Genomic DNA, 56,980 nt, shown 5'->3' with positions numbered 1-56,980 from the left:
GCTCGACGGCTGGCGCGTGGCGCGCGGGGCCCGCGAGATCGATCCGTCATTCCCGGTGCTCTACATCACCGGCGGCGGCGGCGACGAGTGGCCGACCCGTGGCGTGCCGGACAGCGTGCTCCTGAACAAGCCGTTCTCGCCCGACGAACTGGTCGCGGCCGTGACGAAGCTGCTCAAGAACGGCGCGCCGGCTTGAGCGATTGACCGCTCCCCCACAACTGGCGATGCGGACCTTCGGCGGGGCAAGGCCGGCATGAATGACTTCGCACAGTCGATCACGGCGGCAGCGTCACTGATCGCCAGTCGCGATCCGGTGCTGCTCGGGATCGTCGCATTGTCGTTGCGCGTCAGCTTGCTGGCGAGCCTGCTCGCGCTTCTGATCGGTGCGCCGATCGGCGGCTGGCTTGCGATATCAAGGTTTCGCGGACGGCAGGTGGTGATCGTGCTCGCCAATGCCTGTCTCGGCCTGCCGCCGGTCGTGGTCGGGCTCGGGCTATATCTCCTGCTGTCGCGTTCGGGACCGCTTGGCTTCGCCGGCCTGTTGTTCACGCCGACGGCGATGGTGGTGGCGCAGGTCATCCTGGCCACGCCGATCGTGGTCGCGCTGGTGCATCGTCCGGTCGCGCTGCTGTGGGCGGAATATGCCGACCTGATACGCACCGACGGCCTGTCCCGCCTGCGCAGCCTTGCGCTGCTGTTCTCGCTCGGCAGCGCCTCGCTTCTCACCGCATTCCTCGCCGCCTTCGGCCGCGCCATCGCGGAGGTCGGCGCCATCATCATCGTGGGCGGCAATATCAGCGGCTATACGCGAACGATGACGACGGCGATCGCGCTGGAAACCAGCAAGGGGGAACTGGCGCTCGGTCTCGGCCTTGGTGTGATCCTGCTTGCGCTGAGCGTCAGTGTCAGCACGATCGCGTTTCTGCTAGTGCGCGGCGTTGGGGAAAAATAGCTGCTCGCCGCCGACCTTGTAGCCGGCGATGGCCGACTGCCCAGCCTGCGAGACCAGCCAGTCGATAAAGGCTTGTCCGTCCCCCGCCTTCACCGTCGGATGCTTCGCCGGATTGACCAGCATCACGCCGTACTGATTGAACAGTCGCTTATCGCCTTCGGTCAGCACGGCGAGCTCGCCGCGATTCTTGAATGACAGCCAGGTGCCGCGGTCTGACAGCACATAGGCATTCGACGCCGACGCCATGTTGAGCGCCGGACCCATGCCCTGGCCGATCTCGCGATACCACTGGCCCTTCGCGGAACCGAGATCGACACCGGCATCCTTCCAGAGCCGCAACTCGGCCTCATGCGTCCCGGAGTGGTCGCCGCGCGAGATGAAGGCGGATTTCGTCGCGGCGATCTTGCGCAAGGCGTCCGCGACATCCTTGTCGCCGGCAATGTGCGCCGGATCGGCCTTCGGGCCGACGATGACGAAGTCGTTGTACATCACGTCATGCCGTTTGGTCGCAAAGCCCTCGGCCAGGAATTTCTCCTCGGCCACGCGATCGTGCACGAACACGACATCCGCATCGCCGCGCCGTCCGATGTCGAGCGCCTGGCCGGTGCCGACCGCGACCGCCTTCACGGCAATGCCCGACGCCTGCGTGAAGCGCGGCAAGAGATAGCCGAACAGGCCGGATTGCTCGGTCGATGTCGTAGAGGCAACGACGATGGAGGGCGTCTGCGCCAGCGTGGGACCGGCGACCAGCAGCACGGCAGCGATGACGAGGTATCGGAGGAGGGATGTCATGCGGTCAGGATAGGATGGAGGGCCGACGGTCACCATGCGTCAATTGATTCGGTGACGCAACGCGGGCCGGAGACGCCGCGCGATCCCCTGTGAACTGGCGGCGCCTATTCCGTCTTTACACAAAACCGGGGCATTCCCCCTCGAATTCATACGTCCTCTTGTCCACTTTTCGGACGCGCAAGCCCGCCAACAGAGCGCGCGCAGAACATGGAGGCAGAGATGACAGCATATCGCGCCTATATTGTCGGACCGCACAGCCGATCCATCGGCGTGGTCAACCTGGATTGCAGCGACGACGACCAGGCCGTCACATCGGCCAGCCGTCTTGTCGATCACCATGATGTCGAGCTGTGGCAGATGGACCGGCCGGTCGCCCGGTTCGAAGCCTGCTCAAAGCAGGTATTCCGCAAATAGTGCGATACTGCGCGGCAGACCGGGTGTCGCGCCGCGCGATCCCTGATGATAGACCTTGCGCCAGGTTCGTCATCACAGGGATATCAGGTCATGGCTTTGGAGAAGGTCGCACTCGTCACCGCAGGCGGCAGCGGCATGGGCGCGGCGGCGGCACGGCGGCTTGCCGCCGATGGCTTTCGCGTCGCGATCCTGTCGTCATCGGGCAAGGGCGAGGCGCTGGCCGGCGAACTCGGCGGCATTGGCTTCACCGGCTCCAACCGTTCGAACGATGATCTGAAGCGCACCGTCGACGGCGTGATGGCGCGCTGGGGCCGCATCGATGCCCTGGTCAACAGCGCCGGCCACGGCCCGCGTGCGGGCGTGCTGGAGCTGACTGATGAGCAGTGGCACACCGGGCTCGACGTCTATCTGATGAACGTGATCCGCCCGACGCGTCTCGTCGCACCGGTCATGCAGGCGCAAAAATCCGGCACGATCGTCAACATCTCCACCGCCTGGGCATTCGAGCCGAGCGCGATGTTTCCGACCTCGGCGGTGTTCCGCGCCGGGCTTGCCGCGTTCACAAAACTGTTCACCGACAGCTATGCGGCCGACAATGTCCGCATGAACAATGTGTTGCCGGGCTGGATCGACAGCTTGCCGGCAACCGACGAGCGCCGCGACAGCGTGCCGATGAAGCGCTACGGCAAGGCGGAGGAGATTGCCGCAACCATCGCGTTTCTCGTCTCCGACGGCGCGGCCTACATCACCGGCCAGAACATCCGCGTCGATGGTGGCCTGATGCGGTCGATTTGAGGCTCAAGTGACCCAACTCGGAATACGTTCCGATGATCCGTATCGCTATCAATTCCGCCTGGTCTACTGTCGCACAATCCTCTCCGCGCGCGACGTCGCTCGCTTTCGCCACACCCGCAAGTCAGCCATGACTTTTATGGTCGCGCCGAGGACCAGTGCGCAAAGGGCCGCCTTCGACACCGTCTCCATCGTCCCCTCGACCAGCATGCCATGGACCACACTCCCTGCGACGATGACCACCGCAAGGGACATGTGAGCAATGCGCCACGTTCGCGGTCGCAGTCCCAATCGCCGACGCAGTGCCGCCAAAAGCGCGACGGCGAAGATTGCCCACATGGCGATCACACCCCACGGCGAAAACGGCGTCGGCGATGAGAAGAGAAGGGCGTCAATCATGTCCGGCGGACTGGTGATCCAAAGGCCCCCGACGTGGACCAGCACCGCCACGACCAGCGTGCCTCCGATCCAGTGATGTGCACGCCGTCCACGATAAGCCGCCAGTCCCGGCAGGTAGCCGCCAATCAGTAAAGGCTGAACGAGCACAAGACCCAGTGCGATAATTCCTGCGAATCCGGCCAGGATGTAGATCGGACCGCGCCATGCGAGCAGCGGGCTCGCCGCTGCAGCGGCGATCGGCACGCAAACGGCGGCTCCAAGAGCGGCCCAGATCAGGGTTACCCGGGCCAATCTCATCCTTTTTGATCCCAACCCGGTCAGGCCGGCTGAAGGACGAAGTGCGCCTCCAGGCTGGTATCTTTTGCGCTCCGCATGATGGGACGCAGGAAGACGGTTTTGAATTCACCGCTGTCATAGGCGAGGTGACCATGCGGTTGGCCAAAGATGGGAATGATCTGTGGCATCTCGAGACGGAACGCCCCGTCCTTGTCGGTGAGCGTGGCTCCATGACTCTGCGGCTCGTGCTCCTGCCCTTCGGTCGTGTGCGCCCAAATCTGGATGCGCTGCCCGGCGAGTGGAGCCCCGTCGCCGGCGCGGCGTACGGTGCCGCTCATCCAGAAGCCGCCCTTGCCGATCCGGTCCACGATCGCCGCGCCCTTGCGGTAGTTGTTCGACCCGCCCAACATCGAATCGGTCGGTGCGAGGCCTTCCGCGCGGGCGGGCAACAGGAGCCCGGCAACTCCGGTTGCCAGGACGGAGCCGCCAGCGGCGAGGAGGTTGCGACGGTTGAACACGACGGTGGTCATGTAAATTCCTCCTGGCGACCGTGCAGTTGCTCCGCTCAGGGTACAACAACAAGCGCGAGGTGCCCAGTTGGGGGAGGCGAAGGGCGCGGTCGGTCGCAGAGTTGTGAATGGGCGCCGGCCGCTCAACCCGCGCCGTTGGCGAGGCAATCCATGCGTCCTTATATGCGGTGCGGCGGAATGCTGCGGTTCGCTCGCAATGGCGGGATGCGGCGTCGACCTTCACTCATGTGCTTAGACCCGAGTGCTTGGACCCGCAACAACACCACTTGCGTCTACGCGCTGCGCGTTTCGCTTCAGGCCGCGCGCGTCACAATTGCGGCGACCTCTGATTGCGTTTGTCGTGATGACAAACTGAAAGCGCAGGGCTAGCCTTCCGTCAAATCAAAACATACGGGAGGAATGGCATGCCAGACGCAGCAGTTGCAGCACGCGCTTCGGACTCCACTCACAGCGGAACCACGCAGCAAGTCGACGTCGCGGTCGTCGGCGCCGGTTTCGCCGGTCTTTATCTGCTGCATCGGCTGCGCAAGGCGGGCTTCTCGGCGGTCGCGCTCGAAGAGGGCGCCGACGTCGGCGGCACCTGGTACTGGAACCGGTATCCCGGCGCGCGCTGCGATATCCAGACCATCGACTACAGCTACACCTTCGATCCCGAGCTCGATCAGGCCTGGACCTGGTCGGAGAAATACGCGACCCAGCCGGAAATCCTGCGCTATCTCGGCTTCGTCGCCGACCGCTATGATCTGCGCCGCGATATCCGCTTCGGCACCAAGGTGACGCAGGCGACCTGGAATGATGCGACCGCGCGCTGGCAGATCTCGACCAACAACGGCGCCAATGTCTCGTGCCGCTACTACATCATGGCGACCGGCTGCCTGTCGGCGCCGAAGCCGCCGGAGATCGACGGCGTCAAGGATTTCAAGGGCCAGATCTATTTCACCGGCCGCTGGCCGCATCAGGGCGTCGATCTCAAGGGCAAGCGCGTTGCCGTGATCGGCACCGGATCGTCGGCCATTCAGTCTATTCCGCTGATCGCCGAACAGGCCGCGCAGCTCACCGTGTTCCAGCGCACGCCGAACTTCGCATTGCCCGCCGGCAACGGTCCGGCGCCGGAGGATCGCAAAACGTACTTCGAGAGCGACCGCGCGGCCTATCGCGAGCAGGCGCGCTGGTCGATGGCCGGCGTGCCTTATCCGCAGCAGACCGTGGTGAGCTGGCAGTTGAGCGATGCCGAACGCCGCGAGCGTTTCGAGAAGGCGTGGGCGGCGGGCGACCTCGTCCATATCCTGACCCAGCTGTGGGCCGATCAGGCCGTCGATGTCGACGGCAACAAGGTGGTTGCCGACTTGATCCGCGAGAAGATCGGCGCCGTGGTCAAGGATCCGGAGATCGCCGCGGCGCTGGCCCCGCACGATCATCCGTTCGGCGCCAAGCGTCCCTGTCTCGATACCAACTACTATGCGACCTACAACCGTCCGAACGTGACGCTGGTCAATCTGCGGCAGGAGCCGATCAAGGCGATCACGGCCAACGGCATCTCGACCGACAGGCGCAGCTTCGATGTCGACGTCATCGTGTTCGCGACCGGCTTCGACGCGATGACCGGCGCGATCATGGCGGTGCATCCGATCTCCGGCCGCGGCGGCAAGTCGCTGTCGGATGTCTGGGCGCACGGACCGCAGACCTATCTCGGCGTCACCGTGGCGGGCTTCCCCAATCTGTTCATGATCACCGGCCCCGGCAGCCCGTCGGTGCTGTCGAACATGGCGGTGTCGATCGAGCAGCATGTCGATTGGGTGGTCGAGCGGATCGCCGCGTTGCGCGACGCCGGCTTCACCACGATGGAAGCAACCGAGACCGCGCAGGCCGGCTGGGAGCGGCACATGGCCGACTGCGCGACGCTGACGCTGCACCGGCTCGCCAACACCTGGTACACGGGCGCCAACGTGCCCGGCAAGCCGCAGGGCGTGATGCCCTATACCGGCGGCGTCGGCCCGTATCGCAGCATCTGCAACGAGGTGGTCGGCCGCGGCATGCTCGGCTTCAAGCTGTCAGGTCCCGGCGTCGCCGAGCAGTGCAATGACGGCGAGGTGGTGCGGCTGCAGCCGGACGTGCGGCTGGTGCTCGGCATGCTGGCAGAGATGAACCTGCCGCCGATCGAGACCATGGGTGCGCAGGGCGCGCGCGACTTCCTGACCGAGTTCAACAAGGGCCGTCCTGCCGGCCGTCCCGTCGGCGAGGTCGGCACCGGCATGTTGCAGGGCGCCGACGGTCCGCTGCCCTACAAGCTCTATCGGCCGAAGACGCCGGGGCCGCATCCGGTCGTGGTCTATTTCCACGGCGGCGGCTGGGTGCTCGGCGACGAGCTGTCCGACGATCCGTTCTGCCGCGACCTGTGCCGGCGCACCGGCATGATCATCGTCAGCGTCGGTTATCGCCACGCACCCGAGCATCGCTTCCCGGCGGCGGCCGAGGACGGCTATGCGGCAGCGCGCTGGATCGCGGCCCACACCGCCGAGCTCGGCGGCAGGGCAGGGCCGGTGCTGGTCGCGGGCTGGAGCGCCGGCGGCAACATCGCGGCCGTCACCTGCCAGCTCGCACGCGATCGCGGCGGGCCCGAGATCGCGGGGCAATTGCTGATCTGCCCGGTCACCGACTCCTCCTTCGATCGGCAGTCCTATGTCGACAACGCGGCCGGCTACTTCCTGACCCGCGGGCTGATGTACTGGTTCTGGGACCTGTACTGCTCGCCCGCCGACCGCACCGATCCGCGCGTCGCGCCGTTGCGCGGCAAGCTCGACGGCCTGCCGCCGGCGTTCATCGCGACCGCGGAGTTCGATCCGCTGCGCGACGAGGGCATCGCCTATGGCGACGCGCTCGCCAAGGCCGGCGTCAAGGTCGAGCAGCTCAAGGGGCACGGCCACTTCCACTCGTCGTTCGTGATGGTCGACGTCATCATCACCGGCGTCAGCGGCCGCGCGAAGATGGCGCAGGCGCTGCGCCGCTTCGCCGGACTGTCCGAGGAGATCGAGCAGGGCAGTGCCGCGCCGCAGATCAACGCGGCGGCGAACTAGACTGGGAGTCTTGCGGCGCTTCGGTTCTCAACCCGGACCGAAGCGCCAGAGCGGGATGACGTTACTTCGAATCGAGCTGCGGACTCCGCTTCACCTCGCCCCGCGTGCGGGGAGAGGTCGGAACGCATCGTTAGATGCGTTCCGGGTGAGGGGGAGTCTCCATGAATCTGTCTGTCGCCGTGCATGCGGAAAGAGCCCCTCACCCCGACCCTCTCCCCGTAAGAACGGGGAGAGGGAGCGCAGCGGCGTCACTATTCGACCCAGTCTTATCTCGCGCTAAAGCGTGATGGCATTAAGTTCGATAGCCTGAATTTTTCAGGTAATTGGCGCATTCCTCGGGGGTGAAGGCGTCGAGTGCGTGGCCGATTGCGGCGCAGACCGCGTCGACGGTTCGCGCGGCAGCTTTGCGGAGCAGATGCTTGAGCTTGGCAAAGACCTGTTCGATCGGGTTCAGGTCGGGCGAGTATTTGGGCAGGAAGAAGAGTTTGGCGCCGACCGAACGGATGAGTTGGCGAACTGCTTTGCTCCTGTGGCTACCGAGGTTATCCAAGACGACGATATCGCCGGGTCGAAGGACAGGCAGAAGAACCTTCTCGACATAGGTGCGAAAGCTCACGCCATCGATCGGCCCCTCGATGAACCATGGCGCATCGATCCGGTCATGGCGCAGGGCCGCCAGGAAGGTCATGGTCTTCCAGCGACCGTGGGGAACCGTGGCAGGAAGTCTGTGCCCGCGCGGTGCCCATCCACGCAAAGGCGCCATATCGGTTCTGGTCCATGTCTCGTCGATGAAGACGAGCCGCTCAGCTTCGACGCGCCCTTGATATTTTGTCCACTGGGCTCGCCGCCGCGCGACCGCGGGTCGATCCCGTTCGCCAGCCGCCACGCTTTTTTTTGAAGCTTAGCTTCTCGGCATGCACGAAGTCCCACACCGAGTGATAGTCGACCTTCAGGCCGCGTCCAGCAAGCTCGGCAACGAGCCCCCGTATAGTGAAATCGCCGTCCTTGATCCGCTGCGACAGCCAAGCCGCGTGGTCTCCCGAAACCGCCCTCGGCTTATGACCGCCCATCTGGCCAGGCTCAACGCTGCCGGTCTCCTCGACCCGCTGCATCCAACCGATTGCGGTGCTGATCGCGACCCCAAACTGCTTGGCCGCCTGATTGCGAGACATCCCGCCCTCGATCGCCGACACGACTCGCTTGCGAAGATCCAGAGAATAAGGCTTGCCCATCCATGCTGGCCTCCAACCCAGTCAGCATGGTGAATCAGAAACACACCGATTTGGGAATCCCAAATCGATTCAACCTAACCCCATCCCGCTCTAGCCCAACTCGAACGTCGTGACGCCGAACACGCGATCGATCCGCAAGGGCGGGATCGCGCCGGTATACATTCGCGCGGTCTCGAACACCGGCGAGAGCCTGAGGCCTTCCGCCAATGCGACGGCGTCGCGGTTGACGGCGGGGACATCGAGGAAGATCTCGCCACTGCCGGCGCTTGCAAGCAATGCCGACAGGATGGTCTCGGCGCCAGCGCGGTCATCGGCGACAAGCGGACCGATCTTGCGGCCAGTGCGGCACGGGCGGATCACGCCCCAGCCGGCCAGTCTGCCGTTGCGCATCAGCGCGCGCCCGAGATGCCCTGATGTATTGATCCAGGCGCGCAGGAAGGCCGGACGCGGCGCCGGAAACACCGTGGCGTCATCGGCCTCGATCAGCGCCGCCGGCACATCGGCCAGCGCGACGATGTCGGCGTTCGGCGCCGGCGGCGCGGCAACCGTGCCGCCATAGCGCACATTGGCGTAAGCGAGCGCGAAGCCGGATTTTTGGTAGTTCGCCTGCTGCGCCACCACGCCGTCGAGCCCGATCACGCGTGGATGCGCATGCGCGATGGCCGCATTCCATATCCTCAGGCCATGGCCTTGGCCGCGCAGATCCGGACGCACGATGTAGAAGCCGAGGAAAGTAAACTGCGCCCCGTAATTGACGCAGGAGATCACCGCGGCAGGCCGCCCGTCGAGCTCGCCGATGAAAAACCCCTGCGGGTCCTCGGCGGCAAAGCACGCGGCATCGGCGAGGCCGGGATTCCATCCCTCCGCCGCGGCCCAGTCCACCGCGAGCGCGATCTCGTCTGGCCGCATATGCCGGATGCTCAGCTCGCTCATCGAACAGTATCCCATCGGCGTGGAGTCATGCATCGAACCCGTTGCTTGTGACGATCACAATACCCCCACGGAATGAGGCTGCCCACAGAGCGCGGCTTGGCGCGTGAAAAATTTTCGACGAATTCATCTAACAATTTATGGTTTAGTCATAACTAGAAACACGTTTGACTTGAAGTTGCCGCAGGCCTAACAATCCCGCCCGCAGCCGCGGACTTCGAGAAGCGGCGTGCCGTGAATCCCAATCCCGCGACGCATCGCGTCGCACATGTCGGAATCGGAAATCACACTCAGCAGAAAGGATTGCATCGCACGTCAGCAGGACAACTGAACGGAATTGGGGACGGTTTTCATTTCACCCAAAACGGAGTTTTCCCATGACTCAAGAAGTTAATTTATCCGGTAATCCAGACATCGATGGCATTCTCTGGGGATGGGAGTGGGGTTCGGGTGGCGCGCAAAATCTGACGTTTTCGTTCCCCACCGGCACGGCCGAATACGGCTACCAGGAAATCGACAATTTCGGCGCGTTCACCGCGACACAACAGACGGCCGTGCGCACCGCGCTCGCCAATATCGCAAGCTTCACCAACCTCACCTTCACCGAGACGACGGCCGCCGGCGCGATCCTGCGCTATGCCAACGCCGATCAGATCAACTACACCAATGACAACACGGTTGCCTCGCATACCGGGCTGCACGTTCCCGGCAACGCGCCCGGCACCGCGGAAGCCAATCCGCCCGAACTCGGAAGCCCGCCATTCTCTGCGCCGTTCGCGCAAGGCGATGGGTGGTTCGTCACCGGCGGCTACACCAATCCGGTGCTCGGCAGCTTCCAGGATGCTGCCGGCATCATGCACGAGACCGGCCATAATCTCGGATTGAAGCACGGCCACGTCACGCAAGGCGGGCACGGCGTGACCTTCCCTGCGCTGCCGGCCGATCACAATTCCTACGAATATTCGGTCATGACCTACAGCCAGTTTCCTGGCGACAACGCGACCAATGGCGACAACGCGCCCGACCATCCGACAACCTACATGCAGGATGACATCGCGGCGCTGCAGTACATGTACGGCGCGAACTACGGCGCCACGGCGCATAACGGCAACACCACCTACACCTGGAGCCTGACCACCGGCCAGGAGTTCATCGATGGCGTTGGCCAGGGCTCGCCGCAAAGCAACTATGTGTTGATGACGGTGTGGGATGGCGGCGGCGCCGACACCTACGACTTCTCCAACTACACGACCAACCTTTCCGTCGATCTCAATCCCGGCGCCTGGACCATTCTCGACACCAGCGCGGCGCACGCGCAGCGCGCCGATCTCGGCAATGACGGAGCGGGTGGTGCCGAATACTTTGCGCGCGGCAACATCGCCAATGCGTTGATCGATCCGAACAACCTGTCCGAGACCGCCTCGCTGATCGAGAATGCCGATGGCGGCTCGGGCAACGACACGATCACCGGCAATGCCATCGACAACGTGCTGCGCGGCAATGGCGGCAACGACACGATCGACGGCAAGGGTGGGACTAACACGGCCGTCTACAGCGGCACAAGGCTGCAATATATCGCGACCCTGCTTGGCAGTGGCGCGATCCAGATCGCGGACCAGCGCGGCGGGGCACCCGACGGGACCGACACCGTCAGCAACGTCCAGAACTTCCAGTTCGCCGACGGCACGTTCAACGAGACCGAGCTGCTGAACCGCCCGCCGGTGCTGTCGCCCGATCCGGGATCGCCGCATCCGCTGACCGAACTTGCCAATACCACCAACTCCGCGTCGCTGCAGCAGCTGCTCGGCACGCTGACCTTTACCGATGCGAATGTCGGCGACACCCATACCGCAAGTGAAGCGCTCGATTCCGCGACCTGGTCCGGCGGCGCCACGATTCCGCTCGCGACCGAGACGGCCCTCATCGCGGCGCTGACCGACTCGATCGGCGTCGACGGCACCAGCGGGACGCTCAACTGGCAGTTCGACCTGGCGGACCGCAACCTCGACTTCCTGGCAACCGACGAGACGCTGACGGTGGTCTACGACGTCTCGGTGGCCGACCATCACTCCGGCTCCAGCGTCAGCGACAGTTCGACCCAGCAGGTGACGATCGTCTTCACCGGCACCAATGATCCGGTGTCGGTGGTCCCGGCCCTGTCCAGTCTGACAGGGACGATCAGCGAATTGCCCGGCGTCACCGGCAGTTCGACGCCGGACGCGACCTCCGGCGCGATCGCGTTCACCGATCCCGATCTCAACGACCGGCCGACCGCGACGATCGATACCCTCGGCGAGACGGTGACCTGGAAGGACGCGACGCACGACTTCACGTCGGAGCTTACGCCGGCGCAGATCGCCTCGCTCGAGGCGGCCTTTACGATCGTGCCCGAGGCCGGCAACACCAACGCTGGCAAGATCGACTGGAGCTACAGCATCACCGACAGCAAGCTCGATTTCCTGTCGGTCAGCGAGAGCCTCACCGTCACGGTGCCCGTCATCATCGACGACGGCCATGGCGGAGCCGTCACGCAGGATGTCGTCCTCACCATCAACGGTGCCAATGACGCGCCGATCGCGGTCGCCGACAGCAACGGCACGGCCAAGAAATCGACGCTGTCGGTCGACGTGTCGCACGGATTGTTGTCCAACGACACCGACCCCGACATCCACGATCAGGGTCACCTCGTGGTCAGCGCCGTCGAGGGTGCGGCCGGCAATGTCGGTCACACCATCGCAGGCACCTACGGCTCGCTGACGCTGAATGCCGACGGCAGCTATGTCTATGTCGCCAACAAGGGCGGCTTGCCGTCGCAGATCGTCGCGCAGGACACGTTCGACTACACCATTGCCGATCCGCATGGCGCAACGGCGGCGTCGACGCTGAGCATCGTCGTGTTCAATCCCGGCGTCGACTACCAGGCGGGAAGCCACACCACGCTGTACGGCGGCAACGGTCAGGACGTGCTCGACGGCTCGGCCGGGCACGACGTTCTGTTCGGCGGCAACGGCCCCGACGTCCTGATCGGCGGCGACGGCGATACGCTGACCGGTAACAATGGGCCGGACACTTTCCTGTTCCGCCCGCATTTCGGCAGCAACCTCATCACGGATTTCGATCTGCACACGGATGTCGTTCAGCTCGACAAGTCGATCTTCGGCACAGTGAACGACATGCTCTCCAATCATACGGTCGATACCGCCGCCGGCGCCGTCATCACAGACGCGTTCGGGGATACGATCACCTTCGCCGGTATCAGTACGGCGCAGTTGCGGGGGCACACAGAGGAATTCCATCTGGTCTGAGCCGGATGAAGTCGTCCTGTCGCTTGATTCAGAGGACTGCCCGTCGCAATCTGGTTGCGGCGGGCGGCTGATCGGAAAATTTGAATGACGTTGCGTTGGCCAGCATTTGCTATCGCCGCAATCGTCCTTGGCGTGATCGACATGACCGCGACGGCACAGATGAACGCAACAGCTGCTCTTTCCGCATCGCCGGCCTCAGGCCGCGCGCCGCTCGAGGTGACCTTCACCGGCACCGGCCCGGGGATACCGGAGGGCGTGGTCGTGCTTGATTTTGGCGACGGAAGGACGGACGACACGATCTCATCGATCCGCGGCTTTACCCGCACACACACCTATCGCGCGGCCGGATCGTACACGGCCGTGCTCAGGAGCGGCGCCTATGGCGGTCAACGCCCGGCGGTGCTGAGTGAAATCGGGCGCGTGACGATCGTCGTGGATTAGGTTCTTGTGACGCGGATCGAGCGCCGCGCAATCGACACCATCAATCAGCCTTCGGCCGGTACGCCGCGAAGAACACCCGCGTTGCGCTGTCGACGACAACAGCGATCCGCTCCGGCGAGGGCGACGGATTGGCCTGGAAGATGAACGCCTGGAACAGCGTCGCCTGGCACATCTGCATGAACTGCCATGCCGCGAGCTGATAATCGTCGATCACGAGCTCGCCGAGCGCGGCGCGCGCCTCGAGATAGGCGGCGAAGCGGTCGACGGTGTGGGCGATCACATGGGTGTAGAACCGGCTACCGAGTTCGGGCATCCGCTCGGCGATCGCCATCACGGTGCGGATCGCCGAACCGCCGCCGGGCCGGCACAGCACCGCGACATAGGCGCGGCCGAATTCGGGGAGGGTGGTGTCGACGTCGCGCGCCGGGTCGAAATTGAAGGCGACCTTGCCTTGCTCGAGCTTCTCCTCCTCGACGATCGCCGCGAACAGCCCGGCCTTGTCGGGGAAATAGACATAGAGCGTGCCCTTGGAGACGGCAGCAGCGCGGGCGATCTCGCCCATGCTGGCGCCGTCGAAACCGAGCTCCAGGAACACCTTGCGGGCGCCGTCCAGGATCTGGCGTCGTTTTGACGGCTCCTCCTCGCCGACGGGCTGGAGGGAGGCTCGGGAGGCTGCAACCATTGATTTAGCTTCTCGCCAAAGAACTCAACCCGGAATGAGCAAGGTTAAGAATCGAAGCGTTATAATCCCTGCCGAGGGAATATAGATTGACCGAACGGTTCGGTCAATGCTATTGGTGGGAGCGACGATGAGCCGCATGGCCCTTATTCCGCCATTGCGGGCATCGAGACTTTTTTGGGGAGCGTCGGCTATGGCCGCAGCACGAGATCAGGCTGCACGCATTGTTCGTTCCGGGCCTGAGATGTCCGAGGACGCGAAGGCGCGCGATGCATCCGCCGATCTCGGCGAGCAGGCCAGAACTGACGAAACCAAAAGGGCCGACGAAGCCAGGCGTGACGAATCCAAGCGTCCCGCCGAGGCGCCGCCAGCTTCTGCGCCCGAGCAGCCGGCGGCTTCGCCCGCTGCTTCTGCGCCGCCGAAATCCGGCAAGCGCAAATTCGTCATGATGGGCGTGGTCGGCCTGCTCGCAATCGCCGCCGCAAGCTATGCCGCCTATTACCTGATGGTCGGACGCTTCTACGTCTCGACCGACGACGCCTATGTCCGCGCCAACAACACCATGCTCGGCGCGCGCGTCGCGGGCCATATCGCTGCGATCCTGCCCGGTGACAATGCGCTGGTGCGCGCCGGCGATGTGATCTTCCGGATCGACGACGGCGACTATCGCATCGCGGCCGATGCCGCGCGCACCAGGATTGCGACCCAGCAGGCGACGATCGAGCGCTTCGGCCGCCAGGTTGCGGCAGCCGAGAGCACGGTCGAGCAGGCGCAGGCCCAGCTGGTGTCCGCCGAAGCCGGCCTGAAGCGCGCCGGTCTGGATTTCGATCGCCAGCAGGAGCTCAGCACCAAGGGCTTTGCCTCGCGCGCCACGTTCGAAGTCTCCGAAGCCGGCCGCGATCAGGGAGCCGCCGCCGTCCGCTCGGCGCAGGCCGCCTACGACACCGCGAAGAGCAATGTCGAGGTGACCAAGGCGCAGCAGGCCGAGTCCCGTGCCCAGCTTGCCGAACTGCAGACCCAGCTCGCCAAGGCCGAGCGCGATCTCGATTTCACCCAGGTGCGCGCGCCGGTCGACGGCACTTTCTCCAACCGCCTGGTCAATACCGGCGACTACATCAATGTCGGCCAACGGCTCGGCAATGTGGTGCCGCTCGACGGCGTCTTCATCGATGCCAACTATAAAGAGACGCAGCTCAAGCGCATCCGCCCGGGCCAGCGGGTGACGATCAAGGTCGACGCCTACGGCTTCCGCAAGTTCACCGGCATCGTCGACAGCATCTCGCCGGCGGCGGGCTCGGTGTTCACGCTACTGCCGCCCGACAACGCCACCGGCAATTTCACCAAGATCGTGCAGCGCCTGCCGGTCCGCATCCGCGTGCCGAACAGCGTCGCCAAGCAGGGCATGCTGCGCGCCGGCATGTCGGTCTACACCACCGTCGACACCAGGGAGGGCGCGGCCGACGCCGACGCCGATACCGATCTCGACGCGCCGATGATGATCCATCCGCAGTGATGCCTTGAAGCTTCGAACCTGAGGGTTCGAGGCGCGGAGCCGATGAGCCCATGGCCGACGCGACCACTGCTTCTCCCTCGATGATGACCGGCGCCTCGGAGTCCGAGCGCCTACAGCCGAAACGGGTGGTCGCGTTCATCATCATGGTGTTCGGCATGTTCATGTCGATCCTGGATATCCAGATCGTCTCGGCGTCGCTCACCGAGATCCAGGCCGGCCTGTCGGCGTCTTCGACCGAAGTGTCGTGGGTGCAGACCGCCTATCTGATCGCCGAGGTGATCGCGATCCCGCTGTCCGGCTTCCTGTCGCGCGCGCTCGGCACCCGGCTCTTGTTCGCGATCTCGGCGTTCGGCTTCACCGTGTCCAGCCTGCTGTGCGGCTTCGCCTCCACGATCGAGCAGATGATCCTGTGGCGCGCGCTGCAGGGCTTTCTCGGCGCCGGCATGATCCCGACGGTGTTCGCCTCGGCCTACACCATCTTCCCGCGCTCCAAGTTCTACATCGTGGCGCCGATCATCGGCCTGGTCGCGACGCTCGCGCCAACGGTCGGGCCGACGGTCGGCGGCTTCATCACCGATCTGATGTCGTGGCACTGGCTGTTCTTCATCAACATCGTGCCCGGCATCATCATCACGATAGGTGTGCTGGCGCTGGTCGATTTTGACCAGCCGAACTTCGCGCTGCTCGAGCGTTTCGACTGGTGGGGCCTGATCTTCATGGGCGGCTTCCTCGGCTCGCTGGAATATGTGCTGGAGGAAGGCCCGCAATATGAATGGCTGCAGGACACCTCGGTGGCGATCTGCGCCGGGATCTGCTTCGTCTCGGCGATCGCCTTCTTCTGGCGGGTGTTGACCGTGGAGGAACCGATCGTCGATCTCTATGCCTTCTCCAACCGCAACTTCGCGGTCGGCTGCGTGCTGCAGTTCTGCATCGGCATCGGGCTCTATGGTCTCACCTACGTCTATCCGCGCTATCTCGCCGAGATCCGCGGCTACAGCGCGCTGATGATCGGCGAGACCATGTTCGTCTCCGGCATCACCATGTTCTTCATGGCGCCGGTGGTCGGCCGTCTGATGCAGAAGGTCGATTTGCGCTACATCATCGCCTTCGGCCTCGTCACCTTCGCGCTCGGCTCCTGGCAGATGACCTGGATCACGCGCGAGTACGATTTCTACGAGCTGCTGGTGCCGCAGATCCTGCGCGGCATCGGCATGATGTGCGCGATGGTGCCGACCAACAATATCGCGCTCGCCACGCTCGAGCCCGACCGCGTCAAGAACGCCTCCGGGCTGTTCAACCTGATGCGCAATCTCGGCGGCGCGGTCGGGCTCGCCTTGATCAACGAGGCGCTCAACCACCGCACCGATCTGCACATCTCGCGGCTGCAGGACCGCGTGACCTGGGGCAATGCCACCGCGGTCGAGACCCTCAACAATTTCACCCAGCGCCTGCAGGGCATGGGCGACTCCACCATGATGGCGATGAAGCAGCTCTCGCAGATCGTGCACCGCCAGGCCCAGGTGATGAGCTATGGCGACGCCTTCTTCATGCTGTCGCTGTTCTATGTTGGCCTCAGCCTGCTGGTGCTGTTCGTCAACAAGCCGCCGCCGATGACCGACGCCGGCGGCGACGCGCATTGAAAGCATCGGTATCGCGCGTCGTGTGCACCCATTGGCGTACAGAGCGTTGCATCGCCGACACATTGAACGCGCGCAGATGCGCTCACGCGCTTGTCATCTTGCCAATCGCGCGTGATGCATTTATAAGCAGCGCTTCCTTACTCGAACCCGGGAGATGCGCATGAAGTCGTTTATTTCGCAGATCGTGCGCCCGCGTTCGATGGTGCTGGACGCGCTTACGCGTTAGCTCCCGGCGCTGATCGGGCCTGATTCCCGATCATCAAAGCTTCCCAACAGTTTACCGATTGTTTTCCGCGACGCCTGCGGCCGGATTCCGTCCGCCAGTCGCCTTAAGTGGAGCCGGCTTGCGCTGCAAAGGCGTGGCCGGAATGTGCCATGACCTCTCTGACATCAAAGCGACCGGCCGCGATCCGGATCGTCTTGCCATTCGTGTTCCGCCATTGGCTGGAACAGCCGCTCCGCGCCTCCGCCGTGACCGCGGGCTTCCTCGGCGCGACCGCCGCCGACCTGTTCATGCCGGTATTTTCCGGCCATCTGGTCGACGCGCTGACCGCGGGTTCGACGGATGCCGCCGCGCGCCATGCCGCGATGCTGGCGTTCGGCGCCATCGTCGGCCTCGGCGCGCTGTCGCTGATGCTGCGGCTGGTCGGCATTACGACCATCGTGCCGTTCACGCTGAAGACGATGTCCGATGTCGGGCAGCAGGCCTTCATGCGGGTGCAGCGCTTCTCGACCGACTGGCACGCCAATTCGTTCGCCGGCTCCACCGTGCGCAAGGTCACGCGCGCCATGTGGGCGCTCGACCTGTTGAACGACACCATCCTGATGGCGCTGCTGCCGTCGCTCGTGGTGCTGCTCGGCTCGATGATCCTGCTCGGGCTGCACTGGCCGCAGCTCGGCGCGGTGATCGCGGTCGGCTCGGTGATCTATGTCGCGATGACCATGGCGTTCCAGGTGCGCTACGTCGCGCCTGCCGCGCGCGTCTCCAATGCATGGGACACCAAGGTCGGCGGCACGCTGGCCGATGCCTTGACCTGCAACGCGGTGGTGAAGTCGTTCGGCGCCGAGACCCGCGAGGATATCAGGCTCGACGGCGTCATCAGCCGCTGGCGCCGCCGGGTGCGGCGGACCTGGCTCCGCTACAACCATACCTCGACGGCGCAGCTGCTCGTGCTGTTGTGCTTCCGTGCCTCGGTGATCGGCGGTGCGATCCTGCTGTGGGCGGCCGGCCGCGCCACACCCGGCGACGTCACCTATGTCTTGACCAGCTACTACATCATCCACGCGTACTTGCGCGATGTCGGCATGCACATCAACAACCTGCAGCGCTCGGTGAACGACATGGAGGAGTTGGTGCAGATCCACGGCGAGCCGCTCGGCATTGTCGACGCGGTCGACGCTGGAACGATCGACATCCAGGGCGGCCGCATCGTGTTCGACGACGTCACGTTCCACTATGGCGGCCATCGCCGGCCGCTCTATGACGGATTGTCGGTCGACATCGATGCGGGCGAGCGCGTTGGCCTGGTCGGGCGCTCCGGCTCCGGCAAGACGACCTTCGTCAAGCTGGTGCAGCGGCTCTACGACGTCACCAGTGGCAAAATCCTGATCGACGGTCAGGATATCGCCAGGGCGACGCAGCAATCGCTGCGCAGCCAGATCGCGATCGTGCAGCAGGAGCCGATCCTGTTCCACCGCACGCTGGCGGAGAACATCGCCTATGGCCGGCCGGGCGCCGGCATGGAAGCGATCGAGCAGGCGGCGCGGCTTGCCAATGCGCACGACTTCATCATGCGGCTGCCGAAGGGCTACGGCACGCTGGTGGGCGAGCGCGGCGTCAAGCTGTCGGGCGGCGAGCGGCAGCGCGTCGCGCTGGCGCGCGCCTTCCTGGCGGATGCGCCGGTCCTGATCCTGGACGAGGCGACCTCGAGCCTCGACTCAGAGTCCGAGGCGCTGATCCAGCAGGCGATGGAGCGGCTGATGAAGGGCCGCACCTCGATCGTGATCGCGCACCGGCTGTCGACGGTGCGCAGCATGGATCGCATCCTGGTGTTCGATCGCGGCGAGATCGTCGAGCAGGGCACCCATGAGGTGCTTGCCGCACGTCCCGGCGGCATCTACCGCGGCCTGTTCGAGCGCCAGGCGACCGAGTTCGGCCAGGCCGCGGCGGCGGAGTGAGCGATGGCGCGTGGCTGACGGATTGATCTCCGACTGCCGCGCGCCGGAATCGATATGAGAATCGATTTGAGAATGGAATTGAAATGAAAGACCTTACGCGCGGCTCCATCGTCAGCCACATCTTGATCATGGCTCCCCCGATCGTGGTCGGCATGATCACGATCATGATCTGCCAATTGGTCGATTTGTATTTTGTCGCCGGTCTCGGTGAGGCCGCCGTCGCGGGGGTGGCTGCTGCCGGCAATGCCGGTTTCCTCGTCAACGCGCTGATGCAGGTGCTCGGCGTCGGCACCGTCTCGCTGATCGCGCATGCCGTGGGACGCAAGGACCGCAGCGATGCCAACCTTGTGTTCAATCAGTCGATCGTGTTGTCGGTGCTATCAGGGCTGTTGACGCTGTGCGCGGGGGCATTGCTGTCGCGCCTCTATATGCGCTCGGTCGCGGCCGACCAGGCCACCATCGAAGCCGGCACCACCTATCTCCTGTGGTTCATGCCGGCATTGGCGCTGCAATTCATCACCCAGGTGATGGCGTCCGCGCTGCGGGCTACCGGCATCGTGCGGCCCAGCATGCTGGTGCAGGCGGTCGCGGTCATCATCAACATCGCGCTGGCGCCGGTCCTGATCGCAGGCTGGGGCACCGGTCACGCGTTCGGCGTTGCCGGGGCAGGTCTGGCAAGTTCGATCGCCGTCCTCATCGGCGTGCTGATGCTGTTCGCGTATTTCCGCAAACTGGAACGCTATGTCGGATTCGATCCCGCGCAATGGCGTCCACGACTCCGGCAGTGGAAGCGGATCCTCAATGTCGGCCTGCCTGCCGGCGGCGAGTTCGCGCTCATCTTCGTCTGGATGGGCGTGATCTATTATGTGCTGCGCGATTTCGGCCCGGCGGCCCAGGCCGGGTTCGGCATCGGGACGCGCGTGCTCGGCCTGATCCAGATGCCGGCATTGGCGGTGGCGCTTGCCGCCGGCCCGATCGCCGGACAGAATTTCGGCGCCGGCAATGGCAAGCGTGTGCAGGAGACCTTCGTCAAGGCGGTGCTGATCGGCACCGTCGTGATGATCGTCTTCACTGTTCTCGCGCAGTGGAAGCCGGGGCTGTTGCTCGACGGCTTCTCGAACGATCGCGAGACCATGGCGGTCGCCGCCCAGTTTCTGCACTTCGTCTCCATGAATCTCGTCGCGCAGGGACTGATCTTTACCTGCAACAGCGTGTTCCAGGGTCTCGGCAACACCAGGCCGGTGTTGCTGAGTTCGGTCGTGCGCCTCGTCACCTATGCGGTGCCGGTGATCTGGCTCTCGACGCGGCCCGGCTTCCGGATCGAGCACGTGTGGTGCCTGTCGATCGTGACGACGACGCTGCAGGCCGGTCTGAGCTTGTGGTTGCTGCGTCGCGAATTCAGCAAACGTCTCGCGCCACCGGCGCGCGACGTTGCTCCGGAACGCGTTGGTCTTGAGCCGGTGGGATGACCGGCTCAGCCAATTTGCGACGGCGGTCGATCATCGCGGCGCCAGCCCGTTCCACACCAGCGCCACGCCGGACAGGAACAGCAGCACCAGCACCACGTCGGAGAAATTGCGGTCGCTGAGCGCGTGATAGAGCCGCGCGCCGAGCCAGGCGCCGAGCAGCGTGCCCGGAAACGCGCAGGCCACCAGCCAGATCAGCTCCGGCTTCACCAGGCCGCTGGCGATCTGGATGAGAAGCGCGGCCGCCAGAATCGTGAAGTTGAAGATCTGGAACACGCCGCGGCGCTGCTGCTTGCCCCAGCCGCGCAGGCTCGCCCACAGGATCGGTAGCGGGCCGGACAGTCCGGCGAGGCCGCCGAGGATGCCGCCGGCGAATCCGATCGCGCCGTCGGCCCATTTGCCGCCGAACGAGATCGACATCGGCTTGCGCTGCAGGAACAGCAGGGTCGGGAACACCAGCAGGAAGATGCCGATCGTCAGTTTGAACACGCCGGGGTCGGCCCGCGCGATCAGCAGGATGCCGATCGGCACGCCGGCGAGGCCGCAGATCACGAACGGCCAGACCAGGCGGAAATCGATGCTCTTCCAGATCGACGGCAGCGTCGAAACCTGCGCGATGACAGAGCAGACCAGCACCAGCGGCACCGCAAGCGTCGGCGGCAGCACATAGAGCCAGATGCCGAGCGCCATCAGCGCGGTGCCGAAGCCGGCAAGGCCGGAGACGAAACCGCCGGCCAGCGCGCCGCAAAACAGGATCGCGTAACCAGCCGGGGTCATCCTCGTCTTCTTCTTCTGATCATTTGCAGCGACGTTTACACGAGGCGCGTGGCGGGTACACTTCGAAATCGCGGCTCATCAACCATAATCGGAATGGAAGCATCCCAATGACTTCGAGTTCGTCGAAAACCTTTCTCGTCTGTCACGGCGCCTGGTCGGCAGGATGGGTCTGGAAGAAGATGCATCCGTTGATGCAGGCTGCCGGGCACCGGCTGATCACGCCGACCTACACCGGGCTCGGCGAGCGCGCGCATCTCGCCCATCGGGGGCTCGATCTGGAAGCGCATATCCGCGACGTGCTCAACGTCATCTCATACGAAGACCTGCGTGACATCGTGCTGGTCGGCCATTCCTATGGCGGCATGGTCGCGACCGGCGTCGCCGACCGGGTGCGCGAGCGCATCGCGCAGCTGATCTATCTCGATGCCTTCGTGCCGCGCGACGGCCAGTCGCTGTTCGACCTCAACGAGCCGGTCATCGAGACCATGCGTGAGCTTGCGCACGATGGCGACGGCTGGCGTATCCCGCCGATGCCGACGCCGCCGGACACATCTCCAGCAGACGTCGAATGGCTGACCGCGCGCCGCGTCGACATGCCAATCAAGTGCTTCGAGCAGAAATTGAAGCTGCAGCACGGCGAGACGAATTTGCCGCGCAGCTTCATCTACGCCACCCGCACCACCCAGGCCGATACGTTCGGCCAGTGTGCCAGGCGCACCAGGAATGAAGCCGGCTGGCGCTATTTCGAGATCGACACCAGCCACTCGCCGAACGTCACCGCCCCGGAGGCGCTGATGGCCCTGCTGCAGAAGATCGTTTCCTGACGAGCCGTCGTTCCGGGACGATGCGAAGCTCCGCCGGTATCAATCAGGTGCGTTTGTTTGCCCAGGGTCATGCACCACGCGCGTCGCGCACGGCCTGAGCGACTTTCGCCGCCTGCGATACTCGTCCGATTTTCGCACCTGCAATGACCTTTCTTCGGCGTTCGCTTGGCTTCGGCACCATGCCGTGGCCCGCGGTAGCGCCGGCCGAGGGACGAGTCATGAAGTTCGCGGCTCGGTGCAGTGCGAGGGCCTTTCGAGCTGCTTCGACATGCGCGGTCCGAGCTGCGAGGTTATGCAGACGCCTGAGCTCCGTGTTCACCCGCTTCACCGCCGCCGCGAAGACTTGCTTCCGTTCTGAAGCATGCTTGGCGGTTCCTGGAAAGCTTGTCCCGCGAGCCTCGGCTTTTCCGCGGCTCTCTCGCTGCTTTTGTCGGCTGACCGTTCGCTCCTTGTCGCGCATCTTGCGCAAGCGGGGTCGCATAGCCTCAAGCTCAGCCACCTCGACGTTGTAGATGGCGGGATGATGCGTCAGGCGGATTGCCTCGTATTCTTCGTGGCTAAGAATGCTGCGCTCGAACTTGCAGGCGACCGACATTACCATTCCTCCGTTTGATTTCTTGAATCCCGGGCAGAAGGAGACGTCCAGCTCCAGCGGATCATAGGTCCAATGCCGCTGGGGACCCAAATTCGGCTAGCACCTCGGTTACGGCGACAGGCCGCCTTGCTGTAGTGTCCGGGCACGGAACACCTACTCTTCTGCTTCGTCGTCCTTGAGGCGGATCCCCTCGGCCCGCAGGGCCGTAAAGAGCGCTGCGATATCTTCGGGCTCCATATTGTTGGGGCACATCCCGTTGAGCTGTTCGGTGGTGATTGTGCCGGTGCTCTTGGCGACATCTCGTGCCTTCGCCATGATCTTCTGAAGGTCCATCTGCGATCCTCCGCGAAGGGCGCACTCTACGCCCGCCACCCCATGTATGTCGCCGTTTAAGAAACGTGGGCCTATGGCGGCTCTGAAGCGGTTGGTTCGCTCCACAGCGGGATGAGACAACTTCGTTCGAAATTTGCCATCGGAACCAGACAGTGACCGCAACTTTGTCTCGCATGTTTGGCTAAACCGCGACATAATGCACGTCTCGCGTGCTGGTGAACATGGACTCATGAACCGCAGCCCCGTGCTCGTAGACTTGGCGCTCCAGGGTGGCGGATCGCATGGCGCGTTCACATGGGGCGTCCTCGATCGGCTGCTCGAAGAGCCGTGGTTTCAGATTGCGGGCATATCCGGGACATCGGCCGGAGCGATGAACGCCGCCGTGCTGGCGGATGGTTGGACCGCGGGCGGCGCTGCCGGCGCACGCGAAGCGCTTGAAAAATACTGGCGAAGCGTCTCGCGCGCCGCCGCGTTCAGTCCGTTGCAACGTTCGCCGCTCGACCGCCTGATGGGACGCTGGTCGCTCGACAGCTCTCCGGCCTATCTCTTCACCGATTTGATGTCGCGGATGCTTTCGCCCTACGACCTCAATCCTCTCGGCTTCAATCCGCTGCGCGACATATTGAACGACAGCATCGATTTCGAGCGTCTTGCACGCGCGCCGATCAAGCTCTTCATAACCGCCACACGCGTGCGTACGGGTCGTGGACGGATTTTTCGCAATGCGGAGATTACCGCGGATGTCCTGCTCGCGTCGGCCTGCCTGCCAACGATGTTTCCTGCGATCGAGATCGATGGCGAGCCCTATTGGGACGGCGGCTATGCGGGTAATCCCACGATTACGCCGCTCGTTCGCGAGACCGACGCGCGCGACACCGTCCTCGTCCAGATCAACCCGACCGAGCGGCTTGAGCAGCCGCGCACGGCCGCCGACATTCTCAACCGACTCAACGAGATCTCATTCAATTCGCCGCTGGCAAAGGAGCTGCGGATGATCGCGTTGCTCCGTCAGGTTGCCGACCCCGGCACCGGAGAAGGCGCCCGGTGGGCGCAGATGAAGACGCACCGGGTCAAGAGCGACATGCTTGCGACGTTCGGCTCGTCATCCAAGCTTAATGCCGAATGGGCGTTTGTGGCCAAGCTGCACGAGGAAGGGCGGCGAGCCGCCGGCGAATTCCTCGACGCGCATGGCGCCGATCTCGGTGAGCGTTCGACCGCCGATCTCGACATTCTGCTGACGGAGTGCTGAGGCGATGGGCCTTCTCGGCATTCTCGTCGGGCTTGGACTATTGGTCTGTCTTGCGTTCCGCGGTTGGAGCGTCCTGCTGCTCGCGCCGCTCTGTGCGCTGGTAGCCGCAGCCTTCGGTGGCGAGCCGTTGCTTGCCAACTGGACGCAGACCTTCATGGGGAGTGCGTCGGAGTTTCTCGCGCAGTTCTTTCCCATATTTCTGCTTGGCGCCGTGTTCGGGAAGCTCATGGATGACAGCGGCGCGGTCGCCGCGGTCGCGGGCTTCATCTCCCGATGTCTCGGCGAACAGCGGGTCATCCTCGCGGTCGTGCTCGCAGGTGCACTGGTCACCTACGGCGGCGTCAGCCTCTTCGTCGCGTTCTTTGTCATCGTTCCGATGGCACAGTCGCTGTTTCGCACGGCGGGGATTCCGCGTCGTCTGGTACCGGCGGCGGTTATTCTCGGGACTTCGACCTTTACCATGTCGGCGCTGCCGGGCACGCCGTCGATACAGAATGCGATACCGATGCCATTCTTCGGCACGACCCCCTTTGCCGCACCGGGCCTCGGCGCTGTCGCATCGATCATCATGCTGGGCGTCGGGCTGTGGTGGCTGCTTCGCGCAGAGAGAGCGGCGCGCCGCGCAAAAGAGGGCTATGGCGACGAGCCGCCGGTTTTGGCGGATGCAGCCAACGATGAGCTGTTGCGCGAGCGGGCCACGACGGCGCGAGAATTCGATCCGGCGGAGATCCGTCACGGACATCACAGCAACGCCGCTGTCCCGATTTTCAACGCCATCCTTCCCCTGATCGTCGTCGTCGCAGTGAATCTGGTGACGTCGCTCGTTGTCCTGCCCCGGCTTGATTTCTCATTCCTGGCCGAACAGCGGTGGGGAAATACATCACTGGCTGCCGTGGCAGGTGTTTGGTCGGTTGTCGTGGCGTTGGCGGGAGCGATCGTGACGGTCATCCTCTGCAACTGGACGCGACTGCCCGCACTGCGACGAACCATGGATGCCGGTGCCAACGCGTCGGTCCTGCCGGCGCTGAGCGTCGCAAGCCTTGTCGGATTTGGCGCCGTTATCGCCTCGCTTCCCGCTTTCGGCGTGGTGCGGGACTGGGTGCTGCGAATTGAGGGCGGTCCATTGGTGTCGCTCGCAGTCGCGACGAACATCCTTGCCGCGCTGACGGGGTCGGCTTCCGGCGGTTTGACGATTGCGCTCGATGCGCTGGGCCGGACCTATATGGATCTTGCCGCGGAGGCGGGTATTGATCCCGGCCTTTTGCATCGCGTCGCGGTGATCGGCTCGGGAACACTGGACATTCTGCCTCACAACGGCGCGGTCGTTAGCTTACTTGCGATCTGTGGGCTGAAGCATCGCGAAAGCTATCTCGACATTGTCATGGTCGGCATTGTGAGTTCCGTTATCGCTCTCGCAGCGGTGATTGCGATCGGCACCGCATTCGGGTCGTTCTGACGCAACGCGATGGGGCGGCACTGCTGGCCGCAAGGCGCGCCCTGGAATGACGGTCATCTGCAAATGGCGATGGGCCCGGCGTGTTGCGCCGAGCCCCTCATAGACCACCTTGGCAAGACGCGTTTTCCTTTGCCGCCACACCGCCAGCAATGGCGCGGTCCGCATCGCGATCGCCGCCCTGGGTTGGCAGCGGCCGCCTACGCGGCCATCGCCGTCCGTCGGCAGAAGCAGGATGCCTTGATCGGGATCTCCGCCCGCGCCTGCGCGAGATCGAGCCGCTGCTTGATCAGCGCGCTCTCCGCCTTCTCGTCGCGGCGAACCAGGCATTCGTGCAGGCCATGGAGCGACCACAGATTGTCGGGATGCTGGCAGGCCCGGCTGAGCTTGCCGTCGAGACCGAGATCGGAACGGTAGACCGCCTCGGCTTCCGCGATATGTCCCTGCTCGAGCAGCAGCGCGCCGAGCGCGTGACGGGGCGGCTGCATCCATCCCCAGGGCTCGTCATAGGGCAGCGCGTCGGAGAGCTCGACCGATTTGCGCAGCTCCCCGAATGCGACGTCATAGTTGCCCTTGCGGTACTCCAGCTCGCCATTCAGCATTGCTTCGGCGACGTTGAGCAGGTTCACCATCTTGTTGTTATGCACGAGGCGGCTCTCCGGCACCCGGGCCTTCGCCGCCATGAACAATGCCTTCTCGGCCTCGGCCTCCGCGACGTTGCCGAGAGCCGAATGCGCGACCGCCTTGGCGTAGTGGATCATCGCCGTTATCGAGCAGTAGAGGTCGCGATCGTCGGGCAATTTCTGCTCGATGATCTCGCGCCACTTTCCGAAGCGCACGAGCACGTGCTGCTTCATCGTCAGATAGCCTTCGAGGAAATCCGCCATCGGAGGCGATGGAATGCGCAGCACCGGCTCCGGCACGGTGGCGATCAACTCCTCGGCAGCAGCGATCGCGGGCGCGTACTGGCCGAGGAACATCGCGCCGTAGATCGCGAAGTGGAAGTTATGGATGACGTAGACGAGGTAGACGCCGGGATCGTCCGAATAGCGAAGGAAACTGCGATCGGTCGCCAGTGCCTTCTGATTGTGGCGCAGCACGTCGTTGTAATGCCCGCACAGCACATCGAGATGCGTCGGCATGTGAATCAGGTGACCGCTGTCGGGCACGATCTCGCGCAGCCGGTCGCCGGCCCGCAGCGCCAGCTGCGGGAACGGCGACATCTCCATCAGGTGGACGTAGAGGTGCAGCAGGCCCGGGTGATCCCACGCCGCCGGAATTTTGTCGAATGCCTGTTCGAGGATCGATCTGCATTCTTCGGTGCCGGCAGCCTCGGCCGGCTTGCCGGAGGGCAGGTCCCACATCTGCCACGGGGTCTCGTTCATGATCGATTCGGCGAGTACCGCGCGGACCTCGAGATCGTCGGGAAAGGCCGCGAACACCTTGCGCATCTCCCCGGTGTAGGCCTTGTCCCATGGCGCCATGTCCTCAATCGCCTCGCGCCGCGGATAGCGTGCGGGCAGCGCCTCGATCATCGCCCGCTCCACCGCGCTTGCCTTTCTTGCGTGGGCGAGCGCGTCCTGCATCGCGTCGTAGGAGGCCTGTAGCGCCATCTGGCGTCCCTGTGCGTCATAGCGAACCCAGGGCAGATTGTAGTTCGGCCCCGCGGCGTAGCTGATGCCCCAATGCGCCATCGCGCATTCGGCGTCGTAATCGAGAGCCTTGCGGAAGCACTTGATCGCTTCGCCGTGGTTGAACCCGAACAGCCAGTTGAGCCCGCGGTCGAACCAGAGCTGGGCGTCCGGCGAGGATGTCGTGACTTTGCGGCTGTACGGCCCGAGATCAAAATAGGTCATGCCTTTTGCCTCCTGCGTGCCCTGCGTTGCGGATTGTCCTGGCGAAATCAGCAGCGTGGTTTGATGCCCTCGAAGGTGCAGTGCCGTGCCCGCAGTTTAGCAAAGAGGCGATCAACATCACAGCGCGCACAGGTGGCACATCGGAAATGGCGAGGGGCCCGGCGTGTTGCGCCGAGCCCCTCATGGACCACCTTAGCAAGACGCGTTTTCTTCACGCGAACCGGAACTCCACTTCGCTCGAAAACGCTTTAGGATATCAGCCGGCCTGTAAGCCGGGTTCTGTAGGGCACCATTCTTGCGAATGGTACGTGACGGCCATTCCTCTGGGACAAGGTTTGCACCTTGCCTCGAGCAACCTACCCGGACGGCGGGCCTGACATCGCCCTGCGGTGTTATCGCGCATGCGCGAACTAACCGCGTTGCCGTCCCTATTCGGTTTTGCTCCCGGTGTGGTTTGCCATGCCGTCTCCGTTGCCGGAAACGCGGTGCGCTCTTACCGCACCTTTTCACCCTTACTTCCTCCGAGGAGGGAGCGGTTCGTTCTCTGTGGCACTTTCCCTGGGGTCGCCCCCGCCGGACGTTATCCGGCACCGCATGTCGATGGAGCCCGGACTTTCCTCCCCCGCGGCCTTTCGGCTCCAGCGGGAGCGGCCGTCCGGCCGACTGACGGGCTAGGCATGAAGTCTTTGCTGCGCGGCGTCAAGCGATAGCGATGGTTAACTCGGGCCGATTTGCCCGGTTTTGACATTCGCGAAGGATAACCCTTTGATATCGAATTCATCGATCCAAGGGTTTTGCGCCAAAGGGTTTCGCGCCATGGACACCGAACTGGCACGAACGTTCCTGACGGTGGTGAGCGCCGGCAACTTCATTACCGCGGCAGAACGTCTTCACGTCAGCCAGTCGACGGTCAGCACCCGCATTCACACGCTGGAGCAGCAGCTCGGCTGCGTGCTGTTCGTGCGTAACAAGGCAGGCACCACGCTGACGCCGGCGGGCCGGCAGTTTCAGCGGCACGCCTCGGTGCTGGTTCGTACCGTCGAGCAGGCGCGCCACGATGTCGGAATTCCCAAGGGGTTTTCCGCGACGCTGGTGGTCGGCGGTCGCATCGGACTTTGGGAAGAGTATTTGCTGCGCTGGCTGCCGCTGATGACGCAGGCACATCCCGACGTCTCGATCCGCGCCGAGAGCGCGCTCGAGCCCGAATTGATGCAGGGGCTGGTCGAGGGCCGCATCGATATCGGCGTGATGTACACGCCGCAGAGCCGCCCCGGCCTCAAGGTCGAACAGCTGTTCGAGGAGCAGCTCATCCTGGTCTCGACCGATCCCAAGAGCGCACCGGAGCCGGGGCAGGGCTATGTCTATGTCGATTGGGGAGCTGAATTCTACGCGCGTCACTCTACGCTGTTTCCGAACTTCGCCGGCCCCGCGCTGACGGTGAACATCGGCTGGCTCGGATTGCAGCACCTTCTGGAGAATGGCGGCTCCGGCTTCTTCGCGCGCCGCATCGTGGAGCCGCTCCTGAAGGCGCGGCGGCTGCACGCCGTCGCCGGCGCGCCGAGCTTTGCGATGCCGGCCTATGTCGCTTATCCGGCTGTTAGCCAGGACGACCATCTGGCGCGCGCGGTCGAGATCATGCACCGCCTCGCGGCATCCCAGGCCCACTCCGGCGCAGACGTCGCACGGGCGAAGTCGGGCGTGCGGAGGCGGCGCGATTGATATCGGTATCGCCGATCGATTGCATCGCGATTCTTCGCTTGTCAGCGCGAACGTCCGAGTCCACAGCAGGATCGGGATCAGCTGGAGGTCAAGCGATGGATATTGCGGCAGCGGTGGGAGACGCGTTGCTCAATGGTGCCTCCGACGCGATCGTTGCGACCGATGCGAGAGGCCGCATCACCTTGTGGAATCCCGGTGCGGTCAGGATGTTCGGCTTCACGGCCGACGAAGCGGTCGGGCAATCGCTCGACCTGATCATTCCGGAAGCCTTGCGTGCGCGTCACTGGGCCGGCTACCGGCACGCGATGGCGTCCGGGGCGAGCCGTTACGGTCAGGGCGATCTGCTGTCGGTGCCTGCGTTGACGAAGCACGGCGCGCGCATCTCCGTCGAATTCACCATCGTGATGCTGCACGACGCGGGACACGTCGCCGGCACCGTGGCCGTGATGCGCGACGTGACCAAGCGTTTCGAGGAGCTCAAGGAATTGCGGCGCCGCGCGGCGCAGCAAGCCGGATCATCATCATGAAACCGGCCGTGCGAACGCCAGCTATCTTCCCGATCGCAGACGAGTTTCGGCCAGCGCCGTGACGACGCCGATGATCAGCATCGAGACCACGACGTCGGCTTCCGCACGGAAGCCAAACGCGATCACCGTGACGGACGCGACCGCCGCCAGGATCGCGATGGTCAGCCCGTCGTCGGCGATCAGCTGACGCAGCGCCTTCAAACGCGCGGTTCCCCGTTGCATGGTCGGCCTCACACGCCCAGGGGATTGCCGCTCGCGGCGATGGCGGAAGCGATCTGGCTGGCGCGGTGGCCCGGTCTTGTCACGATCCAGCTGCGCAGGATTCGGTACAGCGTCCGCAGCAGGAGCCGCGAAAGCTGCGTTGCTGTTTGCGGCAGTGATCTCATGGCGAGTCCTCCGGGCATACGGCCTCAAGCCTACGCGCCGCGATGAATTAGACAAACGAATAATATTGGCTGTTACTATCGAATTATCCAATATAAGCATTGGCCGGGTCCGACCGTCGCCGGGCGGGAGATGCATTCACGCCGGGCGGCCAAATAATTTATCCTGACGATGTCGTCGTTGGTGTCGCCCGTTCGACTGGGTGTCGGCGATCCAGCCGATCAAGAGGAGAGATGAGATGCAGTATCTGTTGCTGATCTACCGGAGCGACGCGCAATACGCGCACATGACCCCTGACGACCGCAAGGCCCTGTCGGCGGAGTACGGAGTCTACACCCAGTCCATCATCCAGAGCGGCCACTTCAAGGCGGGCGACGGGCTGCAGCCGGTGTCGACGGCAACCACGGTGCGGGTCCGTGACGGCAAGACGCTGACGACGGATGGTCCGTTCGCGGAAACCCGCGAACAGCTCGGCGGCTATTATCTGGTCGAGGCCAAGGATCTCGACACTGCGCTCGGCCTTGCGGCGCGGATCCCCGGCGCCAGGGACGGATCGATCGAGGTCAGGCCGGTGATGATCTACGACAACCCGCGATGACGACACCGTCATTCCGGGGCGTCCGAAGGACGAACCCGGAATCTCGAGGTTCCGGGTTCGCTCGCGCAAGGGCGCGTGCGCCCCGGAACGACGGTTCTCCGAGAATGTCGACATGACCCCCAGCCAGATCGAGAAAATCTTCCGCGACGAGGCGGGCCGCGCGCTCGCGACGCTGATCCGTCTCGTCGGCGACTTCGATCTGGCGGAGGATTCCCTGCAGGACGCCTTCGCGGTCGCGCTGCAGCGCTGGCCGATCGACGAATTCCCCGCCAATCCGCGCGCCTGGCTGGTCAATGTCGGGCGCAACAAGGCGATCGACCGCGTCCGCCGCGCCGTCAGCTTTCGCGGCAAGCAGCAGGAGCTGACGCATCAATTGTTGCTGGATGCGGAGGCGCCGCCCGAGCCGGCCGATGCGACGCTCGATGATGACATGCTCAGGCTGATCTTCACCTGCTGCCATCCGTCCTTTGCTGCGGAGGTGCAGGTCGCGCTGACCTTGCGCACGGTGTGCGGGCTGACCACGGCGCAGGTTGCGCGCGCGTTCCTGGTCAGCGAGGACGCGATGGCGCAGCGCCTCGTGCGCGCCAAGCAGAAAATCAAACTCGCCGGCATTCCCTATGAGGTGCCGGAGCGCGAGGCGCTGGAACCGCGCCTGACGGGCGTGCTCGCGGTGATCTACCTCGTGTTCACCGAAGGCTATGCCGCGACCGCCGGCGAAGATCTGATGCGGCCCGATCTTGCGCGCGAGGCGATCCGGTTGGCGCGGCTGCTCGATGCGCTGATTCCGGCGCGCGGCGAGATCAAGGGCCTGCTGGCGCTGATGCTGCTGCACGATGCGCGCCGCGCCGGCCGCCAGACCGCTGATGGCGACATCGTGCTGCTCGAGGAGCAGGACCGGTCGCTGTGGGATTTCCAGCAGATCGCCGAAGGCCTCGAGCTGGTCGAGGCGGCGCTGCGGATGCCGGGCCGGCCGCAATCCTATGCGGTGCAGGCCGCGATCGCCGCGCTGCATGCGCGTGCGCCGAGCTATGAGGATACCGACTGGCCGCAGATCGCCGGTCTCTACGAGGTGCTGCTCCGCATCAGCCCGTCGCCGGTGATCGAGCTCAACCACGCCGCCGCGGTGTCGATGGTCGACGGCCCGGCGCGGGCGCTCGACCTGATCGATGCGCTGGACGCGCGCGGCAGCCTGAAGGGATACGACCAGCTGCCCGCGGTGCGCGCCGATCTGCTGCGCCGCCTCGGCCGCAAGGACGAAGCGCGCGCGGCGTATCTCACAGCCACCGCCGCAACCCAACTCGAGCCGCTGCGGCGGCTCTATGCGCGGCGCATCGCGGAGCTGGGGTGACACCTCATCTCGTGCGTGGCTTGTGAAGGCATGCCTTTGACATCAACGATCATCAGCGTGCCGCGGCACAGTGGATGTGCTCAATACCCTGTCTTTGCCTTGGCGCCGCCGGTCGATTGCCCGGTCGTCGTTCCACTCGACATGCCGGTCGTGGTGCCGGGTGCCATCTTTTTCTGGGTTTGATGCATTTTTTGGGTCTTGTGGTGGGTCGACGTGGACTTGCTCTGGGTCGACATAGCGCCTGCGGCTGCCGGAGCGACGATGAGGCCGATGGCGGCAGCTCCCGCGATGAGTGTTTTGAACATGGACGAATCTCCACTCGGACCGCCCCAATAACAAAGCCGGCACATGCCAGGAAGTTCCTATTCGCGCATGTGCATTTGGCGTCATTGCGAGGAGCAGAGCGACGAAGCAATCCATTCCTCCCGAGGGGAAGTATGGATTGCTTCGCTTCGCTCGCAATGACGGTGGAGAGACCGAGCCTACTTCGCCTTCGCCACCGCCACTGGCGCCGCCGCATCCGGCGGCAGGCTCTCGAGCAGCGCGTGCAGCGTCGCCATGGTGGATCGGTCGGCGATGCCGTCGATCCGCTCGGGGCGGAAGTGACGCTGGAACGCGGTGACGACCTCCATGGTCGCGCCGTCGAACTTGCCGTTGGTCGGGATGTTGTAGCCGTAACGGCGGAACGCGGCCTGCATGTTGGAGACGTTGTCGCTGATCGCGCCGAGTTGTAGCGCGTCGCCGCGCACGATCGGCGCCGGCTGCACCCAGTGCCCGACGCCGGAATTGGCCAGCGAGTGCCACGGGAATTTCTCGCCGGGATCCTTCTTGCGCGCCGGCGCCACGTCGGAATGGCCGAGCACGCGATGCGAGGGCACTCTGCGGCGAAGCATGATGCCGCGGCACAGCGCGATGACGGCTGCGATCTGGCGCAGCGGAAAATCCGGATAGCCCCAATCGTGACCGCGATTGACGATCTCGACGCCGATCGAGCAGGAATTGATGTCGTCTTCGCCGGCCCAGGCCGCCACGCCGGCGTGCCAGGCGCGCTTGCTCTCCGGCACGCACTGCACGATGCGTCCATCCTCGAGCACGATGTAATGCGCCGAGACCTCGGTGCCGGCGGTGCAGAGCTGGGTGATCGCGCCTTCGACATCGGGCATGCCGGTGTAGTGCAGCACGATCATGTCGGGCTGCCGGTCATTGGCGCGATCGCCGAAATTGACCGACGGGATCACGTCGGAGGCGATCGAGGAATCCGGCGTGAACGTCTTCGCGTCGGCCACTCCCTTCGGAACAGGGAGGGCGCGCTGACGCTTCTGATCAGCGTTGCCGGACGAAGACGAACCTGAAGCCATACGAATCACTCAAACCCGAACCAGGAGAAAGCATTTTGACATATGGATAAACAAATAGGCGTTTACTATTCCTTTACCCTGCAAGGCCGCGCAATCGGCCTGCCGGTTCCAGAGCGCACAATTATGCCCGGAGTGAGGGCCAAGGGTATCACTCGAAAGTGGATCAAAGGCGCGCGATTCCGCTAACCGATCATCAACGTTTTCTTAACGTTAAGTGCCGTTACTGAGAGCTGAAGTGCCGAACCGTTTTTGGGGGACGGCCAAGGTCCGCTTTTGCGCGAAATCCCATGGAAACCCTCCCAATTCCGGTCGGATATCAGGATTTGCGGCCGAGGACGGGAGTTGACGCTAGTATCACACAGCGGCTCTTTCACCGGAATGGCCGGGCAAAGCGCGAGGATTCGAGGCGCAATGAGTCGGCGCGCAGCCATCTTGCATGCCAGTTACGCGGCCCCGCCCTGGGGCGGCGCATGAGCGAGCGTGCGCCCCGTCACATTTCGGTGCTGGGCCGCGAGGCGGTCGCGTATCTCGATCCGCGCGCCGGCGGCATCTATATCGACGCGACCTTCGGCGCCGGCGGCTACAGCCGTGCGATCCTCAATGTCGCCGACACGCGCGTGATCGGCATCGACCGCGACCGCACCGCGATAACGGGCGGCTTCGATCTGGTCGACGGCGCCGGCGGCCGCCTGACGCTGGTCGAGGACCGCTTCTCGGATCTTGCCGAGGTCTGCGCCGCGCAGGGGTGTGATGCGGTCGACGGCGTCGTGATGGACGTCGGGGTGTCCTCGATGCAGCTCGACCAGGCCGAGCGCGGCTTCTCGTTCCGCCTCGGCGGTCCGCTCGACATGCGGATGGGACAGAGCGGCCCGACCGCAGCCGATGTGGTGGCGACCGCTTCCGAGAAGGAGCTCGCCGACATCATCTATATCTTCGGCGAGGAGCGCCATTCGCGCGGCGTGGCCCGCGCCATCGTCGCCGCGCGCAAGGACGCGCCGATCACGACGACGCAGGCGCTGGCCGACATCGTCGCCAAAGTCGTGCGCGCCAAGCCGAACGAGATCCATCCGGCGACACGCACCTTCCAGGCGCTGCGCATCTTCGTCAATGAAGAGCTCGACGAGCTGCATCGCGCGCTCGCCGCGGCCGAACGCGTGCTGAAGCCCGGCGGACGGCTCGTCGTGGTCTCGTTCCACTCGCTGGAAGACCGTATCGTCAAGAATTTCCTTAGCGAACGCGGCAAGGTCTCGGCCGGCTCGCGGCATCTGCCGGAGGTCGCGCAGGCAGCGCCAAGCTTTCAGATCCTGACCAAGCGTCCGGTCACGCCAGGTGACGCCGAGATTGCCACCAATCCGCGCGCGCGTTCCGCAAAACTGCGTGCGGCCGAACGCACCACAGCGCCGGTGCATGCCGACGACGACCTGCCGTCATGGCCGCGTCTGTCCGACCTGAAGCGGGGAGGGTGACGATGCGCCTCCTCCATCTCCTCGTCATCGGCATGTTGATCTTCGCGGCGTCCTACGTCTACCGCATCAAGATGGAATCGACTGCGCGCGTCGAACGCGTGCTGCAGCTCAATGCCGACATCCGCGAGCAGCGCAACGCGATCGCCGCGTTGCGCGCCCAATGGGCCAAGCTCGACGCACCGCTTAGGTTGCAGGGGCTTGCCGAGCGGCATCTGCCGCTGAAGCCGGTCAACGCCAACCAGTACGATTCCCTGAAGAACCTGCCGGAGCGGCCGCCGAACTTCACGCGGCCCGGCTCGCGCGATCCGATCGGCGCGATGATCGACACCATCGAGGCCGCCGCTGTGCCCGACAGCACCACCGGGTCGATCGCGAAGCCGGCGTCAGACCAGCCGGCCGCCGACCAGCCTGCGTCCCTCGGGGACACCGATCAGGGCGGGGAAGACCAGCAATGACGGGACCAGCCATGACCGATCCGGCACCGGCCGGGAAGCCCGAGCCCAAGCCCGAACCGTGGAGCCAGCGGCTGATCCGCACGCTGCTGTACGGCAGCAATGTCGATCGTGCCGCGAAGGCGCGCGCGCGCGTCGGTTTGGCCATTGTCGCCTTTGCCGCGGTCTATTGCGTGCTGGCCGGACGGCTGGTGCTGTTCGCGGTCGGCGCCGACAGCCATGGCGCGCGGCGCGCCGCCTCGCAGGATGCGATCGCAACCGCCAGGCCCGACATCACCGACCGCAATGGCGAAATCCTCGCCACCGACGTCAAGGCGCCGAGCCTGTTCGCCGAGCCGCGCCGCCTCATCGACAAGGACGAGGCGATCGAGCTTCTGACCGCGACCTTGCCCGATCTCGACACCGGCGAGGTGCGCGACCGCCTGTCGTCTCGCAAGGGTTTTGTCTGGCTGAAGCGCGAGATCACGCCGAAGCAGCAGTCCGACATCCACCGCCTCGGCCTTCCCGGCGTCGGCTTCCTGCGCGAGAACAAGCGCGTCTATCCGACCGGCAACGAGGTCGCCCATCTGATCGGCCTCGTCAACATCGACAACCAGGGCATCGCCGGCATGGAGAAGTGGCTGGACAGCAACGGTCTGGCCGATCTGCATCGCGCGGGTTTCGCCACCGACCGGCTGCAGAAGCCGGTTGAATTGTCGGTCGACCTGCGCGTCGAGCACGCGCTGCGCGACGAATTGATCAAGGCCAAGGAGAAGTTCAAGGCCAAGGCCGCCTCGGGCCTCGTCTCCAACGTGCGCACCGGCGAGATCGTGGCGATGGTGTCGCTGCCCGATTTCGATCCGAACAATCCGAAGGAGGCGCACGATCCCGATCGCATCAACCGCCTGACCACAGGCGTCTACGAGATGGGCTCGACCTTCAAGGCGTTCACGCTGGCGATGGCGCTGGATTCCGGCCGGTTCGACCTCAACTCAATGTGGGATGCGCGCGGCCCGCTGCATTACGGCAAGTTCGCGATTCATGACGATCACAACATGGGCCGCATGATCAACATGAAGGAGGTGTTCTACTATTCCTCCAACATCGGCGCCGGGCGCATTGCGCTGGCGATGGGCGTCGACGCGCACAAGGCCTTCCTGCGCAAGATGGGACAGCTCGAGCGGCTGCGCACCGAACTGCCGGAGAGCGCCTCGCCGATCGTGCCGAAGAAGTGGGGCGAACTAAACACCGTCACCATCTCGTTCGGTCACGGCGTCGCGGTGGCGCCGCTGCAGGCGGTGATGGGCATCGACGCGCTGGTCAATGGCGGCTACCTGATCCCGCCGACCTTCCTCAAGCGCACCGAGCAGGAAGCGATGGCTCTCGCCAAGCGCGTCATCAAGCCCGAGACATCGGACAAGATGCGCTATCTGATGCGGCTCAATGCCGAGATCGGCACCGCCAAGAAGGCCGACGTCAAGGGCTACTATATCGGCGGCAAGACCGGCACCGCGGAGAAGGTAATCAACGGCCGCTACGCCAAGAAGAAGGTGCTGAACGCGTTCACCGCGATCCTGCCCGCCGACAATCCGAAATACCAGCTGCTGATTATGCTCGACGAGCCGCAGCCCCTGAAGGAGACCTATGGTTTCATCACTTCGGGCTGGAATGCGGTGCCGACCGGCGGCAATGTGATCGCCCGAATTGCGCCGCTTTTGGGCGTCGAACCGAGGTTCGACCTGCCGCCGTCCGACCGCCTTATTCTTGCGGCATCCAGAACAACCCAGTAAGGCGTACATGAACGCGGCGCCAGAACAGCGCCGGCCAGACTGGAAGATCATGAGACTTCGCGACCTCTTCAGCGATGACGCCACGATCGATCCGAGTGCCTCCTCTGTCACGGTCGGAGGGCTTGCGGTCGACAGCCGTGCGGTGAAGCCGGGCGACCTGTTCTTCGCGCTATCAGGCAGCCGGACCGACGGCGCGCGCTTCGTCGATGCGGCGATTGCCGCAGGCGCGGTCGCAGTCGCCAGCGACCATCTGCCGCAAGGTCACGCCCGCGCTCCGTTCGTGATCACGCCCAATCCGCGCCGCGCGCTGGCGCTCGCCGCGGCGAAATTCTATCCGCGCCAGCCGGCGACGATCGCGGCGGTGACCGGCACCAGCGGCAAGACCTCGGTCGCGGCGTTCACGCGCCAGATCTGGCAGCGGCTCGGCCACTCCTCTGCGAGCATCGGCACGATTGGACTCGTGTCGGACAAGCGCACCGTCTACGGCTCGCTGACCACGCCGGATCCGATCGCGCTGCATCGCCAGCTCGACGAGATCACGGGCGACGGCGTCACCCATCTGGCATTCGAGGCCTCATCGCACGGCCTCGACCAGTATCGCCTCGACGGCGTGCGCATCGAGGCATGCGGCTTCACCAATCTGTCGCGCGACCACATGGATTATCATCCCGACGTCGCGCATTACCTCAATGCAAAGCTCCGGCTGTTCCGCGATCTCGTCGGCGCCGGCGGCGCTGCGGTGATCTCGGCCGATCACGATTGCTCGCCCGAAGTGATCGATGCGGCGCGGGCGCGCGGCTTGCGCGTCATCACGGTCGGCCGCAACGCCGATGCGGGTGAAGGTATTCGTCTCGCCGACGCCGCCATCGAGGGCTTTGCCCAGAATCTCGCGATCGAACACCGCGGACGCAAATACGCCATCCGGCTGCCGCTGGTCGGGGAATTCCAGATCGAGAATGCGCTGGTCGCGGCGGGCCTTGCGATCGGCACCGGCAGCACCGCAGGTGACGTGTTCGGCACGCTCGAACATCTCGAAGGCGCAAAAGGCCGGCTGGAATTCGTCGGCGAGCACAATGGCGCGCCGATCTTCGTCGACTACGCGCACAAGCCCGATGCGCTCGCCAAGGCGCTGCAGGCGCTGCGGCCCTATGCGAAGCGCAAGCTCGTCGTGATCTTTGGCGCCGGCGGCGATCGCGACGCCGGCAAGCGTCCGATCATGGGCGCGATCGCGGCCGAGAATGCCGATCACATCATCGTCACCGACGACAATCCGCGCAGCGAGAAGCCGGAGGCGATCCGCGCCGCGATCATGGCGACGGCGAAGGGCGCGCGCGAGATCGGCGACCGCGCCGCCGCGATCCGCGCCGGCATTGCCGGTCTCGAACCGGGCGATGCGCTGGTCGTGGCCGGCAAGGGCCATGAGGTCGGGCAGATCGTCGGCAACACGACGCTGCCGTTCAGCGATCATGAAGCGGTTGCCAATGCATTGGCTGCGGAGGGCGGCGCATGAGCACGATGTTGTGGACCTCGGATGCGATGGCGAAGGCGATGCGCGCCGCGACCCAAGGCGTGCTGCCGGAGGGCGTCACCGGGCTCTCGATCGACAGCCGCACCATCGCCAAGGGCGAGGCTTATTTCGCCATCAAGGGCGACGTCCATGACGGCCACGCCTTCGTCGAGGCGGCACTGAAGGCCGGCGCGGCACTCGCCGTGGTCGAGACCGCGCAACGGGCAAAGTTTCCCGCCGACGCGCCGCTGCTGGTGGTCGATGACGTGCTCGCCGGTCTCGTCGAGCTCGCTTACGCCTCGCGCGCGCGGCTCAACGCAAAGATCATCGCGGTCACCGGCTCGGTCGGCAAGACCTCGACCAAGGAGGCGCTGCGCCGCGTGCTGTCGGCGCAGGGCGAAACCCATGCCTCGGTGGCGTCGTTCAACAACCACTGGGGCGTGCCGCTGTCGCTCGCGCGCTGCCCGGCGAGCACGCGCTTTGCGGTGTTCGAGATCGGCATGAACCATGCCGGCGAGATCACGCCGCTGGTGAAGCTGGTGCGGCCGCATGTCGCCATCATCACCACGATCGAGCCGGTGCACCTGGAATTCTTCTCCGGCATCGAGGCGATCGCCGACGCCAAGGCGGAGATCTTCTCCGGCGTCGAGCCTGGCGGCGCCGTGGTGCTCAACCGCGACAATGGACAATTCGCGCGGCTGCAAAAACAGGCCAAGCAGGCCGGCATCTCGCGCATCGTCTCGTTCGGCGCCGACAAGCGCGCCGAGGCGCGGCTGATCGACCTCTCGCTGCACGCGACCTGCTCGGCGGTGCATGCCGATATCCTGGACCATGACATCACCTACAAGATCGGCATGCCCGGCCGCCACATGGCGATGAACTCGCTCGCGGTGCTCGCGGGCGCCGCGCTGCTCGGCGCCGATATCGCGCGCGCGGCGTTGTCGCTGTCGCAGCTCGAGGCGCCGACCGGCCGCGGCCTCCGCCGCGCCCTCGAGGTCGGCCATGGCGAGGCGACGCTGATCGACGAGAGCTACAACGCCAATCCGGCCTCGATGGGCGCAGCCCTCAACGTGCTCGGCCAGGCCAGGACCGGGCCGCATGGCCGCCGCATCGCGGTGCTCGGCGACATGCTCGAGCTCGGGCCGACCGGGCCCGATTTGCACCGCGGCCTCAACGAAGCCGTGACCGCCAACCGCATCGACCTCGTATATTGTTGTGGTCCGCTGATGCGGAATTTGTGGGATGCCCTTTCCACCGGCAAGCGGGGAGGCTATGCCGAGAGTTCGGCGGCGCTCGAAGCGCAGGCGGTCGCCGCGGTCCGTGCCGGTGACGTGATCATGGTGAAGGGCTCGCTGGGATCGAAGATGAAGCTCATTGTCAGCGCGTTGGAAAAACGCTTCCCCGGCAAGGCCGCGCACGAAGAAGCGGTATAGGACCTTTTCAATGTTCTACTGGTTGATCGAGCTGTCCAACACCGTTCCGGGGTTTGGGGCATTCCGCAGCGGCCTGAACGTGTTCCGCTACATCACCTTCCGCACCGGCGGTGCGATGGTGACCGGCGCGCTGTTCGTGTTTCTGTTCGGGCCCTGGATCATCGATCACTTAAGGCTGCGGCAGGGCAAGGGCCAGCCGATCCGCACCGATGGTCCGCAGTCGCATCTGATCTCCAAGAAGGGCACGCCCACCATGGGCGGGCTCATGATCTTGTCCGGGCTCGTGGTGTCGACGCTGCTCTGGGCCAATCCGCTCAATCCCTATGTCTGGATCGTGCTGGCGGTGACGCTCGGCTTCGGCTTCGTCGGCTTCTATGACGATTATTTGAAGGTCACAAAGCAGTCACACTCTGGCTTCGCCGGCAAGCTCAGGCTCTTGATCGAGGCGGTGATCGGGATTGCCGCCTGCTACGCGCTGGTCCGGCTCGGCCGCGACGTGTCCTCGACCTCGCTGGCGATTCCGTTCTTCAAGGACATGGTGATCAATTTCGGCTGGTTCTTCGTGATCTTCGGCGCCTTCGTGATGGTCGGCGCCGGCAATGCGGTGAACCTCACCGACGGCCTCGACGGTCTCGCCATCGTGCCCGTGATGATCGCGGCCGCAAGCTTCGGCATGATCTCGTACCTCACCGGCAACGCGGTGTTCTCCGACTATCTGCAGATCAATTACGTCGCCGGCACCGGCGAACTCGCGGTGCTGTGCGGCGCGGTGCTTGGCGCAGGCCTCGGCTTCCTCTGGTTCAACGCGCCGCCGGCCTCGATCTTCATGGGCGACACCGGCTCGCTGGCGCTCGGCGGCATGCTCGGGGCGACCGCGGTTGCGGTGAAGCACGAGATCGTGCTCGCCGTGATCGGCGGCCTGTTCGTGCTGGAGGCGGTCTCGGTCATCGTGCAGGTCACCTCGTTCAAGCTCACCGGCAAACGCGTGTTCCGGATGGCGCCGCTGCACCATCATTTCGAGCAGAAGGGCTGGACCGAGCCGCAGATCGTGATCCGGTTCTGGATCATCTCGGTGATGCTGGCGCTCGCCGGTCTCTCCACCCTCAAGCTGCGCTGAGCGCCGCCATGATTCCGGTCACCTCCTTCGCAGGCAGGACGGTCGCAGTGTTCGGGCTCGGCGGCTCCGGGCTTGCGAGCTGCCACGCGCTGAAGGCCGGTGGCGCGGAGGTGATCGCGGCTGACGACAGTGCCGACAATGTCGCCAAGGCGGCGCAGGCCGGGTTCACCACCGCTGATTTGCGCACCGTGTCGTGGGCGAATTTCGCCGCGCTGATCCTCACTCCTGGTGCGCCGCTGACCCATCCGGCGCCGCACTGGAGCGTGCTGAAGGCGCGCGATGCCGGCGTCGAGGTGATCGGCGACGTCGAGTTGTTCTGCCGCGAGCGGCGCCGTCACGCGCCGAACGCGCCGTTCGTCGCGATCACAGGCACCAACGGCAAGTCGACCACGACGGCGCTGATCGCGCATCTGATGAAGGTCGCCGGCTACGACACCCAGATGGGCGGCAATATCGGCACCGCGATCCTGTCGCTGGAGCCGCCGCGGATGGGCCGTGTCCACGTCATCGAGATGTCGTCCTACCAGATCGACCTCGCGCCGTCGCTCGATCCCTCGGTCGGCATCCTGATCAACATAAGCGAGGACCACATCGATCGCCACGGCACGCTGACGCATTACGCCGCGGTCAAGGAACGGCTGGTCGCGGGTGTTCAGCAGGGCGGCACCGCGATCGTCGGCGTCGACGACGGCTGGTGCCGCGATATCGCCGATAGACTCGATCGCACGGGAAAACGCGTGGTGCGCATCTCGGTGAAGAACCCGCTGCCCGACGGCCTCTATGTCGAGCATGAAACGATCGTGCGCGCCTCAGGCGCGGCGCGCAGCGAGGTCGCGCGTCTCGGCGGCATCGGCTCGCTGCGCGGCCTGCACAATGCGCAGAACGCGGCCTGCGCCTCGGCCTGTTCGCTCGCAATGGGGATCGCGACAGACGTGTTGCAGAACGGCCTGCGCAGTTTTCCGGGTCTCGCGCATCGCATGGAGCAGGTCGGCCGCCGCGGCAATGTCTTGTTCGTCAACGACTCCAAGGGCACCAATGCGGACGCGGCCGCGCACGCGCTGTCGTCCTTTGCCGACATCTTCTGGATCGCCGGCGGCAAGCCGAAGGCCGGCGGCATCACCGGCCTTACCGGTTATTTCCCGCGCATCCGCAAGGCCTATCTGATCGGCGAGGCGGCGGCCGAGTTTTCCGGCACGCTCGGCGACCGCGTGGCGCACGAAATGTCCGGCACGCTCGACGTCGCAATCGCCAGCGCCGCGCGCGACGCCGAGGCGTCGGGGCTCGCCGAGGCCGTCGTGCTGCTGTCGCCGGCCTGCGCCTCGTTCGACCAGTACCGCAATTTCGAAATCCGCGGCACAGCCTTCCGCGATATCGTCCAGGCACTGCCCGGCGTCAAGCCGGTGGTGTGACGATTCCGACGTCGGAGGATGGGCAGAGCGCTGCGAAACCCATCGGTTCTTGGTCGGACAGTATCGATGGGAATTGGTTTTTCTTCATCGTATGTGAGGTGGGCACGTCTCTCAGGCTCCCTCCCCGCGCAACCGGGGTTTACCCGGTTGCGCATCATTGATTTGCGCAAGTCGGGCAGGCCCGACTTGCGATGGGGAGGGTGGGGAGAGGGGTGGCCCCGAGTGCGGTGTTAGAGATTGAGTGGCGTTACTTCAGCCATCGTGCTGGGCAGGCCGCGTGTTGTCTTCGCCACCATCGGCAACGGAGCAAGCGGCACCCCTCTCCCTAACCCTCTCCCGCAAGGGGAGAGGGAACCCTTCCGCCGATGCTTCCCTTACGCCAATCACTGAGTTGCCCGACGGGTCAAGCGTGGACCGCAAAAATATTTCGCTTTATCGGAAGTGCAACTCAATGCTATGAATTCCCCGTCTCACCCGATCGAGGGGCGCTGCGCATCGTCACGGGTGTTGTGGTGAGATGCGGTGGACGCTGAATGTGCAACTGACGAGTGCGCATGACGCGGACGGTGAAGTCGTGTGGTCCTGACGCCCTAGGAGCTTGTCTGGATAGTCGCTGTTCAAATCTGGTCGGGTCTGATTCAACATTGGGCGATGAGCAAGTATTTTCGGCCTTGGAACATCGATCAGACGCTGCTTCTGCCGCCGAATGTGCAGGACTTCGTGCCGAAAGGCCATGTCTCGCGGTTTATGGTTGATCTGGTGCGGGAGAGCCTCGATCTCAGGGAGATCATGGGCAGCTATGTGAGCGGGCTTGGGCAGCCGCCGTTTGATCCGCGGATGATGGTGGCGCTGCTGCTGCATAGCTATGCGAGTGGGCTGTATTCGTCGCGTCGGATTGCCAAGGCCTGCCGGGAGCGGAACGATTTTGTGATGATCGTGGCGCTGGATGCGCCGGATTTTCGGCCGATCAGCGACTTTCGCAAGCGACATTTGAAGGCGCTCGGCGCGCTATTCGTGCAGGTTCTGAAGTTGTGCGAGACGGCCGGGCTGGTCAAGCTCGGTCATGTCGCGCTGGATGGTACGAAGATCAAGGCGAACGCGTCGAAACACAAGGCGATGAGTTATGAGCGCATGAAGAAGCGCGAGGCGGAATTGAAGGCCGAGGTCGCTCGCATGCTGGCGGCCGCCGAGGCGGCGGATGCCTCGGAGGATGAGACTTTCGGCAACAGCGACGAACTGCCGGACTGGACCGTCGACAAGCAGAAACGGCTGGCGAAGATCCAGCAAGCGATGGCGGCGCTGGAAGCGGACGCCAAACTGGCGGCTGAGGAAGAGCGCCGCATCGAGGCCGAAAAGGAACAGCAGCGCCAGGCCGAAGGCCGCAAGAAGCCGGGCAAACCGGCGGCGCTGCCATCGGAGGAACCCAATCCCAAGGCGCAACGCAACTTCACCGATCCGGAAAGCCGCATCATGAAGTCGAAGGATGGCTTCGTTCAGGCCTATAATGCCCAGGCGGCCGTCGATGCACATGCCCAGATCATTGTCGCGCAAGAACTGACCCAGCACGGCAGCGATCAGGGCCAGTTGGTGCCCCTGATCGAGGCCATCGAGAGCAATCTTGGCCGCAAGCCGCGGCAGGCCTCAGCGGATTCCGGCTACTGCAGCGAAGCCAATCTCGAAGCGCTCGACACACGCAGCATCGATGGCTATGTCGCGCCCGGACGCGCCAAACACCCGACAGTAGCGAACGGAAAAGTCGGCGGCCCGCTGACACAGGCCATGCGAAAGAAGATCGACGATGGCGGCTTCGAAACACCCTACCGATTGCGAAAGCAAGTGGTGGAGCCGGTGTTCGGGCAGATCAAACAGGCAAGAGGCTTCCGCCAGTTCCTGTTGCGGGGCATCGAGAAAGTGCGCGCCGAGTGGACAATGATCTGCACCGTCCATAACCTCCTCAAGCTGTTCAACCTCGCAAACGCAGCCTGAGCCTGCTACTCTACAACAAATGCCCGTCACGAAAACATATCTGGACGGGCTCCTAGCGGCCGGTGTCCCCTCGTAAGGCGCGTAGCGCCCTTGTGAAGGCGGTGACAAACAAGCCCAGTCTCGCCGGGGAGAGCACGAAATAAGCCGTAACCCATCGCGCAGGGAAAGCCGGGTTGTTTCCGGTTACACCTGTGGTCCTACCTCCGGTGCTTTTTGTTGCACCGGACCCATGGGTGCGATCGGCACCCGGCTTTCCCTGCGCCCTCTGCGAGAGGAGAGGGCCGAACGAAATGCAAAGCTCGGGCAATCATGTCGCGAGAATGCGGACGTGTGACCTGCAGACCGCGCCACACATTCACCGTCGTCCCGGCGAAGGCCGGGACCCATAACCACAAAAGGATATTGTCGAGCATCGCTGCAACGACGAGTCCCATCCACAACACCGGCCGCGGCGTATGGGTCCCGGCCTTCGCCGGGACGACAGTTGTGCGTGGGGTCCGCAGCAGTGAACGGAGCCCCAATCCACCTCCCTCAAAAGTTACCCGACCCGTTAACCCCTTGGAAACCATCCTGCGCCACGAATGGACGTTACCTCTGCCATCTGGGGACGCCCATGCTCGCCCGTGACCAACGCACCCCGTTCTCGGACTGGTGGTGGACCGTCGACAAGCTGCTGCTTGTGGCGATCGCCGCGTTGATGCTGGCCGGCGTCATCCTGTCGCTGGCGGCGAGCCCGCCGGTGGCGACCCGGATCGGGCTCGATCCGTTCCACTTCTTCAACCGCCACGTCATGTTCCTGGCGCCGTCGCTGATCGTGCTGATCGGGGTGTCGTTCATGACGCCGCGGCAGATCCGGCGCACCGCGCTGATCGTGTTCGCGGTCTCGATCGCGCTGATCGTGCTGACGCTGCTGATCGGGCCCGAGGTCAAGGGCTCGCGGCGCTGGATCACGCTGCTCGGCGTCAACATCCAGGCCTCCGAGGCCGCCAAGCCTTCTTTCGTGATCGTGGCGGCCTGGCTGTTCGCGGAATCGACCAAGCGGCCGGAGATGCCGGCGACCTCGATGGCGCTGGTGCTGCTGATGACGCTGGTCACGCTGCTGGTGATGGAGCCCGACTTCGGTCAGACCATGCTGATTCTCACCGTGTGGGGCGCCTTGTTCTTCATCGCGGGCATGCGGATGATCTGGGTGTTCGGGCTCGCCGGCGCCGCCGGCGCCGGCCTGTTCGGCGCCTATCTGCTGGTGCCGCACGTCGCCGGCCGCATCAAGCGCTTCATGAATCCTGCCTCCGGCGACACCTTCCAGGTCGACACCGCGATGGAGGCGTTCTGGAACGGCGGCTGGTTCGGGCTCGGGCCGGGCGAGGGCATCGCCAAGCGCAGCCTGCCCGACAGCCACACCGACTTCGTGTTCGCGGTCGCGGCCGAAGAGTTCGGCATCATTCTCTGCCTGATGCTGGTCGCGCTGTTCGGCTTCATCGTGATCCGCACGCTGACCCGCGCCTATGCCACCGAGGACATGTTCTCGCGCTTCGCGGCGTCGGGGCTTGCGATCCTGTTCGGCGTGCAGGCGACGATCAACATGGCGGTCAATCTGCAATTGATCCCGGCCAAGGGCATGACGCTGCCGTTCATCTCCTACGGCGGCTCCTCCTTCGTCTCGCTGGCCTATGGCGTCGGCATGATGCTGGCGCTGACGCGGCAGCGGCCGCGCACGGAGATCGAATCGATGGAAGGCGCCAGTTCTCGGCGCGCCTACGCGTAGGTGACTGTGACGGCGGCGTCGGTTATCTGGAAACCATGGACAACGCGCCCCTGATTCTGCTGGCGGCCGGCGGCACCGGCGGCCATTTGTTCCCGGCCGAAGCGCTCGCCGTGGAATTGATCAGGCGTGGCCTGCGCGTCCGCCTCGCCACCGACGGCCGCGCGCTGCGCTATTCCGGCCTGTTCGGCCGCGAGAGCATCGACCTGGTGCCGAGCGCGACCGTGCGCAGCCGCAACCCGATCTCGCTGGCGCAGACCGTGCTGATGCTCGGTTACGGAACGCTGGTTGCGGCAAATCTGGTGCGCCGGCTGAAGCCTTCCGCCGTGGTCGGTTTCGGCGGCTATCCGACCTTGCCGCCGCTGATCGCGGCGCGGATGCTCGGCGTCCCCGGCATCATCCACGATGCCAATGCGGTGCTCGGCCGCGCCAACCGTTTCCTCTCCGGCCGCGTCAACGCGATCGCGACCTCGCTGCCCGGCGTGCTCGATCGCGATCCCGCGCTCGCCGGCAAGGCCACCACCGTCGGCACGCCGATGCGCCCGGCGATCCTGGCGGCGGCCGCGGTGAAATATACGCCGCCCGAGGTGGACGGGCCGCTGCGCCTGCTGGTCGTCGGCGGCAGCCAGGGCGCGCGGGTGATGAGCGACATCGTGCCGCCGGCAGTCGAGCAGCTTGCGCCCGCGCTGTGGAGCCGCCTGATCGTCACCCAGCAGGTGCGCGAAGAGGACATGACCAGGGTGCGCGCGGTCTATGACCGGCTCGAGATCAATGCCGAGCTCGCGCCGTTCTTCGCCGACCTGCCGGCGCGGCTGGCGTCGAGCCAGCTCGTGATCTCGCGCTCCGGCGCCGGCACCGTGGCCGAGCTCGCCGCGATCGGCCGGCCCTCGATCCTGGTGCCGCTGCCGGGCGCGATCGATCAGGACCAGTTCGCCAATGCCGGCGTGCTGTCGCAGGCGAGCGGCGCGCTGCGCATCGCGCAGGGCGACTTCACGCCCGAAAGACTCGCCGCCGAAATCTCGGCCTTCGCCGCCGAGCCCGAGAAATTGACCGCGATGGCGCAGGCCGCGCGCGGCGTCGGCCGGCTCGATGCCGCCGAGCGGCTCGCCGATCTGGTCGCGAAGGTGGCCGGGATTTGATGCGCCAAACCGGCAGGACGCCGGGGGAGACTAGATCATGACGGGCCTGTTGATTCACTCCGTCTCGGAATTCTCGGATCTGATCCTCGAAGGGCTGCGTCTGGCGGACGCGCTAGATATCGTCGAGATCGGCGCGGAGTATGGCGGCATGTCGGCGCTGCTCGCCGAGCACTGCCGGGTACGCGGCGGTCGGCTCACCAGTGTCGATCCGGCGCCGAAGCGCGAATTCCTCGATTGGGTGAACGCCAATCCGGATGTGCGTCATGTGGCAAAGACCAGCCTCGATGCCTTCGCCGAACTGGATGCCGCCGACGCGTGGATCGTCGATGGCGACCACAATTGGTACACCGTCTATCACGAGCTGCGGCAGATCGAGGCGATCAGCCGCCGCGCCGGCAAGCCCCTGCTGGTCTTCCTGCACGATGTCGGCTGGCCCTGCGGGCGGCGCGACATGTATTACGCACCCGAGCAAATTCCGGCCGCCTATCGCCATCCGCACAGTTACGACGCCGGCGCCACGCTGGATCGCCCGGCGCTGGTCGAGGGCCGTGGCTTTCGCGGCGCGGGCCTCGCCGCGTTCGCGAATGTTTCCGGCGGCGCGCGCAACGGCGTGATGACCGCGATCGATGATTTCCTGGCGGAGGAGCTGGCGCAGGGCAGGGAGTTCGGCTTCGCCGAGATCCCCGTCGTATTCGGCCTCGGCGTGCTGTTCGACATGAGCGCGACCTGGAGCGCATCGCTGGCCGAACTCGTGCTGCCCTATCACCGGAACAAGCTGCTGCGCACGCTCGAGACCAATCGTCTGCGCAACTATCTTCGCGTCATCGAGATGCAGGATGAACTGGCGGCACGTGCCGTGCGATTGGGAGCGGCGTAGCCGCCGGGCCGGGATGGAGATGTCCGTGATCCCTCATCGCAACCACTGGCCGGTAGTCGATGATCGCGACATTTCCGCGGCCGGAGGCCGCAAAAAGCCCTTGTCACGCATGGGAAAAGCGGGGCATCCAGTGGTCAGCGCCGCCGATGTGAGGCGCACAGAGAAGCTCAATCGTCCGCTCCGCAGCGGTGCCCGCATTGGGCGGACGATGATGTCAGGAACCGGATCATGAGACTGCCGCGCGAGATCGGACCCATTCACTTCGTCGGGATCGGCGGCATCGGCATGAGCGGCATTGCCGAGGTGCTGATCAATCTCGGCTACACCGTGCAGGGCTCCGACGCGTCGGACAATTACAACCTCGACCGGCTGCGCAAGAAGGGCGCAAAGGTCTCGGTCGGCCACACCGCGGAGAATGTCGACGGCGCCGATGTCGTCGTGGTCTCGACCGCGATCAAGCGCGACAATCCCGAGTTGATGGCGGCGCGCGCGCAGCGCATTCCGGTGGTACGGCGGGCCGAGATGCTGGCGGAACTGATGCGGCTGAAGAGCTGCGTCGCGATCGCCGGCACCCACGGCAAGACCACCACGACGACGATGGTGGCGACCTTGCTCGACGCCGGCGGCCTCGATCCGACCGTGATCAATGGCGGCATCATCAATGCCTACGGCTCCAACGCGCGGCTCGGGGCCGGCGACTGGATGGTGGTCGAGGCCGACGAGAGCGACGGCACTTTCCTGAAGCTGCCGTCGGATGTCGTCATCGTCACCAACATCGATCCCGAGCATCTCGATCACTTCAAGACCTTCGAGGCGATCCAGGATGCGTTCCGCAATTTCGTCGAGAACGTTCCGTTCTACGGCTTCGCCGTGATGTGCACCGATCACCCGGTGGTGCAAAACCTGGTCGGCAAGATCGAGGACCGCCGCATCATCACCTACGGACAAAATCCGCAGGCCGATGCGCAGCTGCTGGATCTGACGCCGATGGGCGGCGGCTCCAAGTTCACGGTGGCGATCCGCGATCGCAAGACCGGCGCGACGCGTGAGATCGCCGATATCATGCTGCCGATGCCGGGACGCCACAATGCATCGAACGCGACGGCTGCGATCGCGGTCGCGCACCAGCTCGGCGTGTCCGACGACGTGATCCGCCAGGCCATGGCCGGCTTCGGCGGCGTCAAGCGGCGCTTCACCAAGACCGGCGAGTCGAACGGCATCACCGTGATCGACGATTACGGTCATCATCCGGTCGAGATCGCAGCCGTGCTGAAGGCGGCGCGGGAATCCACCAACGGCAAGATCGTCGCCGTGGTGCAGCCGCATCGCTACACCCGCCTGCAGTCGCTGTTCGAGGAATTCTGCACCTGCTTCAACGACGCCGATGCGGTCGTGGTCGCCGAGGTCTATCCGGCCGGCGAGACGCCGATCGCCGGCATCGACCGCGATCATTTCGCCGCCGGCCTGCGCGCCCACGGCCATCGCAACGTGGTGCCGCTGCCGAATCCGGGCGAGCTCGCGAAGATCGTGCACGGCCTTGCCAAGCCCGGCGACCTCGTCGTCTGCCTCGGCGCCGGCAACATCACGCAGTGGGCCTACGCACTGCCCGGCGAATTGAAGGCGCTGGGGTGATGGAGGCCGTGTATCCATCCACGTCATGGCCGGGCTTGTCCCGGCCATCCACGTCTTCACTGCACTATCGTGACGTACAGATCGTCCCAGTTCGGGTTCGTTGCAACGATCGTGCGGACCTTCCAGGCGCGTGGCCAATGTTTGATGGTGTGTTCGCGCTGAATGGCGGTACGGATGTCGTCGAATTGCTCGAAATAGACCAGCTGCTTCAGTCCGTATCGCTTGGTGAATCCGTCGACGAAGCCGGAACGATGCTCAAATACCCGGCGAACAAGGTCGCTCATTACCCCGACGTCGCCGTTCGGACGGTTGGTCAGAAAGTAGACGCATCCACCTGCCATGTGGAGATACTGCAAGACGTGGATCGCCGGGACAAGCCCGGCCATGACGGATGGAGAGGTCACGCATGACCTTCCCCGACATCACGCCTGATCTCAAAGCCGCGATGCCGGAGCTGCGCGGGCGGCTGCTGGCGAACCAATCGTTGGCGGAGCTGACCTGGTTTCGTGTCGGCGGTCCGGCGCAGGTGCTGTTCACGCCGGCGGACGCGGATGATCTCGCCTATTTCCTGAAGCGATTGCGGCAGGAGCTGCCGGTCTATGTCGTCGGCGTCGGCTCCAATCTGATCGTGCGCGACGGCGGCATGCCTGGCGTCGTGATCCGGCTGGCGCCGCGTGCGTTCGGAGAAACGAGTGCGGCCGGCGATATCGTCACTGCGGGAGCCGCGGCGCTCGACAAGCGCGTCGCCGAAACGGCGGCGGCCGCGAATATCGGCGGCATGGAATTCTTCTTCGGCATTCCCGGCACGGTCGGCGGCGCGCTGCGCATGAACGCCGGCGCCAATGGCGGCGAGACCAAGGACGTGCTGGTGGAGGCGACCGGCATTGGCCGCGATGGAACGAAGCACATTTTCGGCAATGCCGACATGAAGTTCGTCTACCGCAACAGCGGCGTCGATCCGTCCGTGATCTTCACCTCGGCGCGCTTCCGCGGCAGGATCACCGCATCAGATGCGATCCGCGCCCGCATGAACGAGGTGCAGACCCATCGCGAGACCGCGCAGCCGATCCGCGAGAAGACCGGCGGCTCGACCTTCAAGAATCCGCCCGGCAACAGCGCCTGGAAGCTGATCGATGCAGCCGGCTGCCGTGGCCTCAAGGTCGGCGGCGCGCAGGTCTCGGAGATGCACTGCAATTTCCTGATCAACACCGGCAACGCCACCGGGCACGACATCGAGACGCTCGGCGAGACGGTGCGTGAACGGGTCAAGCAAACCAGCGGGATTGAGCTGCACTGGGAAATCAAGCGGATCGGGAACAGCTGATGCAGGTGACCATTCTGTTCGGCGGCACCAACAAGGAGCGGCTGGTCTCGGTGGCGAGCGCGCAGGCGCTGCATCGCGCGCTGCCCGACGCGGAGCTCTGGTTCTGGGACGTCGACGACACCGTGCATGCGGTGACGTCGGAGAAGCTGCTCGGTCACACCCGGCCCTTCGAGGTTGATTTCAAGCCCGACGGTCGCGGCATCGCGCTCGAGGAGGCGCTCGACAAGGCAGGCGCCGAGCAGCGTGTGCTGGTGCTCGGCCTGCACGGCGGTCGCGCCGAGAATGGCGAATTGCAGGCGATGTGCGAGATGCGCGGCGTCGCGTTCACCGGCTCCGGTTCGGCGTCGTCGCATCTGGCGTTCGACAAGCCGTCGGCCAAGCGCTTCGCGGCGATCGCAGGCCTCAACGCGCCGCAGGGCATCGCCGTCGAACAGCTCGATGAGGCCTTCGCCCAGCATGGCAGGCTGATCGCAAAGCCCGCCAAGGACGGATCGAGCTACGGCCTGATCTTCGTCAACGCGCAGCAGGACCTCGTCGCCGTCCGCAATGCGGCCAGGCATGAAGACTATCTGATCGAGCCGTACGTCGCGGGCGTAGAAGCGACCTGCGGCGTGCTCGAGCAATCCGACGGCACGGTGTTCGCGCTGCCGCCGATCGAGATCGTGCCGGCGGAAGGCAGCTTCGACTACACGGCCAAATACCTCCTGAAGTCGACCCAGGAGATCTGCCCCGGCCGCTTCGCGCCGGAGGTCAGCGCCGCCATCATGGACCACGCGCTGAAGGCGCATCGCGCGCTGTCCTGCACCGGCTACTCGCGCAGCGATTTTATCGTCTCAGTGAACGGGCCGGTCTATCTCGAGACCAATACGCTGCCGGGGCTGACGGCGGCATCACTGTACCCTAAGGCCTTGAAAGCGCAGGGCATCGCCTTTGCCGATTTCCTCAACGACCAGATCGAGATCGCGCGCCGCCGCGTCCGGGGTTAAGGCCGACCGGGCGGGAACCCGCGGGACCCGGCCGGATGGAACCCGGACGCTGTTGCTAAAATGCTAACGGGTTCGCGGCAAAGTCCTCAAAGCGTTGATCAAAACACACTCCAAGCCGAACTCGTTTACCGTTTGTTTACCAGGAAGCCCGAAGGTTAACGCTGGCGGCGCATGTAGCGCTTGGCTGCCGGGGCGTGAGCTGTCGCGGATTACCGCTTCGAGGATCGCAACCAGGGAACAGGGGGCCACTCTAATCCCACCGGTGTAGCCGAGACGTGACCTGTGCCGGGACCCGCAGGGTTTGGCGGGCACAACATGACGAGCTCGTGCAATGGATGGTGCAGGACGCCTCACTCGATCGCTGCGATCGCTGGGGCCTCAAGCTGACCTGAAAGCAGCCGCTATTGGAGCGGCGGTGCTGCTGCGCGAGTATGTCGGCGCTCATCTCGCACGCCGCCGCCGGCGTCCCGCCGCCAGGCGGCCGCAGGTGATCGATCGCGAACCGCCGAACCGCTTCATCCAGACGGTCGAACGCTATCTGCCGCGCCGCATCGGCCTGGTCGCGACGCTCGCGATCCTGTTCGGCAGCGCAGGCTTCGGCATCGTCCGCGGCGGCCATGTCGAGGAATTCACCACGGCGCTCAGCGACACCCGCAACGCGCTCGCCAACGCCGCAGGCTTCCGCATCACCACCGTCGGCATCAACGGCCGCAAGCAGCTGAGCCAGGACGAGGTACTCGCGATCGGCGGCGTCAACGGCCGCTCCTCGCTGCTGTTCCTCGACGCCGACACCGTGCGCGCCAAGCTGAAGGCCAATCCCTGGATCGCGGACGCCACGATCCTGAAGCTCTATCCGGGCCGGCTGCAGATCGACATTGTCGAGCGCACCGCCTTCGCGCTGTGGCAGCAGAACGGCCGCCTGTCGGTGATCGCCGCCGACGGCGCGGTGCTCGAGCCCTACGTGTCACGCCGCTTTCTCAACCTGCCGCTGGTGGTCGGCAAGGGCGCCGACACCCGTGCCCAGGACTTCCTGGCGCTGCTCGACCGTTATCCGCAGGTGCGTTCGGTGACCAAGGCCGCGATCTTCGTCGGCGAGCGGCGCTGGAACCTGCGCCTGAAGGACGGCCTCGACATCCGCCTGCCGGAGAACGACGTCGGCAATGCGCTGGCCGCGCTCTCCAGGCTCGACAAGGACGAGAAGCTGTTCTCGCGCGACATCGTCGCCGTCGACATGCGCCTGCCCGACCGCCTGATCGTGCAATTGTCCGAGGACGCCGGCAAGGCGCGCGACGAGCTGTTCATGGACAAGAAGTCCAAGAAGAAGGCCGGTGACTCCGCATGACCGGCCTCGATCGCAACCTGACCCCGAAGACCCGCCCGATGCAGAAGCGCACCGCGATGGTGGCGTCTCTCGACGTGGGCTCCAGCAAGATCGCCTGCATGATCGCGCGGCTGAAGCCGTCGCCGCCGAACGAGGCGCTGCGCGGCCGCACGCATGCGGTCGAATTGATCGGCTACAGCCAGATCCAGTCGCGCGGCGTCAAGGCCGGCTCCGTGGTCGATCTCGCCGAATGCGAGAAGGCGGTGCGCCATGCCGTGGCGCTGGCCGAACGCATGGCCAAGGTCCGCGTCGAATCCGTGCTGCTGTCGGTCTCCGGCGGCAGGCTGCACGGTCAGCTGGTTGAGGCCGCGGCCGATATCCGCGGCGGCTCGGTCACCGCGGACGATATCAGCCGCGTCACCTCCGCCGGCATGCGCCACGCCGCCGGCGCCGGCCGCACCGTGCTGCATGCGCTGCCGGTCGGCTACGCGCTCGACGGCGTCAAGGGTATCCGCGATCCCAGAGGCATGGTGGCGCGCCAGTTCGGCGTCGACATGAACGTCGTGACGTCGGATGCGACGGTCGCCAAGAACCTGATGCTGGTGGTCGAGCGCTGCCATCTCAACGTCGAAGCCATGGCGTCGAGCCCCTATGTCGCGGGCCTCTCGGTGCTGACCGACGACGAGGCCGACCTTGGCGCTGCCGTCGTCGAGATGGGCGCCGGATCGACCACGATCGCGACCTACTCGGGCGGGCGCCTCGTGCACGCATCGGGTTTTGCGCTCGGCGGACAACATATCACGATGGATCTTGCGCGCGGCATCGGCGCGTGCATTGCGGATGCCGAGCGAATCAAGACTTTATACGGCACGGTGCTGACCGGCGGTTCGGACTCGCGCGAGCTGATGTCCGTCCCCACTGCAGGCGACGATCGGGAGACTCCGCAAATCGTGTCCCGCGCCACGATCGCGAACATTGTTCGGCATCGCGCCGAGGAGATCTTCGAAATGGTCCGTGACCGGCTCGCGGATTCCCCCTTTGCGGCCGAGCCGAGGGCGCGCGTCGTGCTGAGCGGTGGCGCATCCCAGCTCACCGGCACCATCGAGCTTGCCACCCGCATCCTGAATCGCCAGGTCCGCATCGGCCGCCCGCTCGGCTTCGGCCGGCTGCCGAACGAGGCGAAAGGCGCCTCGTTCTCGGTGCCGACGGGCCTCCTGGTCTATCCGCAATACGCTCATCTTGAACATGTCGAACCGCGGCGCACGCGGCAGCTCAGGACAGGGACAGACGGTTACTTCGGAAAGGTCGGACGATGGCTTCGCGAGGGCTTCTGATGACCGCATCCCGGCTCACCCCATTTTCACCAACTCCCGCGCCCCGTGGCCGGGGCGAACCCACGCGCGCGTAATCGAGAGAGGCAACCATGGCACTCAATCTGACACCCCCTGACATCAGCGAGCTGAAACCGCGGATCACTGTCTTCGGCGTCGGTGGCGCGGGTGGCAATGCCGTCAACAACATGATCACCGCCGGGTTGCAGGGCGTCGACTTCGTCGTCGCCAACACCGACGCACAGGCGCTGACCATGTCGAAGGCGCAGCGCATCGTCCAGATGGGCACCCAGGTCACTCAGGGCCTCGGCGCCGGTTCGCAGCCCGATGTCGGTGCCGCGGCCGCGCAGGAGGTCATGGACGAGCTGCGCGATCATCTCACCGGCGCCAACATGGTGTTCGTCACCGCCGGCATGGGCGGCGGCACCGGCACCGGTGCGGCGCCCGTGATCGCCAAGGCCGCCCGCGAAATGGGGATCCTCACGGTCGGCGTGGTCACCAAGCCGTTCCACTTCGAGGGCCAGCGCCGCATGCGCACCGCCGAGCACGGTATTTCCGAGCTGCACAAGGTGGTCGACACGCTGCTGATCATCCCGAACCAGAACCTGTTCCGGGTCGCCAACGAGAAGACCACCTTCGCCGACGCCTTCGCGATGGCCGACCAGGTGCTGTACTCGGGCGTCGCCTGCATCACCGACCTGATGGTCAAGGAAGGCCTGATCAACCTCGACTTCGCCGACGTCCGCGCCGTGATGCGGGAAATGGGCAAGGCGATGATGGGCACCGGCGAAGCCACCGGCGAGAAGCGCGCGCTGACCGCAGCGGAAGCTGCGATCGCCAACCCGCTGATCGACGATAGCTCGATGAAGGGCGCCCGCGGCCTCCTGATCTCGATCACCGGCGGCAAGGACCTGACCCTGTTCGAGGTCGACGAAGCCGCGACCCGCATCCGCGAGGAAGTCGATGCCGACGCCAACATCATCGTCGGCGCCACCTTCGACGAATCGCTCGACGGCGTCATTCGCGTCTCGGTGGTCGCAACCGGCATCGAGCAGGCCGCGATCGCCTCCCGTGCCGCGGCTCCCGCGCAGCAGTCGGGCGGCTCGCCGGAGAGCCGGCTGGCCGATCTGACTGCCCGCCTGCGGGCCGACAATCAGCGCATGGCCGAGCGTTCCCAGAAGCTGGAGCCGCCGACCGGCGTGACGGTCGCGCCGATTGCGGCTCCTGCCGCCGCCCAGCAGCGTCCGGCCGTCGAGCGTGCCGCGCTCGCGGCGATCGCGGCCGCAGTGGCCCCCGACAGCGCATCGGCTCAGGCGCCGATGCAGCCGGGGTCCTATGGTGACGTCACCGTGCGGCCGATCGCCCAGAAGCCGACCTTGTTCCCCGACCACGAGGCAGCCAAGGCCGAGCAGCACGAGCCGATGCCGCCCGAGACCTTCATCCCGCAGGCTGCCGAGCGTTCGCCGGTCCGCGCCCCGCGGATGCCGAAGTTCGAGGATCTGCCGATGCCGGCGCAGGCGGAGATCCGCCAGGCCCATGACGGTGAGGCGGAGCACCCGCAGAAGACCCGGCTGTCGCTGCTGCAGCGGCTGGCCAATGTCGGCCTCGGCCGCCGCGACGAAGAGACCGAGCCGCCGATCGCGGCCCGCGCCTCCAATCCGGCGATGCCCGCGATGCCGCCGCTGCCCGACCGCAAGCAGGCCCGCAGCGTCGCGCAGCAGATCTCAGCGAACGAATCGCCGGTATCGGAATATGCGAAGCGCCCGGCGCCGCAGGGATTGGACGCTCATGGCCGCCCCGCACCTGTTGCGCCAACGCCACAGGGCGACGACCAT

General features: G+C 65.0%; 50 protein-coding genes, 1 other RNA gene and 1 pseudogene (2 of these 52 cut by a window edge). 36 read left to right on the top strand and 16 right to left on the bottom strand.

Annotated features, from left to right (window positions below; genetic code table 11):
• Both HAP48_RS02995 and HAP48_RS02990 read left to right on the top strand, forming a co-directional pair.
• On the top strand, positions 1-196 hold the 3' portion of the coding sequence (locus tag HAP48_RS02995; RefSeq protein ID WP_050403215.1) for a response regulator. Its footprint begins 188 nt before the window's first position; 196 of the gene's 384 nt are visible here — the last part of the coding sequence; the start codon falls outside the window, past its left edge; its stop codon occupies positions 194-196.
• 57 nt (positions 197-253) lie between these two features.
• Positions 254-952, top strand: a complete 699-nt coding sequence (locus HAP48_RS02990; protein ID WP_166214870.1) for an ABC transporter permease — start codon at positions 254-256, stop codon at positions 950-952.
• Here HAP48_RS02990 and HAP48_RS02985 read toward each other — a convergent pair.
• Positions 926-1,744 carry an ABC transporter substrate-binding protein gene (locus HAP48_RS02985; RefSeq protein WP_166214872.1) on the bottom strand — a complete coding sequence of 273 codons (819 nt, stop codon included), beginning with the start codon at positions 1,742-1,744 and terminating at the stop codon, positions 926-928. The genes HAP48_RS02990 and HAP48_RS02985 overlap by 27 nt on opposite strands.
• Before the next feature lie 219 nt (positions 1,745-1,963).
• On the opposite strand from HAP48_RS02985, the gene HAP48_RS02980 reads away from it, so the two are divergent.
• On the top strand, positions 1,964-2,158 hold the full coding sequence (locus HAP48_RS02980; protein ID WP_166214874.1) for a hypothetical protein: 195 nt from the start codon (positions 1,964-1,966) through the stop codon (positions 2,156-2,158).
• Positions 2,159-2,248: 90 nt separating this feature from the next.
• Positions 2,249-2,953: an SDR family oxidoreductase gene (locus HAP48_RS02975; protein ID WP_029078936.1), complete on the top strand. Its 705-nt coding sequence runs from the start codon at positions 2,249-2,251 to the stop codon at positions 2,951-2,953.
• Positions 2,954-3,016: 63 nt separating this feature from the next.
• Here HAP48_RS02975 and HAP48_RS02970 read toward each other — a convergent pair whose 3' ends face one another.
• Both HAP48_RS02970 and HAP48_RS02965 read right to left on the bottom strand, forming a co-directional pair.
• On the bottom strand, positions 3,017-3,646 hold the full coding sequence (locus HAP48_RS02970; protein ID WP_029078935.1) for a ferric reductase-like transmembrane domain-containing protein: 630 nt from the start codon (positions 3,644-3,646) through the stop codon (positions 3,017-3,019).
• Positions 3,647-3,666: 20 nt separating this feature from the next.
• Positions 3,667-4,155: a peptidase associated/transthyretin-like domain-containing protein gene (locus tag HAP48_RS02965; protein WP_166214876.1), complete on the bottom strand. Its 489-nt coding sequence runs from the start codon at positions 4,153-4,155 to the stop codon at positions 3,667-3,669.
• A 404-nt stretch (positions 4,156-4,559) separates the two neighbouring features.
• Between HAP48_RS02965 and HAP48_RS02960 the strand changes: the two genes are divergently transcribed.
• Positions 4,560-7,229 carry a flavin-containing monooxygenase gene (locus tag HAP48_RS02960; RefSeq protein ID WP_166214878.1) on the top strand — a complete coding sequence of 890 codons (2,670 nt, stop codon included), beginning with the start codon at positions 4,560-4,562 and terminating at the stop codon, positions 7,227-7,229.
• A 292-nt stretch (positions 7,230-7,521) separates the two neighbouring features.
• Here HAP48_RS02960 and HAP48_RS02955 read toward each other — a convergent pair.
• Positions 7,522-8,461, bottom strand: a protein-coding gene (locus tag HAP48_RS02955; RefSeq protein ID WP_420869839.1) for an IS630 family transposase whose coding sequence is annotated in 2 segments (ribosomal slippage) — positions 7,522-8,124 and positions 8,126-8,461 — 939 coding nt in all. Because the reading frame shifts where the segments join, the coding sequence is not laid out codon by codon here.
• A 90-nt stretch (positions 8,462-8,551) separates the two neighbouring features.
• Positions 8,552-9,394: a GNAT family N-acetyltransferase gene (locus HAP48_RS02950; protein ID WP_166214880.1), complete on the bottom strand. Its 843-nt coding sequence runs from the start codon at positions 9,392-9,394 to the stop codon at positions 8,552-8,554.
• A 374-nt stretch (positions 9,395-9,768) separates the two neighbouring features.
• On the opposite strand from HAP48_RS02950, the gene HAP48_RS02945 reads away from it, so the two are divergent.
• Both HAP48_RS02945 and HAP48_RS02940 read left to right on the top strand, forming a co-directional pair.
• Positions 9,769-12,696: an Ig-like domain-containing protein gene (locus tag HAP48_RS02945; RefSeq protein ID WP_166214883.1), complete on the top strand. Its 2,928-nt coding sequence runs from the start codon at positions 9,769-9,771 to the stop codon at positions 12,694-12,696.
• Positions 12,697-12,837: 141 nt separating this feature from the next.
• On the top strand, positions 12,838-13,137 hold the full coding sequence (locus HAP48_RS02940; protein WP_166214885.1) for a PKD domain-containing protein: 300 nt from the start codon (positions 12,838-12,840) through the stop codon (positions 13,135-13,137).
• 40 nt (positions 13,138-13,177) lie between these two features.
• Here HAP48_RS02940 and HAP48_RS02935 read toward each other — a convergent pair whose 3' ends face one another.
• Positions 13,178-13,819: a TetR/AcrR family transcriptional regulator gene (locus tag HAP48_RS02935; protein ID WP_166214887.1), complete on the bottom strand. Its 642-nt coding sequence runs from the start codon at positions 13,817-13,819 to the stop codon at positions 13,178-13,180.
• Positions 13,820-14,009: 190 nt separating this feature from the next.
• Here HAP48_RS02935 and HAP48_RS02930 point away from each other — a divergent pair, with 190 nt between their 5' ends.
• The 4 genes from HAP48_RS02930 (at position 14,010) to HAP48_RS02915 (ending at position 20,616) form a co-directional block, all read left to right on the top strand.
• Positions 14,010-15,329, top strand: coding sequence for an HlyD family secretion protein (locus HAP48_RS02930; RefSeq protein WP_166214889.1), 1,320 nt, complete (start codon positions 14,010-14,012; stop codon positions 15,327-15,329).
• Between the two features lie 50 nt (positions 15,330-15,379).
• Complete coding sequence (locus tag HAP48_RS02925) at positions 15,380-16,969, top strand: DHA2 family efflux MFS transporter permease subunit (RefSeq protein WP_166214891.1); 1,590 nt, start codon at positions 15,380-15,382, stop codon at positions 16,967-16,969.
• Positions 16,970-17,344: 375 nt separating this feature from the next.
• A complete protein-coding gene (locus tag HAP48_RS02920) occupies positions 17,345-19,147 on the top strand; it encodes an ABC transporter ATP-binding protein (RefSeq protein WP_166214893.1) in 1,803 nt (600 codons plus the stop codon).
• A gap of 83 nt (positions 19,148-19,230) precedes the next feature.
• Entirely contained in the window at positions 19,231-20,616 is a 1,386-nt protein-coding gene (locus HAP48_RS02915; protein ID WP_166214895.1) for an MATE family efflux transporter, read from the top strand.
• Between the two features lie 30 nt (positions 20,617-20,646).
• Here the strand turns inward: HAP48_RS02915 and HAP48_RS02910 are convergent, their stop codons facing one another.
• The gene (locus HAP48_RS02910; RefSeq protein WP_166214897.1) at positions 20,647-21,390 is read right to left on the bottom strand and encodes a sulfite exporter TauE/SafE family protein; all 744 of its coding nucleotides are present in this window, start codon (positions 21,388-21,390) and stop codon (positions 20,647-20,649) included.
• Between the two features lie 107 nt (positions 21,391-21,497).
• Between HAP48_RS02910 and HAP48_RS02905 the strand changes: the two genes are divergently transcribed.
• Positions 21,498-22,214, top strand: coding sequence for an alpha/beta hydrolase (locus HAP48_RS02905; RefSeq protein WP_166214899.1), 717 nt, complete (start codon positions 21,498-21,500; stop codon positions 22,212-22,214).
• A 67-nt stretch (positions 22,215-22,281) separates the two neighbouring features.
• Here HAP48_RS02905 and HAP48_RS02900 read toward each other — a convergent pair whose 3' ends face one another.
• Together HAP48_RS02900 and HAP48_RS02895 are read right to left on the bottom strand one after the other, a co-directional pair.
• Positions 22,282-22,809: a hypothetical protein gene (locus HAP48_RS02900; RefSeq protein ID WP_166214901.1), complete on the bottom strand. Its 528-nt coding sequence runs from the start codon at positions 22,807-22,809 to the stop codon at positions 22,282-22,284.
• A gap of 153 nt (positions 22,810-22,962) precedes the next feature.
• The gene (locus tag HAP48_RS02895) at positions 22,963-23,142 is read right to left on the bottom strand and encodes a hypothetical protein (RefSeq protein WP_166214903.1); all 180 of its coding nucleotides are present in this window, start codon (positions 23,140-23,142) and stop codon (positions 22,963-22,965) included.
• Between the two features lie 229 nt (positions 23,143-23,371).
• On the opposite strand from HAP48_RS02895, the gene HAP48_RS02890 reads away from it, so the two are divergent.
• Complete coding sequence (locus tag HAP48_RS02890) at positions 23,372-24,391, top strand: patatin-like phospholipase family protein (RefSeq protein ID WP_166214905.1); 1,020 nt, start codon at positions 23,372-23,374, stop codon at positions 24,389-24,391.
• 4 nt (positions 24,392-24,395) lie between these two features.
• Positions 24,396-25,847, top strand: coding sequence for a GntP family permease (locus HAP48_RS02885; RefSeq protein ID WP_166214907.1), 1,452 nt, complete (start codon positions 24,396-24,398; stop codon positions 25,845-25,847).
• Positions 25,848-26,044: 197 nt separating this feature from the next.
• On the opposite strand, the gene HAP48_RS02880 is transcribed toward HAP48_RS02885, so the two are convergent.
• Together HAP48_RS02880 and rnpB are read right to left on the bottom strand one after the other, a co-directional pair.
• Entirely contained in the window at positions 26,045-27,700 is a 1,656-nt protein-coding gene (locus HAP48_RS02880) for a tetratricopeptide repeat protein (RefSeq protein WP_166214909.1), read from the bottom strand.
• 252 nt (positions 27,701-27,952) lie between these two features.
• Positions 27,953-28,367: RNase P RNA component class A (gene rnpB / locus HAP48_RS02875), an RNA gene on the bottom strand.
• A gap of 149 nt (positions 28,368-28,516) precedes the next feature.
• Here rnpB and HAP48_RS02870 point away from each other — a divergent pair.
• A complete protein-coding gene (locus HAP48_RS02870) occupies positions 28,517-29,419 on the top strand; it encodes a LysR family transcriptional regulator (protein ID WP_166214911.1) in 903 nt (300 codons plus the stop codon).
• Positions 29,420-29,514: 95 nt separating this feature from the next.
• On the top strand, positions 29,515-29,946 hold the full coding sequence (locus HAP48_RS02865; protein ID WP_166214913.1) for a PAS domain S-box protein: 432 nt from the start codon (positions 29,515-29,517) through the stop codon (positions 29,944-29,946).
• A gap of 21 nt (positions 29,947-29,967) precedes the next feature.
• On the opposite strand, the gene HAP48_RS02860 is transcribed toward HAP48_RS02865, so the two are convergent.
• Positions 29,968-30,168 carry a hypothetical protein gene (locus HAP48_RS02860; RefSeq protein ID WP_166214915.1) on the bottom strand — a complete coding sequence of 67 codons (201 nt, stop codon included), beginning with the start codon at positions 30,166-30,168 and terminating at the stop codon, positions 29,968-29,970.
• Between the two features lie 8 nt (positions 30,169-30,176).
• On the bottom strand, positions 30,177-30,332 hold the full coding sequence (locus tag HAP48_RS02855) for a hypothetical protein (protein ID WP_166214917.1): 156 nt from the start codon (positions 30,330-30,332) through the stop codon (positions 30,177-30,179).
• A 236-nt stretch (positions 30,333-30,568) separates the two neighbouring features.
• Between HAP48_RS02855 and HAP48_RS02850 the strand changes: the two genes are divergently transcribed.
• Both HAP48_RS02850 and HAP48_RS02845 read left to right on the top strand, forming a co-directional pair.
• Positions 30,569-30,928, top strand: a complete 360-nt coding sequence (locus HAP48_RS02850) for a YciI family protein (protein WP_029078916.1) — start codon at positions 30,569-30,571, stop codon at positions 30,926-30,928.
• 112 nt (positions 30,929-31,040) lie between these two features.
• Positions 31,041-32,276, top strand: a complete 1,236-nt coding sequence (locus HAP48_RS02845; RefSeq protein ID WP_166214919.1) for an RNA polymerase sigma factor — start codon at positions 31,041-31,043, stop codon at positions 32,274-32,276.
• An 80-nt stretch (positions 32,277-32,356) separates the two neighbouring features.
• On the opposite strand, the gene HAP48_RS02840 is transcribed toward HAP48_RS02845, so the two are convergent.
• Together HAP48_RS02840 and HAP48_RS02835 are read right to left on the bottom strand one after the other, a co-directional pair.
• Positions 32,357-32,581, bottom strand: a complete 225-nt coding sequence (locus HAP48_RS02840; RefSeq protein ID WP_166214921.1) for a hypothetical protein — start codon at positions 32,579-32,581, stop codon at positions 32,357-32,359.
• A 177-nt stretch (positions 32,582-32,758) separates the two neighbouring features.
• On the bottom strand, positions 32,759-33,634 hold the full coding sequence (locus HAP48_RS02835) for an N-acetylmuramoyl-L-alanine amidase (RefSeq protein WP_166214923.1): 876 nt from the start codon (positions 33,632-33,634) through the stop codon (positions 32,759-32,761).
• Between the two features lie 470 nt (positions 33,635-34,104).
• On the opposite strand from HAP48_RS02835, the gene rsmH reads away from it, so the two are divergent.
• The 12 genes from rsmH (at position 34,105) to murC (ending at position 50,183) form a co-directional block, all read left to right on the top strand.
• Entirely contained in the window at positions 34,105-35,100 is a 996-nt protein-coding gene (rsmH, locus tag HAP48_RS02830) for a 16S rRNA (cytosine(1402)-N(4))-methyltransferase RsmH (protein ID WP_166214925.1), read from the top strand.
• A gap of 2 nt (positions 35,101-35,102) precedes the next feature.
• Entirely contained in the window at positions 35,103-35,555 is a 453-nt protein-coding gene (ftsL, locus tag HAP48_RS02825) for a cell division protein FtsL (RefSeq protein ID WP_166214927.1), read from the top strand.
• Positions 35,556-35,566: 11 nt separating this feature from the next.
• Entirely contained in the window at positions 35,567-37,321 is a 1,755-nt protein-coding gene (locus tag HAP48_RS02820) for a peptidoglycan D,D-transpeptidase FtsI family protein (protein WP_166216968.1), read from the top strand.
• 49 nt (positions 37,322-37,370) lie between these two features.
• On the top strand, positions 37,371-38,831 hold the full coding sequence (locus HAP48_RS02815; RefSeq protein WP_166214929.1) for a UDP-N-acetylmuramoyl-L-alanyl-D-glutamate--2,6-diaminopimelate ligase: 1,461 nt from the start codon (positions 37,371-37,373) through the stop codon (positions 38,829-38,831).
• Entirely contained in the window at positions 38,828-40,261 is a 1,434-nt protein-coding gene (locus tag HAP48_RS02810; RefSeq protein ID WP_166214931.1) for a UDP-N-acetylmuramoylalanyl-D-glutamyl-2,6-diaminopimelate--D-alanyl-D-alanine ligase, read from the top strand. Before HAP48_RS02815 ends, HAP48_RS02810 begins: the two co-directional genes overlap by 4 nt.
• 10 nt (positions 40,262-40,271) lie before the next feature.
• Positions 40,272-41,378, top strand: coding sequence for a phospho-N-acetylmuramoyl-pentapeptide-transferase (gene mraY / locus HAP48_RS02805; RefSeq protein ID WP_029078909.1), 1,107 nt, complete (start codon positions 40,272-40,274; stop codon positions 41,376-41,378).
• An 8-nt stretch (positions 41,379-41,386) separates the two neighbouring features.
• Positions 41,387-42,787 (top strand): UDP-N-acetylmuramoyl-L-alanine--D-glutamate ligase, encoded by a 1,401-nt coding sequence (gene murD, locus HAP48_RS02800; protein ID WP_166214933.1) that lies wholly within the window; start codon positions 41,387-41,389, stop codon positions 42,785-42,787.
• A gap of 651 nt (positions 42,788-43,438) precedes the next feature.
• On the top strand, positions 43,439-44,773 hold the full coding sequence (locus tag HAP48_RS02795; protein WP_166214936.1) for an IS1182 family transposase: 1,335 nt from the start codon (positions 43,439-43,441) through the stop codon (positions 44,771-44,773).
• 613 nt (positions 44,774-45,386) lie between these two features.
• The gene (ftsW, locus tag HAP48_RS02790; protein WP_166214938.1) at positions 45,387-46,538 is read left to right on the top strand and encodes a putative lipid II flippase FtsW; all 1,152 of its coding nucleotides are present in this window, start codon (positions 45,387-45,389) and stop codon (positions 46,536-46,538) included.
• Positions 46,539-46,573: 35 nt separating this feature from the next.
• Complete coding sequence (gene murG / locus HAP48_RS02785) at positions 46,574-47,674, top strand: undecaprenyldiphospho-muramoylpentapeptide beta-N-acetylglucosaminyltransferase (protein ID WP_166214942.1); 1,101 nt, start codon at positions 46,574-46,576, stop codon at positions 47,672-47,674.
• A gap of 37 nt (positions 47,675-47,711) precedes the next feature.
• Positions 47,712-48,551 carry a class I SAM-dependent methyltransferase gene (locus HAP48_RS02780; RefSeq protein WP_166214945.1) on the top strand — a complete coding sequence of 280 codons (840 nt, stop codon included), beginning with the start codon at positions 47,712-47,714 and terminating at the stop codon, positions 48,549-48,551.
• 228 nt (positions 48,552-48,779) lie between these two features.
• A complete protein-coding gene (gene murC, locus HAP48_RS02775; protein ID WP_166214948.1) occupies positions 48,780-50,183 on the top strand; it encodes a UDP-N-acetylmuramate--L-alanine ligase in 1,404 nt (467 codons plus the stop codon).
• Positions 50,184-50,239: 56 nt separating this feature from the next.
• Here murC and HAP48_RS02770 read toward each other — a convergent pair whose 3' ends face one another.
• Positions 50,240-50,569 (bottom strand): GIY-YIG nuclease family protein, encoded by a 330-nt coding sequence (locus HAP48_RS02770; protein ID WP_166216973.1) that lies wholly within the window; start codon positions 50,567-50,569, stop codon positions 50,240-50,242.
• A gap of 20 nt (positions 50,570-50,589) precedes the next feature.
• Here HAP48_RS02770 and murB point away from each other — a divergent pair, with 20 nt between their 5' ends.
• The 6 genes and pseudogenes from murB to ftsZ all read left to right on the top strand — a co-directional run.
• Complete coding sequence (murB, locus tag HAP48_RS02765; protein WP_166214952.1) at positions 50,590-51,507, top strand: UDP-N-acetylmuramate dehydrogenase; 918 nt, start codon at positions 50,590-50,592, stop codon at positions 51,505-51,507.
• Positions 51,507-52,493 (top strand): D-alanine--D-alanine ligase family protein, encoded by a 987-nt coding sequence (locus HAP48_RS02760; protein WP_166214955.1) that lies wholly within the window; start codon positions 51,507-51,509, stop codon positions 52,491-52,493. Before murB ends, HAP48_RS02760 begins: the two co-directional genes overlap by 1 nt.
• Positions 52,494-52,591: 98 nt before the next feature.
• Positions 52,592-52,885 (top strand): annotated as a pseudogene (locus tag HAP48_RS02755) (D-alanine--D-alanine ligase); the annotation flags it as partial.
• Positions 52,825-53,835, top strand: coding sequence for a cell division protein FtsQ/DivIB (locus HAP48_RS02750; RefSeq protein WP_166214957.1), 1,011 nt, complete (start codon positions 52,825-52,827; stop codon positions 53,833-53,835). The pseudogene HAP48_RS02755 and the gene HAP48_RS02750, both read left to right, overlap by 61 nt.
• A complete protein-coding gene (ftsA, locus tag HAP48_RS02745) occupies positions 53,832-55,148 on the top strand; it encodes a cell division protein FtsA (protein ID WP_029078900.1) in 1,317 nt (438 codons plus the stop codon). The genes HAP48_RS02750 and ftsA overlap by 4 nt, the downstream gene beginning before the upstream one ends.
• A gap of 89 nt (positions 55,149-55,237) precedes the next feature.
• A protein-coding gene (gene ftsZ, locus HAP48_RS02740; protein WP_029078899.1) for a cell division protein FtsZ crosses the window boundary here: on the top strand, positions 55,238-56,980 show its 5' portion. The gene runs 39 nt beyond the window's last position; 1,743 of the gene's 1,782 nt are visible here — the first part of the coding sequence; its start codon is at positions 55,238-55,240; its stop codon lies off the right edge, out of view.

Origin of the sequence: Bradyrhizobium septentrionale (genome assembly GCF_011516645.4) — a bacterium.
GTDB lineage: Bacteria > Pseudomonadota > Alphaproteobacteria > Rhizobiales > Xanthobacteraceae > Bradyrhizobium > Bradyrhizobium septentrionale.
The sequence above is the reverse complement of the archived record's forward strand: the minus strand, read 5'-3'. Positions and strand labels throughout refer to the sequence as shown.

Bases quoted from the DNA above. Each gene is read 5' to 3' on its own strand.
- HAP48_RS02850 (WP_029078916.1), top strand. From the start codon at position 30,569: ATGCAGTATCTGTTGCTGATCTACCGGAGCGACGCGCAATACGCGCAC.
- HAP48_RS02820 (WP_166216968.1), top strand. From the start codon at position 35,567: ATGACCGATCCGGCACCGGCCGGGAAGCCCGAGCCCAAGCCCGAACCG.
- HAP48_RS02780 (WP_166214945.1), top strand. From the start codon at position 47,712: ATGACGGGCCTGTTGATTCACTCCGTCTCGGAATTCTCGGATCTGATC.
- HAP48_RS02915 (WP_166214895.1), top strand. From the start codon at position 19,231: ATGAAAGACCTTACGCGCGGCTCCATCGTCAGCCACATCTTGATCATG.
- ftsL (WP_166214927.1), top strand. From the start codon at position 35,103: ATGCGCCTCCTCCATCTCCTCGTCATCGGCATGTTGATCTTCGCGGCG.
- HAP48_RS02970 (WP_029078935.1), bottom strand. From the start codon at position 3,646: ATGAGATTGGCCCGGGTAACCCTGATCTGGGCCGCTCTTGGAGCCGCC.
- HAP48_RS02750 (WP_166214957.1), top strand. From the start codon at position 52,825: ATGGATGGTGCAGGACGCCTCACTCGATCGCTGCGATCGCTGGGGCCT.
- HAP48_RS02760 (WP_166214955.1), top strand. From the start codon at position 51,507: ATGCAGGTGACCATTCTGTTCGGCGGCACCAACAAGGAGCGGCTGGTC.
- HAP48_RS02770 (WP_166216973.1), bottom strand. From the start codon at position 50,569: ATGGCCGGGCTTGTCCCGGCGATCCACGTCTTGCAGTATCTCCACATG.
- HAP48_RS02885 (WP_166214907.1), top strand. From the start codon at position 24,396: ATGGGCCTTCTCGGCATTCTCGTCGGGCTTGGACTATTGGTCTGTCTT.
- murG (WP_166214942.1), top strand. From the start codon at position 46,574: ATGGACAACGCGCCCCTGATTCTGCTGGCGGCCGGCGGCACCGGCGGC.
- HAP48_RS02855 (WP_166214917.1), bottom strand. From the start codon at position 30,332: ATGAGATCACTGCCGCAAACAGCAACGCAGCTTTCGCGGCTCCTGCTG.
- HAP48_RS02935 (WP_166214887.1), bottom strand. From the start codon at position 13,819: ATGGTTGCAGCCTCCCGAGCCTCCCTCCAGCCCGTCGGCGAGGAGGAG.
- ftsW (WP_166214938.1), top strand. From the start codon at position 45,387: ATGCTCGCCCGTGACCAACGCACCCCGTTCTCGGACTGGTGGTGGACC.
- ftsA (WP_029078900.1), top strand. From the start codon at position 53,832: ATGACCGGCCTCGATCGCAACCTGACCCCGAAGACCCGCCCGATGCAG.
- HAP48_RS02940 (WP_166214885.1), top strand. From the start codon at position 12,838: ATGACCGCGACGGCACAGATGAACGCAACAGCTGCTCTTTCCGCATCG.
- HAP48_RS02860 (WP_166214915.1), bottom strand. From the start codon at position 30,168: ATGCAACGGGGAACCGCGCGTTTGAAGGCGCTGCGTCAGCTGATCGCC.
- HAP48_RS02870 (WP_166214911.1), top strand. From the start codon at position 28,517: ATGGACACCGAACTGGCACGAACGTTCCTGACGGTGGTGAGCGCCGGC.
- HAP48_RS02890 (WP_166214905.1), top strand. From the start codon at position 23,372: ATGAACCGCAGCCCCGTGCTCGTAGACTTGGCGCTCCAGGGTGGCGGA.
- HAP48_RS02950 (WP_166214880.1), bottom strand. From the start codon at position 9,394: ATGAGCGAGCTGAGCATCCGGCATATGCGGCCAGACGAGATCGCGCTC.
- HAP48_RS02945 (WP_166214883.1), top strand. From the start codon at position 9,769: ATGACTCAAGAAGTTAATTTATCCGGTAATCCAGACATCGATGGCATT.
- HAP48_RS02980 (WP_166214874.1), top strand. From the start codon at position 1,964: ATGACAGCATATCGCGCCTATATTGTCGGACCGCACAGCCGATCCATC.
- HAP48_RS02895 (WP_166214903.1), bottom strand. From the start codon at position 23,142: ATGGACCTTCAGAAGATCATGGCGAAGGCACGAGATGTCGCCAAGAGC.
- HAP48_RS02795 (WP_166214936.1), top strand. From the start codon at position 43,439: ATGAGCAAGTATTTTCGGCCTTGGAACATCGATCAGACGCTGCTTCTG.
- HAP48_RS02920 (WP_166214893.1), top strand. From the start codon at position 17,345: ATGACCTCTCTGACATCAAAGCGACCGGCCGCGATCCGGATCGTCTTG.
- HAP48_RS02865 (WP_166214913.1), top strand. From the start codon at position 29,515: ATGGATATTGCGGCAGCGGTGGGAGACGCGTTGCTCAATGGTGCCTCC.
- murD (WP_166214933.1), top strand. From the start codon at position 41,387: ATGATTCCGGTCACCTCCTTCGCAGGCAGGACGGTCGCAGTGTTCGGG.
- HAP48_RS02840 (WP_166214921.1), bottom strand. From the start codon at position 32,581: ATGTTCAAAACACTCATCGCGGGAGCTGCCGCCATCGGCCTCATCGTC.
- HAP48_RS02810 (WP_166214931.1), top strand. From the start codon at position 38,828: ATGAGCACGATGTTGTGGACCTCGGATGCGATGGCGAAGGCGATGCGC.
- HAP48_RS02930 (WP_166214889.1), top strand. From the start codon at position 14,010: ATGGCCGCAGCACGAGATCAGGCTGCACGCATTGTTCGTTCCGGGCCT.
- HAP48_RS02965 (WP_166214876.1), bottom strand. From the start codon at position 4,155: ATGACCACCGTCGTGTTCAACCGTCGCAACCTCCTCGCCGCTGGCGGC.
- HAP48_RS02880 (WP_166214909.1), bottom strand. From the start codon at position 27,700: ATGACCTATTTTGATCTCGGGCCGTACAGCCGCAAAGTCACGACATCC.
- HAP48_RS02925 (WP_166214891.1), top strand. From the start codon at position 15,380: ATGGCCGACGCGACCACTGCTTCTCCCTCGATGATGACCGGCGCCTCG.
- HAP48_RS02985 (WP_166214872.1), bottom strand. From the start codon at position 1,744: ATGACATCCCTCCTCCGATACCTCGTCATCGCTGCCGTGCTGCTGGTC.
- HAP48_RS02990 (WP_166214870.1), top strand. From the start codon at position 254: ATGAATGACTTCGCACAGTCGATCACGGCGGCAGCGTCACTGATCGCC.
- HAP48_RS02975 (WP_029078936.1), top strand. From the start codon at position 2,249: ATGGCTTTGGAGAAGGTCGCACTCGTCACCGCAGGCGGCAGCGGCATG.
- rsmH (WP_166214925.1), top strand. From the start codon at position 34,105: ATGAGCGAGCGTGCGCCCCGTCACATTTCGGTGCTGGGCCGCGAGGCG.
- HAP48_RS02815 (WP_166214929.1), top strand. From the start codon at position 37,371: ATGAGACTTCGCGACCTCTTCAGCGATGACGCCACGATCGATCCGAGT.
- murC (WP_166214948.1), top strand. From the start codon at position 48,780: ATGAGACTGCCGCGCGAGATCGGACCCATTCACTTCGTCGGGATCGGC.
- HAP48_RS02845 (WP_166214919.1), top strand. From the start codon at position 31,041: ATGACCCCCAGCCAGATCGAGAAAATCTTCCGCGACGAGGCGGGCCGC.
- HAP48_RS02905 (WP_166214899.1), top strand. From the start codon at position 21,498: ATGACTTCGAGTTCGTCGAAAACCTTTCTCGTCTGTCACGGCGCCTGG.
- HAP48_RS02835 (WP_166214923.1), bottom strand. From the start codon at position 33,634: ATGGCTTCAGGTTCGTCTTCGTCCGGCAACGCTGATCAGAAGCGTCAG.
- murB (WP_166214952.1), top strand. From the start codon at position 50,590: ATGACCTTCCCCGACATCACGCCTGATCTCAAAGCCGCGATGCCGGAG.
- HAP48_RS02900 (WP_166214901.1), bottom strand. From the start codon at position 22,809: ATGTCGGTCGCCTGCAAGTTCGAGCGCAGCATTCTTAGCCACGAAGAA.
- HAP48_RS02960 (WP_166214878.1), top strand. From the start codon at position 4,560: ATGCCAGACGCAGCAGTTGCAGCACGCGCTTCGGACTCCACTCACAGC.
- HAP48_RS02910 (WP_166214897.1), bottom strand. From the start codon at position 21,390: ATGACCCCGGCTGGTTACGCGATCCTGTTTTGCGGCGCGCTGGCCGGC.
- mraY (WP_029078909.1), top strand. From the start codon at position 40,272: ATGTTCTACTGGTTGATCGAGCTGTCCAACACCGTTCCGGGGTTTGGG.